The 57,671-nt window shown below is 48.6% G+C and carries 53 protein-coding genes, 1 tRNA gene, 1 pseudogene, 1 CRISPR repeat array and 1 riboswitch (1 of these 57 running past the window's edge); of the genes and pseudogenes, 8 read left to right on the top strand and 47 right to left on the bottom strand.

Annotated features, from left to right (window positions below; translation table 11 throughout):
- Positions 1-288: 288 nt before the first annotated feature.
- The 10 genes from radA to cas9 (DXD92_RS15415) form a co-directional block, all read right to left on the bottom strand.
- Positions 289-1,668 (bottom strand): DNA repair protein RadA, encoded by a 1,380-nt coding sequence (radA, locus tag DXD92_RS15375; RefSeq protein ID WP_118640954.1) that lies wholly within the window; start codon positions 1,666-1,668, stop codon positions 289-291.
- 73 nt (positions 1,669-1,741) lie between these two features.
- Positions 1,742-2,155 carry an endosialidase gene (locus tag DXD92_RS15380; RefSeq protein WP_118640956.1) on the bottom strand — a complete coding sequence of 138 codons (414 nt, stop codon included), beginning with the start codon at positions 2,153-2,155 and terminating at the stop codon, positions 1,742-1,744.
- A gap of 103 nt (positions 2,156-2,258) precedes the next feature.
- Positions 2,259-4,733 (bottom strand): ATP-dependent Clp protease ATP-binding subunit, encoded by a 2,475-nt coding sequence (locus DXD92_RS15385; protein ID WP_117762143.1) that lies wholly within the window; start codon positions 4,731-4,733, stop codon positions 2,259-2,261.
- A 16-nt stretch (positions 4,734-4,749) separates the two neighbouring features.
- Positions 4,750-5,136: a GntR family transcriptional regulator gene (locus tag DXD92_RS15390; RefSeq protein WP_117510240.1), complete on the bottom strand. Its 387-nt coding sequence runs from the start codon at positions 5,134-5,136 to the stop codon at positions 4,750-4,752.
- A 79-nt stretch (positions 5,137-5,215) separates the two neighbouring features.
- Positions 5,216-5,980, bottom strand: a complete 765-nt coding sequence (locus tag DXD92_RS15395; RefSeq protein ID WP_118595508.1) for a type III pantothenate kinase — start codon at positions 5,978-5,980, stop codon at positions 5,216-5,218.
- A gap of 225 nt (positions 5,981-6,205) precedes the next feature.
- A CRISPR array of direct repeats spans positions 6,206-6,900; the repeat unit is 36 nt; unit sequence GTTTGAGTACCATACATTTTTACATCATTCTCAAAC.
- Positions 6,901-6,963: 63 nt separating this feature from the next.
- Positions 6,964-7,638, bottom strand: a complete 675-nt coding sequence (gene csn2 / locus DXD92_RS15400) for a type II-A CRISPR-associated protein Csn2 (protein WP_117510242.1) — start codon at positions 7,636-7,638, stop codon at positions 6,964-6,966.
- Positions 7,635-7,940, bottom strand: a complete 306-nt coding sequence (gene cas2 / locus DXD92_RS15405; protein WP_118640958.1) for a CRISPR-associated endonuclease Cas2 — start codon at positions 7,938-7,940, stop codon at positions 7,635-7,637. The genes csn2 and cas2 overlap by 4 nt, the downstream gene beginning before the upstream one ends.
- Before the next feature lie 11 nt (positions 7,941-7,951).
- Positions 7,952-8,818, bottom strand: coding sequence for a type II CRISPR-associated endonuclease Cas1 (cas1, locus tag DXD92_RS15410; protein WP_117814296.1), 867 nt, complete (start codon positions 8,816-8,818; stop codon positions 7,952-7,954).
- Positions 8,815-10,119 carry a type II CRISPR RNA-guided endonuclease Cas9 gene (gene cas9, locus DXD92_RS19085; RefSeq protein WP_243104925.1) on the bottom strand — a complete coding sequence of 435 codons (1,305 nt, stop codon included), beginning with the start codon at positions 10,117-10,119 and terminating at the stop codon, positions 8,815-8,817. The genes cas1 and cas9 (DXD92_RS19085) overlap by 4 nt, the downstream gene beginning before the upstream one ends.
- An 11-nt stretch (positions 10,120-10,130) precedes the next feature.
- Positions 10,131-12,791 (bottom strand): type II CRISPR RNA-guided endonuclease Cas9, encoded by a 2,661-nt coding sequence (cas9, locus tag DXD92_RS15415; RefSeq protein ID WP_243104928.1) that lies wholly within the window; start codon positions 12,789-12,791, stop codon positions 10,131-10,133.
- Between the two features lie 413 nt (positions 12,792-13,204).
- On the opposite strand from cas9 (DXD92_RS15415), the gene DXD92_RS15420 reads away from it, so the two are divergent.
- Positions 13,205-13,287, top strand: a tRNA-Leu gene (locus DXD92_RS15420).
- 157 nt (positions 13,288-13,444) lie between these two features.
- On the opposite strand, the gene DXD92_RS15425 is transcribed toward DXD92_RS15420, so the two are convergent.
- The 3 genes from DXD92_RS15425 to DXD92_RS15435 are packed head-to-tail and all read right to left on the bottom strand — an operon-like array spanning position 13,445 to position 17,061.
- Positions 13,445-14,722: a diaminopimelate decarboxylase gene (locus DXD92_RS15425; RefSeq protein WP_117510246.1), complete on the bottom strand. Its 1,278-nt coding sequence runs from the start codon at positions 14,720-14,722 to the stop codon at positions 13,445-13,447.
- A gap of 23 nt (positions 14,723-14,745) precedes the next feature.
- A complete protein-coding gene (pyk, locus tag DXD92_RS15430; RefSeq protein ID WP_118640960.1) occupies positions 14,746-16,182 on the bottom strand; it encodes a pyruvate kinase in 1,437 nt (478 codons plus the stop codon).
- A gap of 15 nt (positions 16,183-16,197) precedes the next feature.
- Positions 16,198-17,061: a hypothetical protein gene (locus DXD92_RS15435; protein WP_118640962.1), complete on the bottom strand. Its 864-nt coding sequence runs from the start codon at positions 17,059-17,061 to the stop codon at positions 16,198-16,200.
- A 218-nt stretch (positions 17,062-17,279) separates the two neighbouring features.
- On the opposite strand from DXD92_RS15435, the gene aroC reads away from it, so the two are divergent.
- Positions 17,280-18,386, top strand: a complete 1,107-nt coding sequence (aroC, locus tag DXD92_RS15440) for a chorismate synthase (RefSeq protein WP_118640964.1) — start codon at positions 17,280-17,282, stop codon at positions 18,384-18,386.
- An 84-nt stretch (positions 18,387-18,470) separates the two neighbouring features.
- On the opposite strand, the gene DXD92_RS15445 is transcribed toward aroC, so the two are convergent.
- From DXD92_RS15445 to DXD92_RS15470, 6 genes are all read right to left on the bottom strand, one after another.
- A complete protein-coding gene (locus tag DXD92_RS15445; protein ID WP_118640966.1) occupies positions 18,471-19,529 on the bottom strand; it encodes a lactonase family protein in 1,059 nt (352 codons plus the stop codon).
- Positions 19,530-19,752: 223 nt separating this feature from the next.
- Positions 19,753-20,280 (bottom strand): RNA polymerase sigma factor, encoded by a 528-nt coding sequence (locus tag DXD92_RS15450; RefSeq protein ID WP_055228517.1) that lies wholly within the window; start codon positions 20,278-20,280, stop codon positions 19,753-19,755.
- Between the two features lie 278 nt (positions 20,281-20,558).
- On the bottom strand, positions 20,559-24,356 hold the full coding sequence (locus tag DXD92_RS15455; RefSeq protein ID WP_118640968.1) for a phosphoribosylformylglycinamidine synthase: 3,798 nt from the start codon (positions 24,354-24,356) through the stop codon (positions 20,559-20,561).
- 246 nt (positions 24,357-24,602) lie between these two features.
- Positions 24,603-25,274 (bottom strand): phosphatase PAP2 family protein, encoded by a 672-nt coding sequence (locus tag DXD92_RS15460; protein ID WP_117802507.1) that lies wholly within the window; start codon positions 25,272-25,274, stop codon positions 24,603-24,605.
- A gap of 72 nt (positions 25,275-25,346) precedes the next feature.
- The gene (locus DXD92_RS15465) at positions 25,347-26,219 is read right to left on the bottom strand and encodes a glycerophosphodiester phosphodiesterase family protein (RefSeq protein WP_022463211.1); all 873 of its coding nucleotides are present in this window, start codon (positions 26,217-26,219) and stop codon (positions 25,347-25,349) included.
- A complete protein-coding gene (locus tag DXD92_RS15470; RefSeq protein ID WP_158581795.1) occupies positions 26,216-27,163 on the bottom strand; it encodes a diacylglycerol/lipid kinase family protein in 948 nt (315 codons plus the stop codon). Before DXD92_RS15470 ends, DXD92_RS15465 begins: the two co-directional genes overlap by 4 nt.
- A gap of 335 nt (positions 27,164-27,498) precedes the next feature.
- Between DXD92_RS15470 and DXD92_RS15475 the strand changes: the two genes are divergently transcribed.
- Positions 27,499-29,061, top strand: a complete 1,563-nt coding sequence (locus DXD92_RS15475) for a PucR family transcriptional regulator (protein ID WP_117510252.1) — start codon at positions 27,499-27,501, stop codon at positions 29,059-29,061.
- On the opposite strand, the gene DXD92_RS15480 is transcribed toward DXD92_RS15475, so the two are convergent.
- Complete coding sequence (locus DXD92_RS15480; RefSeq protein WP_055268201.1) at positions 28,997-29,518, bottom strand: phosphatase PAP2 family protein; 522 nt, start codon at positions 29,516-29,518, stop codon at positions 28,997-28,999. The genes DXD92_RS15475 and DXD92_RS15480 overlap by 65 nt on opposite strands.
- A gap of 2 nt (positions 29,519-29,520) precedes the next feature.
- Positions 29,521-30,177 (bottom strand): NAD(P)-dependent oxidoreductase, encoded by a 657-nt coding sequence (locus DXD92_RS15485; RefSeq protein ID WP_147399310.1) that lies wholly within the window; start codon positions 30,175-30,177, stop codon positions 29,521-29,523.
- A gap of 189 nt (positions 30,178-30,366) precedes the next feature.
- Between DXD92_RS15485 and DXD92_RS15490 the strand changes: the two genes are divergently transcribed.
- The gene (locus tag DXD92_RS15490) at positions 30,367-31,251 is read left to right on the top strand and encodes an N-acetylmuramoyl-L-alanine amidase (RefSeq protein WP_117802510.1); all 885 of its coding nucleotides are present in this window, start codon (positions 30,367-30,369) and stop codon (positions 31,249-31,251) included.
- Between the two features lie 67 nt (positions 31,252-31,318).
- On the opposite strand, the gene pcrA is transcribed toward DXD92_RS15490, so the two are convergent.
- Complete coding sequence (gene pcrA / locus DXD92_RS15495) at positions 31,319-33,547, bottom strand: DNA helicase PcrA (protein ID WP_055228510.1); 2,229 nt, start codon at positions 33,545-33,547, stop codon at positions 31,319-31,321.
- Positions 33,548-33,726: 179 nt separating this feature from the next.
- Between pcrA and DXD92_RS15500 the strand changes: the two genes are divergently transcribed.
- Entirely contained in the window at positions 33,727-34,347 is a 621-nt protein-coding gene (locus DXD92_RS15500; RefSeq protein WP_118640972.1) for a DUF1836 domain-containing protein, read from the top strand.
- Positions 34,348-34,407: 60 nt separating this feature from the next.
- Here DXD92_RS15500 and DXD92_RS15505 read toward each other — a convergent pair whose 3' ends face one another.
- The 5 genes from DXD92_RS15505 to DXD92_RS15525 form a co-directional block, all read right to left on the bottom strand.
- The gene (locus DXD92_RS15505) at positions 34,408-34,707 is read right to left on the bottom strand and encodes a YerC/YecD family TrpR-related protein (RefSeq protein WP_022463203.1); all 300 of its coding nucleotides are present in this window, start codon (positions 34,705-34,707) and stop codon (positions 34,408-34,410) included.
- A gap of 96 nt (positions 34,708-34,803) precedes the next feature.
- Positions 34,804-35,691 carry an AraC family transcriptional regulator gene (locus DXD92_RS15510; protein ID WP_117510257.1) on the bottom strand — a complete coding sequence of 296 codons (888 nt, stop codon included), beginning with the start codon at positions 35,689-35,691 and terminating at the stop codon, positions 34,804-34,806.
- Positions 35,692-35,712: 21 nt separating this feature from the next.
- The gene (xylB, locus tag DXD92_RS15515; RefSeq protein ID WP_117802512.1) at positions 35,713-37,182 is read right to left on the bottom strand and encodes a xylulokinase; all 1,470 of its coding nucleotides are present in this window, start codon (positions 37,180-37,182) and stop codon (positions 35,713-35,715) included.
- Positions 37,183-37,306: 124 nt separating this feature from the next.
- Positions 37,307-38,773, bottom strand: a complete 1,467-nt coding sequence (locus tag DXD92_RS15520) for an L-fucose/L-arabinose isomerase family protein (protein ID WP_117802543.1) — start codon at positions 38,771-38,773, stop codon at positions 37,307-37,309.
- Between the two features lie 109 nt (positions 38,774-38,882).
- Positions 38,883-39,500, bottom strand: a complete 618-nt coding sequence (locus DXD92_RS15525) for a DUF4867 family protein (protein WP_055221409.1) — start codon at positions 39,498-39,500, stop codon at positions 38,883-38,885.
- A gap of 152 nt (positions 39,501-39,652) precedes the next feature.
- Positions 39,653-39,762, top strand: a riboswitch (TPP riboswitch).
- Between the two features lie 65 nt (positions 39,763-39,827).
- Here DXD92_RS15525 and DXD92_RS15530 point away from each other — a divergent pair.
- Positions 39,828-40,496 carry an energy-coupled thiamine transporter ThiT gene (locus DXD92_RS15530; RefSeq protein ID WP_055221407.1) on the top strand — a complete coding sequence of 223 codons (669 nt, stop codon included), beginning with the start codon at positions 39,828-39,830 and terminating at the stop codon, positions 40,494-40,496.
- 71 nt (positions 40,497-40,567) lie between these two features.
- Here the strand turns inward: DXD92_RS15530 and DXD92_RS15535 are convergent, their stop codons facing one another.
- The 17 genes and pseudogenes from DXD92_RS15535 to DXD92_RS15610 all read right to left on the bottom strand — a co-directional run bounded on the left by DXD92_RS15535 (position 40,568) and on the right by DXD92_RS15610 (position 52,779).
- A complete protein-coding gene (locus DXD92_RS15535; RefSeq protein WP_238033485.1) occupies positions 40,568-41,287 on the bottom strand; it encodes a SpoIIIAH-like family protein in 720 nt (239 codons plus the stop codon).
- Between the two features lie 13 nt (positions 41,288-41,300).
- Positions 41,301-41,870 carry a hypothetical protein gene (locus tag DXD92_RS15540; protein WP_055264760.1) on the bottom strand — a complete coding sequence of 190 codons (570 nt, stop codon included), beginning with the start codon at positions 41,868-41,870 and terminating at the stop codon, positions 41,301-41,303.
- A 4-nt stretch (positions 41,871-41,874) separates the two neighbouring features.
- The gene (locus tag DXD92_RS15545; RefSeq protein ID WP_022463195.1) at positions 41,875-42,429 is read right to left on the bottom strand and encodes a stage III sporulation protein AF; all 555 of its coding nucleotides are present in this window, start codon (positions 42,427-42,429) and stop codon (positions 41,875-41,877) included.
- 26 nt (positions 42,430-42,455) lie between these two features.
- Positions 42,456-42,512 (bottom strand): annotated as a pseudogene (locus tag DXD92_RS19745) (DUF6783 domain-containing protein); the annotation flags it as partial.
- Between the two features lie 23 nt (positions 42,513-42,535).
- Positions 42,536-43,822 (bottom strand): stage III sporulation protein AE, encoded by a 1,287-nt coding sequence (locus tag DXD92_RS15550; RefSeq protein ID WP_158581796.1) that lies wholly within the window; start codon positions 43,820-43,822, stop codon positions 42,536-42,538.
- Complete coding sequence (locus DXD92_RS15555) at positions 43,809-44,192, bottom strand: SpoIIIAC/SpoIIIAD family protein (protein ID WP_055221401.1); 384 nt, start codon at positions 44,190-44,192, stop codon at positions 43,809-43,811. The genes DXD92_RS15550 and DXD92_RS15555 overlap by 14 nt, the downstream gene beginning before the upstream one ends.
- Before the next feature lie 29 nt (positions 44,193-44,221).
- Complete coding sequence (gene spoIIIAC / locus DXD92_RS15560) at positions 44,222-44,416, bottom strand: stage III sporulation protein AC (protein WP_022463192.1); 195 nt, start codon at positions 44,414-44,416, stop codon at positions 44,222-44,224.
- A 27-nt stretch (positions 44,417-44,443) separates the two neighbouring features.
- Entirely contained in the window at positions 44,444-44,959 is a 516-nt protein-coding gene (locus tag DXD92_RS15565; protein WP_055221399.1) for a stage III sporulation protein AB, read from the bottom strand.
- Positions 44,959-45,966, bottom strand: a complete 1,008-nt coding sequence (spoIIIAA, locus tag DXD92_RS15570; protein WP_055228503.1) for a stage III sporulation protein AA — start codon at positions 45,964-45,966, stop codon at positions 44,959-44,961. The genes DXD92_RS15565 and spoIIIAA overlap by 1 nt, the downstream gene beginning before the upstream one ends.
- 57 nt (positions 45,967-46,023) lie before the next feature.
- On the bottom strand, positions 46,024-46,575 hold the full coding sequence (locus DXD92_RS15575) for a 4'-phosphopantetheinyl transferase family protein (RefSeq protein ID WP_022463189.1): 552 nt from the start codon (positions 46,573-46,575) through the stop codon (positions 46,024-46,026).
- Positions 46,576-46,657: 82 nt separating this feature from the next.
- A complete protein-coding gene (locus DXD92_RS15580) occupies positions 46,658-47,164 on the bottom strand; it encodes an SEC-C metal-binding domain-containing protein (protein WP_055221393.1) in 507 nt (168 codons plus the stop codon).
- A 110-nt stretch (positions 47,165-47,274) separates the two neighbouring features.
- A complete protein-coding gene (locus tag DXD92_RS15585; RefSeq protein WP_055221452.1) occupies positions 47,275-47,751 on the bottom strand; it encodes an Lrp/AsnC family transcriptional regulator in 477 nt (158 codons plus the stop codon).
- A gap of 8 nt (positions 47,752-47,759) precedes the next feature.
- Positions 47,760-49,109 carry a hemolysin family protein gene (locus tag DXD92_RS15590; RefSeq protein WP_022463186.1) on the bottom strand — a complete coding sequence of 450 codons (1,350 nt, stop codon included), beginning with the start codon at positions 49,107-49,109 and terminating at the stop codon, positions 47,760-47,762.
- A gap of 25 nt (positions 49,110-49,134) precedes the next feature.
- Complete coding sequence (locus tag DXD92_RS15595) at positions 49,135-50,514, bottom strand: aminopeptidase (RefSeq protein ID WP_055221450.1); 1,380 nt, start codon at positions 50,512-50,514, stop codon at positions 49,135-49,137.
- 288 nt (positions 50,515-50,802) lie between these two features.
- Entirely contained in the window at positions 50,803-51,510 is a 708-nt protein-coding gene (locus DXD92_RS15600; RefSeq protein WP_118640976.1) for a J domain-containing protein, read from the bottom strand.
- 6 nt (positions 51,511-51,516) lie between these two features.
- Positions 51,517-52,356 carry a DUF5685 family protein gene (locus DXD92_RS15605; protein ID WP_055228501.1) on the bottom strand — a complete coding sequence of 280 codons (840 nt, stop codon included), beginning with the start codon at positions 52,354-52,356 and terminating at the stop codon, positions 51,517-51,519.
- A 21-nt stretch (positions 52,357-52,377) separates the two neighbouring features.
- Positions 52,378-52,779 carry a hypothetical protein gene (locus tag DXD92_RS15610; protein WP_022463182.1) on the bottom strand — a complete coding sequence of 134 codons (402 nt, stop codon included), beginning with the start codon at positions 52,777-52,779 and terminating at the stop codon, positions 52,378-52,380.
- Positions 52,780-53,016: 237 nt separating this feature from the next.
- On the opposite strand from DXD92_RS15610, the gene DXD92_RS15615 reads away from it, so the two are divergent.
- Positions 53,017-53,253 carry a hypothetical protein gene (locus DXD92_RS15615; protein WP_022463181.1) on the top strand — a complete coding sequence of 79 codons (237 nt, stop codon included), beginning with the start codon at positions 53,017-53,019 and terminating at the stop codon, positions 53,251-53,253.
- Positions 53,250-53,852 (top strand): HAD family hydrolase, encoded by a 603-nt coding sequence (locus DXD92_RS15620; protein ID WP_118640978.1) that lies wholly within the window; start codon positions 53,250-53,252, stop codon positions 53,850-53,852. Before DXD92_RS15615 ends, DXD92_RS15620 begins: the two co-directional genes overlap by 4 nt.
- Before the next feature lie 48 nt (positions 53,853-53,900).
- On the opposite strand, the gene DXD92_RS15625 is transcribed toward DXD92_RS15620, so the two are convergent.
- The 3 genes from DXD92_RS15625 to DXD92_RS15635 all read right to left on the bottom strand — a co-directional run.
- Complete coding sequence (locus tag DXD92_RS15625) at positions 53,901-56,438, bottom strand: transglutaminase domain-containing protein (protein ID WP_117814302.1); 2,538 nt, start codon at positions 56,436-56,438, stop codon at positions 53,901-53,903.
- 153 nt (positions 56,439-56,591) lie between these two features.
- Positions 56,592-57,605: a glycoside hydrolase family 18 protein gene (locus DXD92_RS15630; protein WP_117805016.1), complete on the bottom strand. Its 1,014-nt coding sequence runs from the start codon at positions 57,603-57,605 to the stop codon at positions 56,592-56,594.
- Positions 57,606-57,632: 27 nt separating this feature from the next.
- A protein-coding gene (locus DXD92_RS15635) for an alpha-L-fucosidase (protein ID WP_330427594.1) crosses the window boundary here: on the bottom strand, positions 57,633-57,671 show its 3' portion. Its footprint extends 1,314 nt past the window's final position; the window shows 39 of its 1,353 coding nt (coding positions 1,315-1,353); its start codon lies off the right edge, out of view; the stop codon is at positions 57,633-57,635.

Below are 57,671 nucleotides of genomic sequence, written 5' to 3' on the forward strand. Positions count from 1 at the left end.
TTCGCTTTTGTCAAGAACTTTTTTCAGGTTTTTTTGAAGCAGTTTTTGCAACCCGCGGCAGCCACCCGGCTCCGAACTAAGTTTTTCTGTTTCAAAAGAACTCATTCGCATCAGCTCTCGCTGACAGCTTAGTTATAATAACACCGCCAAAAGCAAAAGTCAACACCTTTTTTCGAATTTTCTTATTTTTAGAAAAATATAGTTAATTCTGCATATTTTATATTTTATCTGAATTTTTTAAAAAAGACCGTACGCATCACACGCCGGTCCTTTTTCCACAACTTCCTTCTAATTTTTCCCCACGCGCAGAATCGCATCCTGAATATTTTCCACCGGAATCAGTGCGATTCCACCGATTTTCTCCACGGACTTCATGCAGACAGCAGGTAAAATCACCCGCTCGAAGCCCAGTTTTTTTGCTTCCAGTACACGCTGTTCCGCCATGCTGACGGCGCGGACCTCACCGCTTAAGCCGACCTCGCCAAATACGACCGTTTTCTCATCGATCACCTGATCTTTGTAGCTCGATACGACGGCAAGTGCGATGCCAAGATCGATCGCCGGCTCATTCATCTTGATTCCGCCTGCGATGTTGACGTAGGCATCGCTTGTCGAAAGATTGACTCTTGCGCGTTTTTCCAGCACTGCCATCAGCAGGTTCACACGGTTGAAATCGCATCCTGCTGCGGTGCGGCGCGGGATTCCGAAATTACTGTGGCAGACCAGTGCCTGAATCTCGATCAGGATCGGGCGCGTTCCCTCCATGGAGCATGCGACAACCGAACCGGAAGCTCCCTCCGGCCGTCCGTTCAGCATGTACTCCGATGGATTTTTCACTTCCACGAGTCCCTCTGTCTGCATTTCGAAGACGCCGATCTCATTTGTAGAACCAAAACGGTTTTTGACGCCGCGTAGAATCCGGTAGGACGCATGACGGTCGCCCTCGAAGTACAGCACGGTATCTACCATGTGTTCCAGCACACGTGGGCCGGCCACATTACCGTCTTTTGTCACATGACCGACGATAAAGATCGAAATTCCCATTCCCTTTGCAATCTGCATCAGCACATTCGTCGATTCCCGGACCTGGGATACACTGCCCGGCGCGGAGCTGACCTCCTCGTTGTACATGGTCTGGATCGAGTCGATGACGGCAATCTCCGGCTTCTCTTTTTCCATGACGGCGCGGATGATGTCAAGATTCGTCTCACAGAGCAGGGACAGATTTTCATTAAATTCTCCGATCCGCACGGCGCGCAGTTTGATCTGGCGCAGGGACTCCTCGCCGGAAATGTATAAAACCTGATGTCCTGCTGTGGACAGCATGCGGCACACCTGCAGAAGGAGTGTGGATTTTCCAATTCCCGGATCGCCGCCGACCAGTGTCAGGGAACCCGGCACGATTCCTCCGCCGAGCACCCGGTCGAGTTCTCCGATTCCCGTCGGGATACGCTCTTCTTTTCCTGTTGAAATTTCCGTCAGATGCACCGGCTTTCTGCCCGCTGCGCTGTGGCTTCCGAGCCCCTGGTTTCCCGCCGGTGTTTTGGCCGCCGTCGGTTCCTCCACAAACGTATTCCATTCTCTGCACGCCGGACACTGGCCCATCCATTTTGCTGACTCATATCCGCAGTTCTGGCAGAAAAAGGCTGTTTTTTTTGCTTTTGCCATAGTTGTGTCTCCCTTATAATTGTCAAAAAAAGCTGCCGCACACGTTCTGCGACAGCCTTCTTTTCTTATTTCATCATGCTTTTACGATTTCTACTGCTACATTCTCTGCTTTTTCCAGCTCTACGCTGAAGGAAAGTTTTCCGCCGAGGTTTGTGGTCATGTGGCCAACGTTTACACCGTCGAGCAGCACCTTGTATTCGGTCTCTGCTTCCATTTCAACGGTGATCTGTGCATCCTCCGGTCCTTCTACTTTGAAGGTCATGCCGCCGTCGAATACGTTCAGATCGGTAACTGCGGTTCCCGGAACAGATTCGTATACGAACAGTCCGTTTCTCTCCAGCTTTGTGATTTCCTTAAAGGTTTTTACTTTATACAGATCTCCTCTGTGCTCAAAATCAGATTTTTTTGCCTTTGCCGCAAGCTCATAATCTCCGAAGCTGATGCCTCCGTCTGCCTCTGTGCGGATTAATTCTTTTACTACTGACATTTGTAAATGCCCTCCTGGTCTTGTCTTTTGTGGTGTTTCGTTTGTTTGTGAAAATCATACCATAATCGAAAAGATTTTACCATATAATTTATGGAATTTTATATTATTTTTTCTCAAGAACCTTAAATGTAATCTCTTTCTTATTCATTCCAGCCGCAACGGTATCGCCTTTTTTCACTTCTCCGTTCAGGATGGCTTCTGCGAGCGGATCCTCAATTTTGCTCTGGATCGCGCGTTTTAACGGGCGGGCACCGTACTTGCTGTCGAAGCTGTTTTCCACGAGATATTCTTTCACGGTGTCACGGACTTTCAATTCAATGTCCATCTGCTCCTTGCAGCGGCGCTCCAGATCTTTGAGCAGAATCTGCAGAATCTTCTTCATATCCGCCTTGGTAAGCTGATGGAATACAATAATCTCGTCGATTCGGTTCAGGAATTCCGGCTTAAACATCCGTTTGACTTCTTCCATCACCTGGCCCTTCATGTATTCGTAGTCTTTCCGCTCATCTTCTGTCGAAAGGAATCCAAGGCGTTTCGGCGCTACAATGTTCTGTGCTCCGGCATTGGATGTCATGATAATGCAGGTCTGTTTGAAATCAACTTTTCTGCCCTGCGCGTCGGTGATATGGCCATCATCAAGTACCTGCAGCAGAATGTTGAACACATCCGGGTGAGCTTTCTCGATCTCATCGAACAGGATCACACTGTACGGGTTGCGGCGCACTTTTTCAGAGAGCTGGCCGCCTTCCTCGTAGCCAACGTATCCCGGAGGGGAACCGATCAGCTTGGAAACGCTGTGTTTCTCCATGTATTCCGACATATCAACGCGGATCAGGGCCTGCTCTGTACCGAAAACTGCCTCGGCGAGTGCTTTGGAAAGTTCTGTTTTTCCGACACCGGTCGGTCCAAGAAACAGGAAGGATCCTGTCGGACGGTTCGGGTCTTTTAATCCGACTCTGCCTCGTTTTACGGCTTTTGCCACAGCTGTCACGGCTTCTTCCTGGCCGACAACGCGTTTATGGAGTGTCTGCTCCAGTCTTGCCAGACGTTTCGATTCTCCTTCCGCGAGACGCTGTACCGGAATTTTCGTCCAGGTGGATACGGTTTTTGCGATTTCTTCTTCTGTTACCTGCAGTTTTTTGTTTTTGCAACGGCGTTCAAAGCGTTTTCGGATCTGCTCCAGATCTTTTTCGAGCTCCTGCTGGCGCGCCTGCAGTTCTTTTGCCTGCTCAAAATCGCCGGTACTGATCGCGGATTCTTTTTCTTTCTGTACTTCGAACAGTGTCTGCTCCTCTTTTGCCATGTTGTCCGGCACCTGGTAGCCGGCGAGCTGTACGCCTGCGGATGCCTCATCGATCAGATCGATGGCTTTATCCGGCAGGAAACGGTCGTTGATGTAGCGGACGCTCATTTTTACGGCTGCTTCCAGTGCTTCATCGGTGATTTCCACGCCGTGGTGGCGTTCGTAGTATGGGCGCAGGCCTTTTAAGATATCAAGTGCTTCGCTTTCTGTCGGTTCTTCTACTTTCACCGGCTGGAAACGGCGCTCCAATGCGGCATCTTTTTCGATGTATTTACGGTATTCTTCGAGCGTGGTTGCACCGATGAGCTGAATTTCTCCGCGGGAAAGGGACGGTTTTAAGATATTGGATGCATCGAGTGCTCCCTCTGCACCGCCGGCCCCGATGATGGTGTGAAGTTCATCGATGAACAGCAGAATATTTTCATTGTCCGTCACTTCCTTGACGACACGTTTGATACGTTCTTCGAACTCACCGCGGTATTTGCTTCCGGCTACCATTCCGGAAAGGTCAAGGACAACAACTCGCTTATCGCGGATCGTTTCCGGCACAATGCCAAGGGCAATCCGCTGCGCCAGACCTTCCGCAATCGCCGTTTTTCCGACACCCGGCTCTCCGATCAGACACGGGTTGTTTTTTGTCCGGCGACTTAAGATCTGAATGACACGCTCAATTTCCTGCCCACGGCCGACAACCGGATCGAGTTTTCCTTCGCGCGCAAGCTCAGTTAGATCCCGGCTGTACTGGTCCAGTGCCGGCGTTTCGCTGGTCTGCGCTCCACCTCTTGTCTGCGGTCCGCGGCCGGTATTTGCATTTCCGCTTGCACCGCCCTGCAGCGGTGCCTCGCCCATGGCAGTAAGGATTGCTCCATATAGTTTCTGAATGTTGATCCCCATGGTAAAAAGCAAACGGGTAGCAACACAGTCACTTTCTTTTAAGATTGCGATCAGCAGATGCTCGGTTCCCACAGCTCTGCTCTTAAAACGCGCTGCCTCCGCTTCTGCATTTTCAAGCACTCTGCGTACCCGCGGAGTATAGCCCGGTCGGGATTCGGTCACGGTGTTTCCGCCTGGTGCAATCAGACGGTCAATCAGTTCGGTAAGCTGTCCGGCATCTACGTGAAACTCAGAAAGCACCATGCCTGCTGTGCCATCCTCCACGTTCAGAAGTCCGATCAGAAGGTGTTCGGTTCCTACGTAATTATGTCCACATTTTTCAGCTGTCCTAACCGCATATGCCAGTGCTTTTTTTGCCTGACTGGTATATCCTTCTCTCATAATACTATTGTCTCCTTCATGTTTCGTCTGCGTAATTGCTGTAAATTTCATCTACAAGCTGATGTACTTCTTCTTTTGATATATTTTTGCAGACGGCTTTTGCAAGAATCACCTGCAGATCTTCGCGCAGTTCCTGCATGGCATACAGTTTATCCGCATCGATAGAGATAACGGCTCCTTTTCTTCGGTCAATCGAAAGAAGCCCCTCCTGCCGGAGTACGCTGTAGGCCTTATTTACGGTATGCATGTTGATACCGATATTGTCTGCGAGCTGTCTTACCGAAGGTAGAGTATCTCCTTCCTGAATTCTGGAAGTGGCAATACCCAGAATAATCTGATTTCTCAGCTGGATATAGATCGCTTCATCGCTGTTGAAATCGATCTGTATTGTCTCATAATACATAGTTACACCCTGCTTTCTCGTATCGTTTTGTTATACATATGTTATAACAATTCGCAAACTTTGTCAACAAACGGTTTCCCTACCTGTTTTTCTCGTAGATGATCTGAAGACCTTTCAGGAGCAGATTCTCATCGATGATGATGTCATGTCTGCAGTGCGGAATCACAGCTTTCGCCAGACCTCCGGTAGCCACAATCGTGCATTTGCAGCCAAGTTCTTCTTCCATCCGTTCGATCATGCCGTCGATGCTGGCAGCGTTTCCATAAATCATACCGCCTTTCATACAGTCCAGCGTATTTTTGCCAATGACTTTTTTCGGTGCTGTCAGACTGGTCTGGCTAAGCTGCGCGGCATTTGATACGAGAGCATCCAGCGAAGTACGAAGTCCCGGAAGAATCACGCCTCCGATGAAGCTTCCTTTCTGATCAAGTACACTCATCGTCGTGGCAGTTCCCATATCGATAAGAATCTGCGGACATGTGTATTCATTCAGCGCTGCTACTGCTACAACAACAAGATCGCTTCCTGCCGTTGCGGGGTCGTCCAGTTTGATATTAAGTCCGGTCTTCACACCGGGGCCGACAACTTTGACCGGCTTTTTAATCACTTTTTCTGCCGCACTCCGGCAGAGCTCTGTCACCTGCGGAACAACGGAAGAGATGATACCTCCTTCGATCTGCTCCACCGGAATCTCATACAGTTCCAGTACATTTTTCAGGCTGACTGCGTATTCCAGCTCTGTTTTTGCCTTGTCCGTGGAGAGTCTTTCGATGAAGTATGTTTTTTTCCCTTCCACACACCCAAGGACGATGTTCGTGTTGCCGATGTCTATTGCAAGGATCATGATTCAGGTTCCTCCTGTAAAAACTATGAAATGAAATTCTTGTGGTTTTATTATACATGGTGCGGCGCTTTGAGACAAGGAAAAAGACAGCAAGAAAAAGACAATTAAGTCGATTTCATACTGTCTTCTGAATATTTCATTTTGAATTATCTATTCTTGTTGTTCACAAAAATAAATTTTACATCATTCTCAAACGTACGATTTAGCAGAATTTGCCCTGAAAATGTTTGAGTACTATACATTTTTACATCATTCTCAAACCATTACTTACAGATTTAGGGGAGGTGGAAAGTTTGAGTACCATACATTTTTACATCATTCTCAAACAGGCGGTGATGGATAGTGAGCAGCGAGCGGTTTGAGTACCATACATTTTTACATCATTCTCAAACTAGAAGCTGTCATTTACGCGCTCAAATCGTGTTTGAGTACCATACATTTTTACATCATTCTCAAACGTCTTTTACGCCGTCATATGACGTTTTCAGGTTTGAGTACCATACATTTTTACATCATTCTCAAACTTAAAACCATCATTCGCACCATATACAGTAGTTTGAGTACCATACATTTTTACATCATTCTCAAACTGGTTTTCGACTTTCACGTTTGTTCCTGATGTTTGAGTACCATACATTTTTACATCATTCTCAAACATCGTCGATGAAGGCTTTTCTGGACAGGGTGTTTGAGTACCATACATTTTTACATCATTCTCAAACTTCATGCCTGCAGAATAGAAATCGTCCTCAGTTTGAGTACCATACATTTTTACATCATTCTCAAACTTTCCTGCAAGTGGAATAATATTAGAACCTGTTTGAGTACCATACATTTTTACATCATTCTCAAACCATGGAGGTATTAGGTATGGCAATCTATCAGTTTGAGTACCATACATTTTTACATCATTCTCAAACCTCAAATTTAAAAATGAACTGCTTTCATCTGCACAAAACAGGTACTCAAACATCCGATGGATATTAATAGACATCACATCCATCTTTGTCAATTATATAATATTCTCTCTGATTCGAAAAGTCCCTTTGTATATTTTCTATGAAAAGCAAGGATATTTCATAGTAGCATGCCATTTGGGAGAGTTTGTTTATTTGTGTTTCGTTCAGATAGGATCGAATATTGACCAAAATCACCAGTTCTTTTTGGAGAAGTTCGGCCATAACTTTGATATATTGCGTTAATTTTTCCAGAAGCCCCATCTCTTTTTCGGTTTCTGTCTGAACTCCCATCAATTTTAGGAGTGCGCTCAAATCGATTTCCTCATTTTGTTCCAATTCGTACCCACTGACAGCTTCCAATTGATAGATGTATTTCTTCAGTTCCGCAATAATTCTCTGCGTTTCCAGAAACATTTCTTCATTTTGCGCACTTTTGACCAGCTCTGTAAATAACCGTTTTTGTATTCTGTGATCCGCAAAATCAAGAGAAAAGGGCGTTAATACCAATTCCACATCTCTTTTCATATTCAGCTCTGTGTCAGCTTTAGAAAGTACGAAATTTCCCTCCTCTCCCTGATTTTGTTTTTGCAGCTGCTCCACATATTTTAAAAACAGCTCCGGTGATTCTATAATCCATTCCGTGGGACAGTTCCGATGAATCGCAATAGGTTTTTCCAAGTCCACATGTACCAGTTTCATAAAATCACCAGCCTTTCATCCGTATTCAACACTTCGCTCTTTACGTTCCCAACAATCAGATCCATTTTCGCATACTGCTTCTCAGTCACCGTTAAAAGCTGTAGCAGGCCTTCTTCCGGCTTATTTTTATGAATCTGATCCACGATTCCATTCACTGCAGTTGTATTTAACGCAAGCTTACAGTATACGGATTCCTGGAGCATCAGGAATCCGCTTTTCAATAAAAACTTTTGAAATCTCGCATATTCTCTTCTCTGATCGCCCGTCAGCACCGGAAGATCAAACAGTACCAATACTCTCATAAAACGATAACTCATAGGCCGTAAAACCGGATCAATGCACTGTCATTCTCATTTAAGGCATCAAATACACTTTTACAGTAAATTTTTATGGCATTATTCACATACTGTGTTTTCCCGTCTATCATGACTTCGTTGTTTAATACATTGACCAATTGTATTTTTTCCTCATGCGTAAATTCTTTCCTCTGCATTTGGATTACTTCCCGGTCAATCAGGACACGGAACGGTTCCATCAAATCGGACGCCAGATTAAACTGATTAAACATATTATCATGAAAGAGTCCGAGCTGTGTAATATAACCGCTCGCTACAATTTCTCTCGCAAACGCAGACAACAAAATGCTATATCCGTAATTCAGCGCTGCATTTTCCGGACAATCCGCAGTTCTGGTAAATGTCATACCGAACAACGCATTAAAATATACCTTTGCCGCATGCCCTTCCCGGTTTGTCTCATCGTTCCAGCCAATCTCCTGTAAATATGCTTCTAACAGACCCGCTTCTTCCTTTCCCAGATTTTTTAACAGTTCCTTCTGTTTTCGTATTTTTTCCGTCACAATCTCTGTCCAGATCGCTTCTTTACTGTGCCGGCTCCACTGAATCTGCTTTCTGACCTTATTGCTGGTATCATGACTTCCGTAATACCCAACCAGTTCCGACGATGGATTTCTCTTTTCATCGCAAAAAATCACTTTTATTTTCTTTTTTGTCAGCTCTGCCAGCAGACTTGTTGTGACTGTTGCTGCTGTTGACTCAATCAGAATGGTTGATATTTCACTTAAATGTATTTTTGTTACTTCCTCATTTCGCACCACAAGATAACCAAGCTGATAGTCCAGCTTTGCCCGTTTGGAAATAACCACAATCCGCCAGCTCATAATGCATTCAGGTCTACTGCCTGCTCGTAAATACCGGTTGGCGATTGATGAATCATTTCGATTCGACTGCAATCGGTTATATTTTTGTTGAGATACAAAATTCCTGCTCTTCCAGATCCTCCAATTAATTTCAAATCAGCGGTAACACTCTGGCACTGGAAAAAATGTAAAATTTCATACAAAACGATACACTTTTCTTCTATGCATAATTCTTTAAATTTTTCTCTTTTTTCCGTTAATGTCTTTGCCTGTGCTCCAAGTTTTTTTGCATATACCGTATTTGTTAATTTATTTAAAAAGGTTTCATACTGCATCACCACCTTCTTTTCTTCTAAATGGTCGGAATCGTAAATTTTCAGTTCTTTATTCTGTTTTTTACGTTCCACGTACTGTACTATTTTTTTCAGTATTTCCATTTCTTCCTGGGAAAGTACCAGCTGATTTGCACCTTGCATCAATAGCTGATCTCCTGATCTTCCGGAAACCCACATATAAAATCCGTCCACACAAAACAGAGTATCTATTTTGATTTCCGGCACCAGCACTCGCGGATTCTTTAACTGTCTTTCCTCTTCCAGATACCGAATTATATTTTCTTCTGACTTCTGAATTTCCTTTTTCAGACGAATCGGCACATACTCGATTGTTCGTATTTTCTTTCCCTTTTTGCCCTCCGATTCTGCCAGTACAAAGTAAGCTCCCGCCTCTTTGTTATATCCTCCATACTTCTGTATATCACAAAGCCGTTCATCACTGCTCTTGATCGGAACCTGACCTTTTCCTTTTTTGACAATCTGCTGGTCAAACAATGCACCTGTTGCCTCATACGATCTTCGCGTCACAAGAATGTTGTTCTTTTCCATAAACTTTCGGACTGTCACAATGGTTCCGTTCCCGCCTTCCCAGGCAATTTCTCCGTTCCGTTCAATTCTTTCCTGTTCAAACATCTTCTTCAGGTTATAACTTCTTCCCGGATTTTCCTTAATGAAGTGAATCGGATTTGATGTGAATTTTACAAAATATGCGTTGCCAACGACAATATTCAAATAAGCATCCTTCGCATGATGATAATCATTCATCTCCCGTACCTTCAGAAATTTAAAATCCTTACGGAACTTTGAAACGGTTGGCGCTTTCACATAAACAATCTGTGTATCCGGGATCACCTGCTGCAGAATACTTGCTGCCGCTTTTGTACTCTGACGAGTTTCCACCAGCTGCCTGGAAATAAATCCAGCCAATTCAGACGGTTCAAATCCGTTTCTTCTTATCAGCCGTTTATATTTTTCTTCACTAATCAATCCGGCATCCACTAAAGATTTCCAGAATGGCTGCATTTTTTCCGAACTGTTTCATCGATCGGATATTTATCCTCTTTCATCTGATTACACTTTTTCTTTACAAGTACCCGGTTATCCAGGCTATCATCCATCACTTTGGACTGTGGAAAAATATGATCAATGTCATACTTCTGATTATCCCACAATTCCTCCAGTTCAATTGTTTCACCGGAATACATGCATTTTCCTTTTTGCGTATAATACAAATACAGCTTGTCTCTTCTCATTTCCGCATCGGAACGTTTTTCAATCTCATCTATCCAGTCTTTTTCTTCCGCTTTACATTTTTTATAGAGTTCCAGCAGTTTCTTTTTTCTTGAAGAGGTTCTTCCCTGATCGGTTTTTTCTCTTGCCATTTCTATAAAAACACGTTTCGGTGGGTTTCCCATCACTTTACAGATTTCCTTTACAATCAAAAGGCTCTGCCAAATCTGCCGCTTCACTGCCGGTGATACGTAAAGTTCCTCGACTAATTCATACGAAATATCCCGTTTTTTCTGTTCGTTTCCATTCTTTTCTTCGATTGCCGATGCAAACAAATATTTTTCGCTAAGCAGTTGCATCAGATTGTCATTCGTCTCCCACAAAGCCCGAATAATAGACCATGCCTCTCCCGTTTCCGGTGCCGGTGCTTCCGTCTCTTCCAAAAACACTTTTGAGAGTCTTCCCCAACCACGATACGGCAGTTTACTTATGCTGTCTCTTTGTTTTTCTGTCAACTCCGGAAACAGTTTCTTTAATCTCTGTTTCAGTATCGCTTTATCATCTCCAAACAGCGTTACGTTCAGGATGATGCATTCTTTTTCCGCCTGGTTCAGTGACAGATTTGTTAATTTCTCTTTAAAATCATGGTATGCCGTAAGAGAACTCTTGAAATCACCATCAATTCCGGTAATTTCAACTTCTTTTCCGGTAATTCCTTCTTTCACTAAATAGTTTTTCAGTTTTTTCTGTGTAACTTTTCTGCTTTTCTGGAATACTTCTTCATATATTTTCTGTTTCTGCTCTACAGATATCTTTTCTCCATCCAAACGCAGATTATTTAATTCATTTAAAACTTCGTATTTGCTATACAGCAGAGAATACTTTGGTAAAACATCTTCACTTGGCAGATAAGTACATTTATTCGTCATTCTTCGAATAAACTGCTCTGCACTTGCTTCCAAATCTACCATCTCATCGAAGTTCCATGGATATATTTTGCCTTCTTTTCGTACCGCCCAGTTACTCTTCTCCCCTTTTTTTCGAATTCCGTTTAAGGGTCCTACGTAGTACGGAATGCGGAATGTGAAAATCTTTTGAATCTTCTCTCCATTCTCTTTCAGTAGCGGAACTTTATCTTCCAGATTTTTCAGGATTGCATTTAATTCATATAAATGAATCTGATATGGAATGACACTGTTGTCTTTTACAGTCTGTTTCGGAAGAAACGTTCCCATTTCCATTTCCTTCTGCATGCAGGATGCTTTCGTCACATCTGATATCTTGCCCAGAATATTCTTTTTCAGATAACCGTAAAAGTCTTCCTGACTACATTGTTTTGGTGCCTTGATATACGCATAATAATTAGCTTTTTCATCCTTTTTTGCAAACAGTCTCTGATATTCTTCCCTTGAAAGATTCTCTCTGACCAGCTTTTTCAGATCTTTCAGATCTTTTTTATGCTTTTCATAAAGTGCCACTTTTGCCTCTGAAAGAGAAGAATAGTTCTGCAAAATATCAGCCAGAACAGCCCAATCGTACACTGCTTTTGCGTGTTCAATTAATACATATTTTTCTCCCAGCTCTGCTTCGATCTCTCCAGCGTATTCTTCATAACCTGCATCTGCGAAGCAAAGTTTTGGCCGTTCCAGTGTATCCATCTGTTTTTCCCCAAACAAATTTCCCAGTTTTGCTGTTCCACCGGTAATCAATCCCAGCCACTCTTTTTCACAGGATGTTTCTGCCCGCATTGCTTTTACTGCTTTTGTCTTTTTCGCAGATTTGGTCAATGTTCGGTCTTTTAAAATTGCCTCTATTTCCTTGCTTCTTTCCACTCCAATCTCGGAAGAAAAGCCAAGTTCTTCTGCCCTCACTGCTTCAAGGAACTGTTCAAATGTTGTCTGAAATTCTCTTACCTGTTCGATATTTCCGTTTAATAGAAAATGGCCTCTGTGTTTCATCATATGATGCAGAGCAAGATATATCAGGCGAATATCAGGCGTTTCGTCAGTTTCCATTAACCATTTTCTCAGATGATAGATGGTTGGAAACTGTTTATGATATTCTTTGTCTGTGTAATCATCATCCGCAAACAATGCATAGGGAAGTTCCGGACACTTTCCCTGCCTGTCACGCTTATCCTCTGGCCAGTAACGACTCTCTTTCATTCTGCGAAAAAATCCATCATCTATCTTTTCTACTTCTTCCGCAAAAATTTTCTGCAGCAATTCTATTCTCCAATTACGACGATCCAATCTTCGTTTTGCTGTCCGAAACCCTCTTCTCTCTTCTGCAGTCTGTGCACTGTCAAATAGCCGTACACCCCAAAGTGTTTTTCCATGTGCGCGCAAAATTTCGTACTTCTCATTTGTCACAGCCCATCCAACCGAACTGCTTCCCATATCAAGTCCGAGATAATATTCCCCTTTCATCTGTTCTTTCCTCCATTTTCTACATTTTATCTAATTTTACCATATATTTTGATTTTTTACATCTTTTCTTTCCTATTTTCAACAATTCTACTTCCTGGTTCTTGCTGTTCTCACAGTACTGAATCATAACCATGTTTCATTTCTAATTTTAGACAACAAAAAAACTGCTGTCTATGAAGACAACAGTTTTCGTTCCACACACTGTGGACCATCTAACGATGGCGTTTTCGATAAATCGTTATTTGAACTTATGATGTAAAATTTAGTATGGTACTAAACTATCTACACTATACTTCTATTTTTTCCTTTCGTCAATCTTTTTTAGAAAGTTTTTATGATAATTATTCCATTTTTTTCTCTTGCGTCCTTCTTGTTTTTATGGTAAAATATATCTTGTTCTGATTACGAACACTGCCGCTGTGGCGGAATTGGTAGACGCACTTGACTCAAAATCAAGCGGTGAATAACCGTGCCGGTTCGAGTCCGGCCAGCGGCATAGCTAAAAAAGATCTGCAAAAACGAACGTTGATGCAGATCTTTTTTTATTGTCTTCCCTTCAAAAAAACAGCTTTTGAAAGAAAGAAAACCCCTTTCGAAGAACCGGCCATCTGCCGCATGGTTCTTTTTGAAAGGGGTTTTACTGTTGTTATCTCTTATTTATTTCCAAACATCTTTTCATACTCCGGTGTTCCATCCAGTGTAGCGAAGTAGTCTTTCGGGGTTTCTGCGCGGCGGATGACTTCAAAGCTGCCGTCCTCTTTTAACAGAACCTCTGCAGATTTTAATTTTCCGTTGTAGTTGTATCCCATGGAAAATCCATGTGCGCCGGTGTCGTGGATGAAGAGGAGGTCTCCGACTTCCACTTCCGGAAGCATACGGTCGATCGCGAATTTATCGTTGTTCTCGCACAGGGAGCCTGTTACGTCATATTTGTGGTCGCACGGCTGATCTTCTTTTCCCATCACGGTGATGTGGTGGTAAGCGCCGTACATAGCCGGTCTCATCAGGTTGACCGCGCAGGCATCACAGCCGATGTACTCTTTGTAGATGTGTTTCTGATGGATGGCGCGGGTAACGAGTCCGCCGTACGGTCCCATCATGAAACGGCCCATTTCCGTGTAAATTGCAACATCGCCCATGCCGGCCGGAACGAGAACTTCATCGTACACTTTATGTACACCCTCGCCAATCACGCGGATGTCATTGCCTTCCTGACCCGGTTTGTACGGGATTCCGACACCGCCGGAAAGATTGATGAATTTAATTTTTACGCCTGTCTCTTTCTGCAGCTTTACAGCCAGCTCAAACAGTGTTTTTGCCAGAACCGGGTAATAATCGTTGGTTACGGTATTACTTGCAAGGAAGGAATGGATGCCGAACTCTTCTGCCCCTTTTGCCTTCAAAATGCGGAATGCCTCGAAAATCTGCTCGGTTGTCATACCGTATTTGGCATCTCCCGGATTGTCCATAATATCGGTGCTGATTTTAAACAGTCCGCCCGGGTTATAACGGCAGCAGATTTTCTTCGGAATGTAGCCTAATGTTTTCTCAAGAAAATCAATATGCGTAATATCATCAAGGTTAATGATCGCACCAAGCTCTGCAGCCAGTTGATACTCTGCAGCCGGTGTTACGTTGGATGAAAACATGATTTTATCTTTCTCAAATCCCATCGCATCGGAAAGCATCAGCTCCGTGTAAGAAGAGCAGTCGCATCCGCAGTCATATTCACCCAGCATTTTGATCAGTGTCGGGTTTGGGTTCGCTTTCACAGCAAAATACTCACGAAATCCCGGATTCCAGGAAAAAGCTTCCTTTACCGCTTTCGCATTCTCACGAATTCCTTTTTCATCGTAAATGTGAAACGGAGTTGGTACTGCTGCTGCGATTTCTTCCAGTTTTTCTTTTGTTACAAAAGGCTTCTTCGTCATTCTCTTTTGTCTCCTTCTTCTGCTTATTTTGCCTGAATAATGTGAAGCATGTTTGTCATATATCCTTCACCCGTCACCTCGTTGGTAGCAGGGTCTCCGGCCGTAAAAATAACCATATCACCGCGTTCTACAAGCTCCTCACGGCGCACCATATACATGGCATGCGAAATGATGTTCTCCGTAGAATCTTCCTCGTATCCGGTCACCGGACGAACGCCCCAGTAGAGCTGCATTTTTCTTCTTGCCCATTCATATGGGGTAACGCCGTAAATCGGTACGCTCGGACGAAGATTGGAAATCAGTCTTGCGGTCTGACCGGACATCGTCGGGGTCACAATGCAGGCTGCTTTGATGTGTTCTACCATAGAAACGGCTGCACTTCCGACTGCTGCGGAAACATTCAGCTTTCCTTCCAGCGCTTTTCCATCGCGGTAATCTTCGAATTTCAGATAACGCTCCGTCTGCTCGGCAATCTCTCCCATCATGGTAACTGCCTCGATCGGATATTTTCCGGCTGCTGTTTCGCCGGAGAGCATGATCGCATCCGTTCCATCATAAATTGCATTCGCAACATCGGCTACCTCTGCACGGGTCGGACGCGGGTTCCGGATCATGGAATCCAGCATCTGGGTTGCTGTGATAACCGGTTTGTATTTATGATTGCATTTTTCAATGATGATTTTCTGTACATGCGGTACCTGGCACGCCGGAATCTCTACACCAAGGTCTCCCCTTGCAACCATCACACCATCTGCCGCATCGATGATGCTGTCGATGTTCTGCACACCCTCCGCATTTTCGATCTTGGCAATGATATCAATATGCTCTCCTCCGTTTGCCACAAGGAACTCACGGATTTCGTTAATTGCCTCTGCATTCCGGATAAAGGAAGCTGCAACAAAATCAATATCCTGTTCAATACCAAAAAGAAGATCTCCTTTGTCTTTCTCCGTCAGGTTCGGAAGATTGATCGAAACGTTTGGTACATTCACACCCTTTTTTTCTCCGAGCTCGCCGCCATTTACTACGGTACAGACAATTTCCGGTGCATTTACTTTTTCTACGCGCAGGCCGATCAGACCATCATCGATCAGAATTGTGTCTCCCTCTTTGATATCTTCCGTAAGGCCTGTGTAGCTGACAGAACAGTGATTTTCATCTCCGGTCTCCTGAACGGTTGTCAGGGTGAAGGTCTGTCCGGTTACCAGATTTACTTTTTTGCCATCTTTCAAAACGCCGGTACGGATTTCCGGTCCTTTGGTATCCAGAAGGATTGCCACAGGAGTTTTCAGCTCTTTTCGAAGCTCTTTCAGCATATTCATACGCATTTTCTGCTCTTCGTGGTCTCCATGAGAAAAATTAAAACGAGCAACATCCATTCCGGTTTCAATCAGTTTTTTCATCAGGTCACGGGAGTTGGTATTTGGTCCCATGGTGCAGACAATTTTCGTTCTTCTCATACTTTCTCTCCTTCTTTATTTTACATGTTCATGCGTAAACAGGTGATCCTGGCAGTATTCATAATTTCCGTTGCATCTGGAGCAGAAACGGAACTCCAGATTCGGATCATCCTTTTCAGTCCGCCCGCAAATCGCACATTTGTGTTTTGTGATTCCATTTGGATTGCGGTATTCGGCTTCTCCTCTTGATACGGCTTTTTTAAATTCTTTCCTGCGTCTGTTCTGCCGGAAAGAGTTATGTTTTCCTTTTCTTGTCATCAGGAAAAACACCAGGACGTTTGCCAAGGAACACAAAATAACAACACATCCTGCCCAGTTTCCGCTCAGAATGCTGGTAATCATGCTATAAGCAAGAAGCGCTACATCAAGATACGCCAGCCATTTGATCTTGATCGGGATAATAAAGTACAGAAGCACCTGCATATCCGGAAAACTGATCGCAAAGCCAAGGAAAATAGAAAGGCTGATATAATAGGTGCTGAATGCAGTTCCCATCAGCGCCGGATACCCATTCACTGCGTACTCGATTCCATACAGCAGGAAGGAACCGAGGATCGTCATCAGAATACCCGAAAAGATATAAACGTTATATTTGAAATCTCCCCAGGCTCTTTCAAGACTCGTTCCGATTGAGTAGTAGAAAAACAGCATAATGATCGTAAAGATGTCGAGACTGCTCGGCGGAATCAGAATCCAGCTCACCAGACGCCAGATCTGGCCATGCAGAATATAGTATGGTTCCAGCGTCAGATACTGTCTCATGATGGGAGCCGCAAGCGCAATGATATATCCCGCAATGTACGTTACGATAATGTACATCGTCAGATGGCTTAACGCATATCTCCCATATTTTCGCTCCATTTTGTCTAAAAAATTCATGCACACTCTTCCTTTTTGTTTGTTTTATTTCACCGGCTTTCACTGCCCGAAAATACATTCTCATTATACGTGCTGCCTTTTCGTTTGTCAAACGGTATAACGGTGAATTTCGTCTCTGAAAAAGAGCTTTACGAATGTTTTACTTTCCGGTATAATTTATTAGAAATCTTTTCCAGTTATTTTATAAATATACGAAAAAATTCAGGAGGACTTTATATATGGCAGGATCATCATTTGGTACTATCTTCAGACTGACCACCTGGGGAGAGTCTCATGGAAAAGGCGTGGGCGTTGTTGTGGACGGAGTGCCGGCCGGCCTTTCGCTTTCCGAGGAGGATATTCAGGTTTACCTCGACCGCAGGAAGCCGGGACAGAACCGCTTTACCACAAAACGGAAAGAATCCGATACCGTTCAGCTTTTATCCGGCACTTTCGAAGGAAAAACGACCGGTACCCCGATTTCCATGGTGGTATGGAATGAGGATCAGCATTCCAAAGATTACAGCGACATTGCTTCCTATTACAGACCGGGCCACGCCGACTATACGTTTGATGCAAAATACGGTTTCCGCGACTACCGCGGCGGCGGACGCTCCTCAGGACGCGAGACGATCGCACGCGTGGCTGCAGGTGCCATTGCCTTAAAAATGCTCTCTGAGCTTGGCATCACCGTTTCCGCCTACACCCGCTCCATCGGTGACGTGGAAATCCAGTCTTTTGATGCCGCTGAAATCGCGAATAACGCCCTGAATATGCCGGATGCAGAGGCTGCCGAAAAGGCTTCCGAGCTTTTAACAAAAGCCATGGCGGAAAAAAATTCCGTCGGCGGTGTGGTCGAATGTGTCGTTCACCATATGCCGGCCGGTGTCGGCGATCCGGTGTTTGAAAAGCTCGATGCCAACCTTGCAAAAGCACTCGTCTCCATCGGCGCCGTAAAAGGCGTGGAAATCGGAGACGGTTTCTCGGTCTGCACAGCTACCGGGCTTACCAATAACGATGCCTTCCATGTAAATGCGGACGGCTCCATTGTCAAGCTGACCAACCACGCCGGCGGTATTTTAGGCGGTATCAGCGACGGAAGCGATATCGTTGTCCGGGCTGGTTTCAAACCGACCCCGTCCGTTGCTGCTTCCCAGCAGACCATCAACAAAGATGGTGAAAACATTGCCATCGAAATCAAAGGCCGCCACGACCCGATCGTCGTTGCACGCGCCGTTGTTGTCGTGGAATGCATGACCGCTCTTGTCCTGGCGGACGCACTGCTCGTCGGCATGAGCGCCAAACTGGACAATGTAAAGAAAGTCTGGGCTCTGGACGAGAAATAAAGGCCGGACTGCTTCTTTCTGGCTTCAGCACAAAAAATGCCTGCGGGATACAGTTCTTCCTGCAGGCATTTTTGCGTTATTTTTTTAGTGAACGCCTTTTTTCGTAATCAGAATACAGTTCGGCGTCTCCACTTTCATCGGGCGGCCTTTCTGAACCAGCACGTTTTTCTCATAATCAATAGTAAATGTTGTGATCGTGTTGGACTCATGGTTTGCCACTGCGATATGTTTTCCGTCCGGGAACATTGCAATATCCTTTGGATATTCGCCGCTGATCGGAAGTGCAAACTTCTTCTCCAGGCAGCCGGTCTCCGGGTCGATATGGAACATTGCTACGGTATTGTCTCCGGCTGTAGAAGTAAACAGGTAGTGGTGATCCGGGGAAAGGCACATGCCGGATGCAGCGTCGTGCGCCTGGTCCACGTTCGCGGATGTGGTGCTGATCGACTGCAGTTTTTCAAATTCCGGTCCGTTTCCCGTATCACGGTAGCTGAATACATCGACTTTGTTCATCAGCTCGTAAATGACATACGCGTATTTTCCGGATTCACTGAAAACGATCTCTCTCGGACCGGATTCACGCTCACAGCGCAGGATATCCACCAGTTTCAGGCGGTCACGCTGTGTGTTCAGCTTGTACATTTTGATCTGGTCAATGCCGTTGTCGACTGCGCAGACATATTTGTTGTCCGGTGTAGGAACGACACAGCTGACATGCGGGCGGAAGTTACGCTCTGCCACACTGCCAAGGCCCTTGTGAAACACGCCGTCCATCAGACTTCCGAGGCGGCCGTCCTTATGGGTATGTACAACGGTTACTTTTCCGTCATGATAGCCTGCCACGAACAGGTATCTTCCGGTTTTGTCCACCGACAGATAGCAGCCGCGCATGCCGTCGATGTCTACTTTGTTGATCGGGGTCAGGTCTCCGTCATCCTCCACTGCAAACACTGCAACGCCTTCATCTGCAATCGAATACAGGTATTTGCCGTTTAAGGAACGGGCAATGTGGGAAGAGTTGTTGACCGGTATGACTTTTCGCTCTGTCAGAGTGCCTTCTTCTACATTTACATCATATAAATGAATACCAATGCTGCTTCCATGGGTATAAGTGCCTACATAGGCTACGTACTCATCCTTCATGTTGTTTTCATCCTTTCTGCCTTCTCGCACATCGTGTGAATTTTCTAAAAATATTTTAACACAATTTCCGCGCCACGACAACGAGGAAAACGGATTTTTGATATGTAAACGGTAACACTTTATTTTTAGACACAGGATATTCTCCTGCAGAGAATTTTTTAGATATTTCTATTGTTTTTAGATTGTAAGAGTTGAGGTTTCCGCTGCATACCATTTTCATTTTCTACGCTCTCGTCAGACTGATTTCCTGACTCATCATTCCCTGCAGTTTCTTGATTGCGCGGCTGTACTGGCACTGCAGCGCCTGCTCGCTTTTCTTGCAGAATCCGCTGAGCTCTTTGTAGCTGAATCCATATGCTCTCCCCCAGAAAATGCGCTGATCCATCGGATTCAGGTTCTGGATGCAGTTCTGCATCACCATTCGTTCCTCAATCTCGGCTGTCGCGCCCGCCTCCCCTTCATTTCTGTTCTCTTTCTGATACTGTGTATAGGAAACTTCATTCTGATAATAATGTTTTCTGCGCTGATTCTTGATCTTGTTTTTTGCCACACAGAACAGCCATTTCGTCATCTCTTCTCCTTCGAGATCGGCAACGGTTTCAAATTTTACCACCAATACCTCCCATACATCGTTCAGCACATCCTTCGCCGTCTCCCGGTCATTGTTCAACTGACCGCAGATATAACGGAACAGCACATGACTGTTTTTCTCGAATATGATCTGAAAAAATCGTTCCTCCTCTTGTCTCATACACTTCTTTCTCCCTCCTGTTATTTCGCTGTCCTTCTCTTCCGGGCCCGTCATATATGTAATGTGTTGAGACTATCGAAATCTTTCGTTTTTTCAGAATATTTCTACTACTTGACCTTATTACTTTTGTTAATAAAGCAAAATATTGCGTTATAACTGCACCGCGGCGCATAATCAAATTTTTTCTTTCGAAACCAGAAATTACTGTTCTGACAAAAAAATTCCCGCAGAAAGGAGCTTTCTTCCTCTCTGCGGGAATCTTCTATTTTGGTTTTATTTTATTTAAAGTAAGCAACACCGGACTCAAAGATCTTCAGATCCTGCTCTCCGTAGATGTTGACTGCTACGCCGTTGTCGCGGCGCTCTGCGTGTGCCATCTTACCAAAGACACGGCCGTCCGGGCTGGTGATACTCTCGATTCCGCAGTAGGAACCGTTGACATTCCAGTACTCGTCGTTGGTCAGGTTTCCGTTGACATCGCAGTAGCGGGTTGCAATCTGGCCGTTTGCCATCAGCTTGTCGATCCACTCTTTCGATGCTACGAAACGTCCCTCTCCGTGGGATGCCGGGTTGGTGTAAACACCGCCAAGCTCGGCGCCTGCCAGCCATGGGGATTTGTTGGTCACAACCTTCGTGTAAACCATCTTGGAAATATGGCGTCCGATGGTGTTGAAGGTCAGAGTCGGGGAATCTTCCGTCTGTCCGAGAATCTCACCGTACGGAACGAGTCCCAATTTGATCAGTGCCTGGAATCCGTTGCAGATACCAAGGGCAAGTCCGTCTCTCTCATTCAGCAGTTTGGTAACAGCTTCTTTGATCTTCGCATTCTGGAATGCGGTTGCAAAGAATTTTGCTGATCCATCCGGCTCATCACCTGCGGAGAATCCGCCAGGGAACATGATGATCTGCGCCTGGTTGATGGCTTTTTCAAAGGCATCGACAGAACCGCGGATGTCTTCTGCGGAAAGGTTGCTGAATACCTGAGTGATAACTTTTGCACCGGCACGCTCGAAAGCTCTGGTGCTGTCATACTCACAGTTCGTTCCCGGGAAGACCGGAATGAATACGGTCGGCTGTGCCAGCTTGTGGGAGCATACGTGGATGCTCTTTGCCTGATAGCAGCTGTCTGCAACAATTCCGTTTTCGTCTGCTGCTGCCACATTCAGGGCATCTACATCCGGAAGCTCTGCACCGGATACGGTCTTGAATACTTTTTCCAGCGGTTTGTTCCATGCGGAAACGGCCTCGCGGATGGTGATTTCGGTGTCTTTATAGGAAAGAACCGGTTTGTCTGTCACTTCACCGATGACGGTGTAGGTGCTTGCCAGCTCTCCGACTTTTTCAGCCGGAACTTCGCAGATCAGATCTGCAATATATGGAGTAAAGAGATCTCTCTCGTCTACATTGTGCTCGATGGTTACGCCGAGAGCATTACCGAATGCCATCTTGGATACGGCTGCTACGATACCCTGACGGTCTACGACATAAGCGGCTTTCACACGGCCGTTCTGCATATCCTCATGCAGTTTTCTGTAGGTTTCCATGACGCCTTCGTACTCTGGAAGCAGATGTGCGTCGACTGGAAGGTGGATCCACACGAGTTTGTCTCCTGTGTTTTTCAGCTCCGGAGATACTACATCTTTTAATTTTGCAACGTCAACCGCGAAGGATACGAGTGTCGGCGGTACATCGATATGGTTGAAGGTACCGGACATACTGTCTTTTCCTCCGATAGACGGCAGGCCGTAGCCCATCTGTGCGTCGTATGCACCAAGAAGTGCTGCGAACGGCTGGCTCCAGCGGTGCGGATCCTCAGTCATTCTGCGGAAATATTCCTGGAAGGTGAAGCGGACTTTGCTGTAATCGCCGCCGACTGCCACGATGCGGGACAGGGACTCGGTTACGGCATAGACTGCTCCGTGATACGGGCTCCAGCTCGATACGTATGGATCAAAGCCGTAGCTCATCATGGTAACGGTGTTGGTTTTTCCATCCGGAACCGGCACTTTTGCAACCATGGCCTGAGTTTCAGTCAGCTGATATTTTCCACCGTACGGCATCAGCACGCTGGCTGCTCCGATGGAGGAGTCAAACATCTCGACAAGACCTTTCTGGGAGCATGCGTTGAGGTCTGACAGGGTGGACAGCCATTTTTCTTTCACGTCGGCAATGTCACCGCTTCTTTTTAACGGGGTGTCCTCTGCTTTTGGAATCTCTACGAAGACATCATTCTCCTGGTGTGCTCCGTTGGTATCCAGGAATGCACGGGAAATATTGACAATCTCTTTTCCTCTCCAGGAGAGTACCAGACGCGGGTCCTCGGTTACGACTGCAACTTCGGTTGCCTCCAGGTTCTCTTCTGCGGCATATTTCAGGAACTGCTCACGGTCTTTCGGGTCGATGACAACGGCCATACGCTCCTGGGACTCGGAGATGGCGATCTCGGTTCCGTCGAGGCCGGCATATTTTTTCGGTACTTTGTCCAGATTGATCTTAAGGCCCGGTGCCAGCTCGCCGATGGCAACGGAAACTCCGCCTGCACCGAAGTCGTTGCATTTTTTAATCAGAAGGCTGACTTCCTCGCGGCGGAACAGTCTCTGCAGTTTACGCTCAGTCGGTGCGTTTCCTTTCTGTACCTCTGCACCGCAGGTCTCGATGGATTCTGTCGTATGTACTTTGGAGGAACCGGTTGCACCGCCGCAGCCGTCTCTTCCAGTACGGCCGCCGAGCAGGATGATGATATCGCCCGGATCGGAATTTTCACGGACAACGGCACGGCGCGGTGCTGCTCCAAGGACAGCTCCGATCTCCATACGTTTTGCCACGTAGTCCGGATGGTAAACTTCTTTGACATAGCCGGTTGCAAGACCGATCTGGTTTCCATAGGAGCTGTAGCCGTGTGCTGCTTCTCTTACGAGTTTTTTCTGCGGAAGTTTTCCTTCGAGTGTCTCGCTCTGCGGACGGGTCGGATCTGCGGCTCCGGTCACACGCATTGCCTGATATACATAGGTTCTGCCAGAAAGCGGATCACGGATTGCACCGCCAAGGCAGGTTGCTGCACCACCGAACGGCTCGATCTCGGTCGGGTGGTTGTGGGTCTCGTTTTTGAAGTTGATCAGCCACTCTTCGTCTTTTCCGTCTACATCTACCGGTACGACGATGGAGCATGCGTTGATTTCATCAGACTCTTCCTGATCTGCGAGTTTTCCTTCGGATTTCAGTTTTTTCATTGCCAGAAGGGCAAGGTCCATAAGGCAGATGAATTTGTCGTCACGGCCTTTGTAGAGTACCTCACGGTCGCTTAAGTAGCGGTCGTAGCTTTTTTTCATCGGCTCGTAGTAGTCGCCTTCGCCGAAGGTCACGTTGGTAAGCTCGGTGGAGAAGGTGGTATGGCGGCAGTGATCGGACCAGTAGGTATCGAGTACGCGGATCTCGGTCATGGATGGATTGCGTTTTTCTTCGCCGCGGAAGTAGTTCTGGATATGCAGGAAGTCTTTGAAGGTCATGGCAAGGCCGAGGGAATCGTACAGGGCTTTTAATTCTGCCTCCGGCATGTCGATGAATCCGTCGAAGATTTTGACGTCTGCCGGCTCTTCAAATTTTGTCACGAGGGTTTCCGGTTTTTCAAGTCCTGTCTCTCTGGAGTCTACTGGATTGATGCAGTGTGCTTTGACTGCGTCAAACTGCTCATCAGTCATCTCTCCTTCGATAACATACGTAACGGCGGAGCGGATGATCGGCTGCTCGTCTTCTTTTAAGAACTGCACGCACTGTACGGCAGAATCGGCTCTCTGATCAAACTGTCCCGGAAGGAATTCTACGGAAAATACTCTCGCACCTTCTGCACGCGGGAAATCTTCCTGATAGCAGATATCAACCGGCGGCTCTGCAAAGACTACTTTACATGCTTTCTCATATGTCTCATCACTGATATTTTCTACATCGTACCGGATCAGCTCCCGTACGTTGGTTACGGTCTGGATGTTCAGATAGTGCTTGATTTCATGCTTCAGATCTTTCGCCTTAATCGCAAATTCCGGCTTTTTCTCCACATAAACGCGTCTGACTGTACTCATTTTTATCCTCCATTTGTCTGAATCATAGTCCCCCAAAAACGGGACAATCTTTCGTTACTTACAGAATAGCATATTTATCTTTATAAATGAAATTAATATATCTTATATGTTTTATAAGTTTTGTTTCTTAATAGACGGACGCATTTCATTTTTCCTGCACTACCATCCCACTCATCACCCATTCTCTCCCGTCCTAAACCGTCAGGCCCGCGCACTTTCTGGTGCGCGGGCCGTCCGTTTCCGTTTTTACATTCTATATTTCGCTTTTTTCTCCCGTGTCCGCAATGCATTTCCCGCCTTTGCCGGCCGGTACAGCAGCATACAGGTTCCCGCATTCATAACAAGCGCACAGCACACATCCGATACGGAGTGCTGTTTTAAAAACATGGTCGAAAACACAATCAGCACCGTCAGGCCCAGGCAGACGTTTCGGAATACCGGGCGGTTTTTGAGCTGCTCGCTGTGTTCTACGGCAACAGCTACGGCTACGGAATTATATACGTGAATACTTGGGAATACGTTGGTCGGTGTGTCTGTCAGGTAAAGGCCTCTGACCAGATCCGTGAAAATGTTCTCCCGTGGGAATACCGTCGGGCGCAGGTTCTGGCCGTTCGGGTACAGATAGGAGATCACGAGGAACGCCGTCATTCCGATTCCCAGGTTGATAATCAGCTGATAATATTCTCTGCGGTTCTTGTTGCAGAAGCCGAAATAAAGGACAGACCATGCAATATATCCAAACCACATAAAATAAGGAATCACAAAAAACTCACAGAACGGAATCATATCATCAAACGGAGTATGAATCAGATGATAACCTTTCGTAATGTGAGTTTCCAGATATTGAAAACATTTCAGATAGAAAATACCATAAACCACTACCGGAAGAAAATGCTTATATTTTTTTATTATCTTCATAGTTTCCCTCCACTTTTCTGACGAGGTTTTTCTCTTCAACCTGCTGAAATTATAGCACACCGAAAACCGAAGTCAATAAGCTTTATTATTTTTTAAGAAACAATTCATCGGTTTCTGAAAACCGTCCTTGGGATGGAAATGTTCAAAGATCGCCGCGTCGAATTTTTTCCGTGTCCGGTTATATACATGCTCATCTTTTACCGTCCATGCAAATGCCGGTGTCCGAAACAGCATACGGTCGATCAGGAAGCCCGGGCAGTCGGCATAGCGGTGGTCGTAGGCGATAAAATCCGGTTTCCCGATAAAATTCAGCATCAGATGACGCGCCATTATCCGCAGGATCAGATGCACCTTATCATCCTTTGAAAAACGGCCGGAAAGCTGGCCGCGCAACGTCTGCGGCATGTGGCGGCGGCACCAGCGGAGGGCCAGGCTGTTGAAGGATTCCATGCAGAACATACCGGTGTACCCCTCCATCTCCTTCTGAAATCCCGCACAGACCGCCGTGGAAAGTCCCGGCATCTTGATTTCGATTAAAAGCGGCACGCGGCCGTCTACCGTCTGCAGTACCTCACGAAGCAGCGGAATCTTTTCCGTGCTGTCGCCCAGATGGAACTGCTGGAGTTCCTCATACGTATAATCGCTGATTTTTCCCTCGTTTCCACACATCCGCTTCATCGTGTCGTCGTGGAACACCACAATCCGGCCATCCTTTGTGATCTGAATATCCAGCTCGATGGCATATCCCTGCTCTGCCGCGCGGGCAAAAGCCGGAAGAGAATTCTCCGGAACTCCCTCCGCCGCGTTCCACAGACCGCGGTGCGCATAATTCCATTCCGCAAATTTCAGACATTCCTGCCGTCTCGATGTAGCCGGCAGAATGGAAAAGAAATAACCTGCTGCCAGGACGGCAAGCACTGCAAAAAATATGATCCAGAACATCATCTTTCCATCCCTTCTTTCACCCAGCCGCCCAAAAGGCGGAGACGCTCCGTTTCCAGTCCGATCCTTTCCTCCGTGCGGTGTCCGCCCGATTCTCCGTCCAGGTGGACCGGTTCCGCGCGGTCTGTCTGAAAGGAAAGGCTGCTGCACCGCTCCATATGTACCTCAGGAAATCCCGTGTGGCGTCCAAACAGCGCCATCGGCAGAAGATAGCTGACTTTCCATTTGGCAAGATTGGAAACCACCATCACGTCGAGCAGATCATCCGTCCCGTCCGCCTCCGGGCAGAAGCAGAAGCCGCCGCCTTCGTACGGAAAATTCATTGCCACTGCAAAAAGAACATTTTCAAACGAACGGTGTTCTCCGTTTTCCAGAGCTGCATCCAGCGTGAACGGTTCGAGATAAAAGAGCTGCCGCAGTGCAATCATCACATACGTAAGTTTTCCCAGATGCAGCCGGTTCAGCGTATTCTTGATTTTTGATGCCAGCGCCTCGTGGCAGATGCCTGCATCAAAACCGATGCCGGTGCTGACGAGAAATCTCCGCTTTTGGCTGCCAAGAAGCGCCGTTCCAATGTTGATCTCCTTTTCCTCCCCTTTCAGCACAGCTTCCAGCGCCTGCAGCGGATCGGAGGGAATTCCGGCACCGCGCGCAAAATCGTTGCCGCTTCCCGTTGGAATATAACCGAACTTTACATCCGACAGGCTGGTGATTCCATCGACCGCCTCATTCGCCGTACCGTCTCCGCCGATCGTCAGAAGGACATCATCGGGATTCCATACCCCTTTCGCGGTCAGTCGTGCTGCCGTCTCCCGTGCGCTTCCGTGATACTTTGTCGGATATACACGAAATTCCGTTCTGCGCCGCTCAAGCTCGCCCTCAATCACCGGCCACAGCTTTTCGCCGCGCCCCGACCGCGATTTTTTATTTACTATAATATGATACATCAAAGTCATACCTTCCTTTTTCTTCTGTAAAAAACCACTTCAAATCACCTGAATCATGTTCTTACGCAGCGAAACAACAAGTGTTTCACTGCTGAGTGAACAGTAACCAAATCAGCCATATTGTAGCAGTTTTCCCCGCAAACCACAACTATCTTCACAAAATCTTAACTTGTTGCCGCCGTAAAAATTCCCGCACCCCTGTCTTTTCTTTCTTGACAGACCTTTTTGTTCTGCTAAAATAAAAAGTACCGCGGTTTCGTCCGCAGAACGTCACTCATTTCTGAGGAGGTTTTTATGAATTTTTACGATATGACACGCGCAGGGAGGATGATAAGATGAAGCTCTCCCCCGCATTTCTCGCTTATAAACTAAGCAGCGCTTTTTCGGTTCTTGCACCGGAAAACCTGCCGCTCTCCGGCACACTGGAGCTGCCTGTTCTTTATCAGACAGGCTCCGCAGCCACTGCGCACCGTGTCTTTCTCTGCACAGAAGAACAGATCGGCTCTCTTTCCTCCCTCCCGGAAGAAAGCAGCTCCCTTTTTCTTCTCTGTACCGAAGAACTGCCGGAGGAACTTCCGGCTCCGGTTTCGATCGCCGTTAAGAGCAGCGTATCCGCTGTTTTTTCGTTCCTGCAGGAGCTTTTCTGGACGTACGATTCCTGGCAGAAGGAGCTGATGCAGGCACGGCTCGACGGAAAATCGATCCAGCATCTTTTAAATCTCTCCCTGCCTGTTTTTGCCCACCCCCTGATGGTGGTCGGCATGGATTTTTCCATCATCGCCGCAGCGTCCGAAGAACCTTCCTTTTTTCCCGAGAAGGTGTTTGGCTCCCTCGATGCAACGCGCCCGCTTCTGCTCTCCTTGACAGAAAGCAGCGAATACGCGTCCGTCCGCGATCTCGATGGATGGTTCCGCTTTCCGGATCACGTAACGGGACTTGGTTCCCTCTGCGTCAACATCACGCAGCATGGTCAGAGCGCCTACCGCCTGCTGCTCCTCGACACGAAAAAGGATCTTTCTGATTCCGAAGGCTTTCTTCTTGAATTTCTTGCAGAAATGATCCATCACGCCTTCCTGCACAATGTGATGCAGAAAACCTCGCCGGCGCAGTCGCTTCACACTGTGCTGCTCCGTGCCCTCGACGACCGGATGGCCGACTATATTGCGGTCAGCCAGGCTCTCGATGCGCTCGGCTGGCATTCCCGCCACACCTACTGCTGCCTCTATCTGCAGCTCTCCGATATGGATCAGAAAAACCTGACGGCAAACTCGGTCTGCGCCTATCTGGAAAATATTCTGACCGGCTGCTCCGCGTTTCCGCACGGCGGCGGTATCGTTGCGTTCTTTAACCTCACGCTGTCCGATTTTTCCATGACCGATCTGATGGAACGCATGGTGCACTTTGTGGAGGACAGTTCCTTAAATGCCGGCTTTTCGCGCTGCATGAACGGCCACATGAATCTGCGCCGCCAGTATATCCAGGCAAAAATCGCCCTGCAGTTCGGCACGCGAAAATATCCCGACAAGCGGATGCATCCGTTCAACGATATCTCGTTTGACTACATCCTCGATCAGGCAACAAAAAAGCTCCCAGGCTACATGCTGTGCCATGAGAGACTTCTCTTTCTGCAGGAGCACGACGACAGCTCCGGCAGTGACTATATGCGGACGCTCCGCTGCTATCTGGACAACCACTGCAATGTCGTCCAGACGGCGCGTGAGCTTTTTATCCACCGCAGTACCCTGCTCTACCGCCTGGAAAAGATCAAGGAAATTTTAGAATCTGATCTTTCCAGCCCGGATGAAATTCTGTATCTGATGCTTTCGTTCCGTTTTATCGACCTCGAGAACGAAGAAGAAAACCGTTCTGGATCTTCGCAGCCAGAAAAGCACAGATAAAACCAACCGCAATTCCCGCCAGGACATCGGTCGGGAAATGCACAAACAGATACAGTCTGGAAAATGCAATCAGGCAGGCCAGAATCAGTGCGGCAGCTCCTTCTTTTTTGTGCATCACAAAAATAGAGACTGCCGCCGCAAACGAGGCTGCCGAATGGCCCGATGGGAAGGAATAGTCCTTCGGAGCGGCAACCAGCAGCTTTACCTGCTCGTCAATCCAGCACGGACGCGGGCGCGCTGCCAGCGGCTTTAACACCAGATTACATAAAATCAAATCTAAAATCAGCGCGATCGCCATTCTTACACCGCATTTCCGGTATTTCGGAAGGATTAAGAAAACGGCGGTCAGCGCAATCCAGATCCATCCCGCATTTCCAAGTGAAGTGATTCCCACCATCACCCGATCGAGCACTGCATTGTGAAGATGCTGCAGTGCATATAAAATTGAAAAATCCATTCTTACCCCTCTCTGTAAAAAATGGGCATTTTTCTGCTGTACATCTGCTGATCGGCGGCCGCCTCGTACAGAAATTCCGCCAGGGCCTCTCTCGAGTATCCAGGCCGGAACTGGCTGCCGTCCAGCGAAATACTGCAGTTCTGCCCTACCTTTTTCACTTTCCCGTCTCTTCCCTGACACGTCCGCACCAGTGTCCAGTTCAGATCGCTCCGTGCCAGAACCTGTCCCATCTTCTGCATATCTTTATAGACACCTGGCCAGAAAATCTGCATGAATTTCGTACTCATTCTCTGGTATTTGTCCTCGCAGTCTCCAAACGCATGAATGCAGACATGGCCTACCGTCACAAACCGCGTTTTTCCAAGCTGCTTCATGGCCGAGAGAATCATCGCGTTTCCGTCAGCCAGCGGTGTCTCCTCTTCTTTTACATGTTTCACACGCATCGGAGTCAGCACGCTGATGACTGCATCCGCTTCCAGCAGTGCCTCCAGTACGCGTTCCCGGTTCTGAAGGCTTCCCTCAATCACGGTCAGATTTTTTCTCGGCCAGATCGCTTTTGCATCCGGCACGTAGGCGGTCACCTGTGCGCCGTGAAGAAGCGCCGTGTTGGTCACATACTGCCCAAGCAGTCCCCCCAGACTGAATATTGTAATTTTCATGAAATCCTCACTCTCATCTGTGTGTCTTTTGTATCCTCCGCAGATTTTTGACACACTTTCCTAATGCTATCTCCTATTCTAACACACCGCCCGTATACGATACAATGAAATAAAACTAAAAAAAGTATAACCTTTTTCGTCCTTTCTTCATATCGTAAGTAGAACCGTATTTTCAGGAGCTTTGATCTTATGCCCTATACTATCGTAATCGATGCCGGACACGGGGGAAGTGATCCGGGCGCTGTCTATGAGGGACGCAGGGAAAAGGATGACAATCTTTCCCTCGCCATCGCGGTCGGCGAGCTTCTTTCCCGGCAGGGTGTCTCTGTCATTTATACCCGCACAACCGATGTTTATCAGACGCCGTTTGAAAAGGCGCAGATGGCCAATCAGGCGGATGCCGACTTTTTTATTTCTTTTCACCGGAATTCTTCGGAGGAACCGAACCAGTATACCGGCGTGGAAACGCTTGTCTATGACAACTCCGGCATCAAACAGACAATGGCAGAAAACATTAACGGCGCGCTCTCGGAGCTGGGATTCCGGAATCTCGGTGTCAAGGCACGGCCAGGGCTTGTTGTTCTGCGGCGGACGAAAATGCCGGCTCTTCTGATTGAAACCGGCTTTCTGAACAATGAGCAGGACAATACGCTCTACGATGAAAAGCAGGAAGAAATCGCCCGCGCCATCGCGGATGCAGTGCTTGGAACGCTGGATCTCGAGACGGTCACGGAGGCTGACCGGCGCGCTGCGGAAACGGAGGCCGCCCGTCCGTCCGTTTCAACAGCGGATACCGTCACTGCTTCCGCTTCGCCCCATCCCACGCCGCCGGAACAGGAAAATCCTTCCGATACACCGGAAACCTTCTACCGTGTCCAGACCGGCCTTTTCCGCATCCGCCAGAATGCCGACCGTATGCTTTACGACCTTCTCGACCAGGGCTATCCCGCTTTTCTTCTCGCCGAGGACGGCTTTTTCAAAGTCCAGGTCGGCGCTTACCGCCAGCTCGGAAATGCCATTCTGATGGAACGCCGCCTGCGCCGCGACGGCTATTCCACCCTGATTACCACCTGAGCGTCTGACGCATCAGTCGAAAAAAGAGCGTGCCGGAATTTTATTTTCCGGCACGCTCTCGTTCTCCTTATAACTTTTTCAGTTTTGCAAACGAAGCAAACATTTTCTTCGTACCAGCCTGGTCGAAGTTGACGGTAACTTCATAATCTCTTCCGCCGTCCACGATATCCGTGACAATGCCGACACCGAACTTGATATGGCGCACCGTATCCCCGATTTCGTAATCGAGTTTCGTCGCCTTCTGCGCGCTGAAGGTTTTCGCCTGTTGCGGCTTCTCGCGGAATGCCTGCTTCATCGCCGCATAGACGCTGCCTCTCGTCGGAATGTCCATCTTCGGCTTCCGGTCTTCGATCTCCCCGCGCTCCCGCTCCAGGGAAATCAACTCCCGCGGAATCTCTTTGACAAAACGGGACATCTTGTTGTACTGCACTTCGCCGCGGATCATTCTCTGGCGCGCACACGTCAATGTCAGATGCTGCATCGCACGCGTGATGCCCACGTAGCAGAGACGGCGCTCCTCCTCCAGCTCCGACGGATCATCTCCGGTGATCGTCATGTAGCTCGGGAAAATGCCATCCTCCATGCCGGCAAGGAATACGTTCGGGAACTCCAGTCCTTTTGCGGAATGCAGTGTCATCAACAGCACGTAATCGCTCTCCTCATCCACCGAGTCGATATCAGACACCAGCGCAACCTCCTGCAGAAAACCACCGAGAGATGGCTGTTCGGCGCTCTCCTCATAATCCGCAATCTTTGAAATCAGCTCGTCGATGTTCTCGATGCGGGCTGCCGCTTCTTCGGTTCCCTCCGCCTGCAGATCTGCTACATAGCCGGTCTCCTCGATGATTTCATTCAGCAGCTCTTTGACCGACAGATAATCTGCTTTCGCGCGGAGTACCTGTAAAAAGGACGTGAAGGATTTAATCTTATTTAAAGACCGCATCAGCCCCGGCACATACTCGGCCTCGAGAAGCGCATCGTAGAAACGGATGCCCTGCTCTGCCTCCCAGTCCTGCACTTTGTTGATCGTCGCCGCTCCGATACCGCGCCGCGGAACGTTGATGATACGCAGTACCGCAAGGTCATCCTCCGGGTTCTCGATCACACGCAGATACGCCAGCAGATCCTTGATCTCGCGTCTCGCATAGAAGTTAACACCGCCCACGATTTTATATGGAACATTTGCAAGCAGCAGTTTCTCCTCAAAAAGACGGGACTGTGCGTTGGTACGGTAGAGAATTGCATAATCACGGTACTTCTTTCCCTCCGTGCGGACGCCGCGCGTGATTTCTCCTGCCACGTACTCCGCCTCCTCAAAACCGCTCTGGAACTGCCGCAGATCGATCAGGTCACCCTCCGGATTCTCTGTCCACAGGCGTTTTGCTTTTCGTCCCTGGTTATTCGCAATCACTTCATTTGCCGCATTCAGAATATTCTGCGTGGAACGGTAATTCTGCTCCAGTTTAATGACCTTCGCATCCGGGAATACATGCTCAAAGCTCAGAATATTTTCAATATTCGCCCCGCGGAATTTGTAGATCGACTGGTCATCATCGCCGACAACGCAGAGATTGCGGTATTTTGCCGCCAGAAGGCTCACAAAGCGGAACTGAACCGTGTTGGTATCCTGATACTCATCGACCATGATATAGCGGAACTGCTCCTGATAATAGTCGAGCACTTCCGGAAACTGCTGGAATAATTTTACGGTCTGTACCAGCAGATCATCGAAGTCCATCGCATTGTTTTTCTTTAACTCTGCCTGATACTCCGCATAAACTGCCGCATACTTCTGCAGCTTCCAGTCGATTCCCGCGTCAATCCGGTACTGGTCCGGCTCGATCATCTCATCCTTTGCGGACGAAATTGCCGCCATGATCGCACGGTCGCGGTACAGTTTCGGATCCATCTGGAGCCGTTTCATGATGTCCTTGATCAGCGATTTCTGGTCATCGGTATCGTAAATTGCAAAATTGTTGGCGTATCCCAGACGTTCAGCATGGCGGCGCAGAATCCGCACGCAGCTGGAATGGAAGGTGCTGACCCAGATCCGCTCCGATCCGTATCCCACGATTTTATCGACACGCTCACGCATTTCTCCGGCGGCCTTATTCGTAAAGGTGATCGCCATAATATTCCACGGATTGACGCCTTTGTCCCGGATCAGGGAGGCGATGCGGTGCGTCAGTACCCTCGTCTTTCCCGAACCGGCACCTGCAAGGATCAGAAGCGGCCCTTCGGTGTGCTCCACAGCTTCCATCTGCATCGGGTTTAATCCTGTTTCTGTCTGATTCATGTTCTTTCTCCTTCATCTGCTTCGAATCTTTTCACATGCATCTCAGTATATAACAAATCCGCCCCGGTTACAAGTAAGAACGAACATACGTTGCATTTTTATCATGGAAACTTTTTTTCGCAAAGTCCTTGCTATCTGGTATTAAAAACTATATAATGGGAACCGTGAGGTGATAACAAATGACGATAGACTCAGATAAAATTCTTCATGATTTACTGAATTCACTGGATTCTCTCGAAGGCATCCGCCCGGGGGAAATCCCGAACATTGCTTTATATATGGACCAGGTCACGACCTTTATGGACGCACAGCTCGCTTCTTCGCGCCGTTTCGAGTCCGATAAGGTTCTGACAAAAACAATGATCAACAACTATGCAAAAAACAAGCTGCTCCCGCCGCCGGTCAAAAAGAAATATTCGCCGGAGCACATGATGCTTCTGGTTTTTATTTACTACTTTAAAAACATCCTCTCGATCACGGATATCCAGACACTGCTCGCCCCGATCACCGATCGGTATTTCGGCACGGAGAGCAGCTTTTCCATCAAAGATATCTACGACGAAATTTTCCAGATGGAAAAAGAAGAAATTGCATCCGTAAAAGAAGATCTTCTGAAAAAAGCGGATGTATCCAAGTCCATGTTCGGCAGCTCACCGGAGGAGGACCGGGAATTTCTCCAGCTCTTTTCGTTTATCTGTCTGCTGAGTTTCGATGTCTATCTGAAAAAACAGATGATCGAGCACATGGTGGATGAACTGGCATCCCTCGCGGCGCCTTCTGATCCGAAAAAGAAAAATTAAGAACAAACGTGTAAAATCAAAAAAGACGGCTGCGTTGGAATCGCACCGTCTTTTTTGATTTTACACATTTTCTTTCTTTTCCATCCGTTCAAACACCATCTCATATCCGTCGTTTCCATAGCTTAAGGAACGGTTCACGCGGCTGATCGTCGCCGTGGATGCTCCCGTCTTTTCGGAGATTTCCAGATACGTTCTCTTCTCCCGCAGCATTTTCGCCACTTCAAACCGCTGCGACAGCGAAAGCAGTTCATTGATGGTGCATACATCCTCAAAAAAAGTATAGCATTCTTCCTTATTCTTCAGACACAAAATTGCCTCAAAAAGCTGGTCTACTGCTTCTGAATGAAGTTTCTTGTTCATTTCAAGCCCTCCTGTACGAAAATTAAGTCCCCATCTCATTCTTATAACTCGGAATACTACCATTTTAGCACAGTAAAGTGTGAAATACAAGTCCTTTTATCCCTGCATCAGCAAAGCCTGTACCATCGACTCCCGCTGTCTGCGGTAATCGCTCGGCGAACAGGCCTTTACCGTCTTGAAGGTACGGTTGAAGGCACTTAAAGAAGAGAATCCGGAATTCATCGCCACATCCGTGATACTCATCTTTTTGTCATACAGAAGCTCCTCTGCGCGTTTGACGCGTTTAGAATTGAGGTACTCATAGAATGTCATGTTCATGTACTGCTTGAAAATTCTGGTAAAGTGGAACTTGGAAAATCCGCTGACCGCAGCTACTTCCTCGAGAGAAAGATTCTCCATGTAATGGACATTGATATAACGGCAGACGCTTAAAACAGCCTCTATATATTCCTGCTGCTTCATTGCCCCGAACGTATTCTGCGCGTTGGCATCCGAAAAGCCCTTGCGGCCAAACTCTGAAAAAAGCTCTTTGAGGCCGGTGCAGATTCTGTGCGTCATCACTGCGCCCTCATTATCGTATTCCCGCACCAGTTCCAGAATCTGGCTGCGTAGAAACAGATAGAAGGGATCTTCCTCATCCTCTTTTTTGAAGTAGATGGCCGGAAGCCGCAGGAAAATCGTTTCCATTTCTTCCTGATTCTCCACACAGCCCGGTTCCACCAGCATGACAATCCGTTCTCCCTGGGATACGAATCTCATTCCGTGTACAACGCCGGAATTGATCATAATGATGTCGCCCTCTTTGAGATTATAGCTGTCTTTTCCGACAACAACCTCATATTCGCCTCTGGTCGGCATGATAATTTCAATTGCGGTATGCCAGTGCTTCGGATAGCCTTCTGTCACGGTGTTGTGAAAGATTTCAAACGCCGGCGGGTTTGCTGCATTCCGGTCAAATGTTTTCCCATGTTCCACTTTCTTCATCTTATTTCTTACCTCTTTTTATTACAGCAGCTCTGTAAACAGATCTTTTACGGTCGGATAAATCTTTGCAAATTTCTGATACTGGCGCTCATATTTCTCAACCAGTTCCGGTTCCGGCTCGATGGTCTCTGTCACACGAACAATTTTTTCTGCCGCCTCTTCTACGGATGAAAAGACACCGCAGGCAACGGCTGCCAGCATGGCTCCGCCAAGTGCCGGGCCTTCCTCGGACTCGATACGGTCCACTTTGATGTTCAGCACGTTTGCGATCATGCGTCTCCACAGCGGGCTCTTTGCACCGCCTCCGCAGATTTTCGTTCTCTCGATCTGGATGCCGAGGGATTTTGCTACCTCAAAGGAATCGCGGATCGCAAAGGCAACGCCCTCGAGAACAGCCTGGGTCATATCCTCTCTTGTGGTGTCCATGGTCAGGCCGATGAAGGTTCCTCTTGCATCCGGGTTGTTGTGCGGGGAACGCTCGCCCATCAGATACGGCAGGAAGAAGACATTATTCTCGCCAAGTTTTGTGATGTTCTCCTGCTCTTTTGTATATTCTTTTGTGCGGATGATTTCATCCATCCACCATTTGTTGCAGGAAGCTGCACTCAGCATGCATCCCATCAGGTGATAGTGGCCGTCTGCGTGTGCGAATGCGTGCAGGGCATTGTGGCTGTCTACGCCGAATTTGTTGCTGGAAATGAATACGGTTCCGCTTGTACCAAGGGAAACGTTGCACATGCCGTCGCCTACGGTTCCGGTTCCGACTGCGGCTGCTGCGTTGTCTCCGGCTCCTGCTACAACTTTACAGGTCTCCGGCAGTCCAAGTTCTGCTGCTACTTCCGGTTTTAAGGTTCCGACAGCGTCAAAGCTCTCATGGAGCTCCGGCAGCATCTCCAGGGAAATACCGCAGATTTCTGCCATCTCTTTGGACCAGCATTTGTTCTTGACATCCATTAGAAGCATGCCCGATGCATCGGAGTAGTCGCTTACGAATGCGCCGGAGAGACGGTATGCCAGGTAATCTTTTGGAAGCATGATTTTGCAGATTTTTTCGAAGTTATCCGGCTCATTTTCTTTCACCCAGAGAATCTTCGGTGCGGTAAAGCCTGCAAATGCAATGTTTGCGGTGTACTCGGAGAGTTTTTCTTTTCCGATTACGGTGTTCAGATAATCGGTCTGTTTTGCGGTACGGCCGTCGTTCCAGAGGATCGCCGGGCGGATGACGTTATCGTTCTCATCCAGGATGACAAGGCCATGCATCTGGCCGCCGAAGCTGATGCCGGCTACCTGGGATTTGTCTACGTCTTTTACCAGCTCGCGGATTCCCTCTTTGCTCTGCTCCCACCAGTCTTCCGGTTTCTGCTCAGACCAGCCTGGATGCGGGAAATACAGCGGATACTCTCTCGATACAATATTTACAATTTTGCCTTCCTCGTCCATCAGAAGCAGTTTGACAGCGGAAGTACCAAGGTCAACACCAATAAAATACATGTCGAATCTCCTTTTTCTACTCTTTTTCAAAAAGGGCGGCAGCAGACCTAGATCTCTGCTCCGCCCTTTTGCTTATGCGTTACTGCATATCTTTCTTATTTTTCAGTGAATCTTCCGGAACGGATTAGCCCCACGGATTCTCTGTCGGGTAACGAACACCCTTCGGCTGGTTGTAGCCGATCTCATCTACTTCAACACCGAGCATTTTGAATACTTCGAATAACGGTTTTCCGAAGTGTCCGAATGCTACTGCGCCGTGATGCGGATAGTTTTTCTCTACCAGTACGTGACGGTAGAATCTGCCCATCTCCGGAATAGCGAAGATACCGATGCTTCCGAAGGAACGTGTTGCTACAGGAAGAACCTCGCCCTCTGCGATGTATCCGCGCAGTTTTGCGTCAGATGTGCTCTGCAGACGATAGAAGGTGATGTCTCCAGGAACGATATCTCCCTCGAGGGTACCCTGTGTTACTTCTTCCGGAAGGGTTCTTGCCATGATCATCTGATATTTCATAGAGCAGAATGCCAGTTTGGTGGAAGCGGTATTTCCGCAGTGGAATCCCATGAAGGTATCTTTTAAGGTGTAATCAAATTTGCCTTTGATTTCGCTCTCATACATATCCTTCGGAACGGTGTTGTTGATGTCGAGGAGTGTTACGGTGTCTTTGGATACAACGGTTCCGATGAACTCGGACAGTGTTCCGTAGATATCTACCTCACAGGATACCGGGATGCCCATCTTGGTCAGACGGCTGTTGACATAGCAGGGAACGAATCCGAACTGTGTCTGGAATGCCGGCCAGCATTTTCCGGTCAGGGTTACGTATTTTCTGGAGCCTTTGTGTGCTTCGATCCAGTCTAACAGGGTGATCTCGTACTGAGCCAGTTTCGGCAGGATTTCCGGTTTCAGGTTTCCTTCGCCGAGCTCTTTTGCCATATCTTCTACGACTGCCGGGATTCTCTCGTCGCCTGCGTGTTTGTTGAATGCTTCAAACAGGTCAAGCTCGGAGTTCTCTTCGATTTCTACGCCGAGGTTGTACAGCTGTTTGATCGGTGCGTTACATGCCAGGAAGTTGGCCGGACGCGGTCCGAAGCTGATGATTTTCAGGTTCTTAACAGCTACAACTGCAGTTGCAACCGGTACGAAATCTTTGATCATGGCTGCTACGTCTTCTGCATCGCCAACCGGGTACTCCGGAATGTATGCGTCCAGGTTGCGCAGTTTCAGGTTGTAGCTTGCGTTCAGAACGCCGCAGTATGCATCGCCGCGTCCGCCTACAAGGTCGTCGCCGGTCTCTTCTGCTGCTGCTACTACCATGCAAGGTCCGTCGAAGTATTTTACAAGCAGGGTTTCCTCGGTCTCCGGTCCGAAGTTTCCAAGGTATACAACAAGTGCATCACACTCTGCTTTTTTCAGGTCTTCGAGTGCGTTCATCATGTCGATTTCATTCTCGACGATGATTGGACATTCGTAGATTTCTCCGTCGTATGCTTTTACGACTGCTTTTCTTCTGTTCTCGGAAAGGCTGTTCGGGAAGCAGTCACGGCTTACTGCAACGATACCTAATTTGATTTCCGGTGTATTGTTGATCATTTTTGAAGATCCTCCTTTTTTTGGTTTTCTTGGTTTTTGGTTTCTTTTTATGTTCAGAACTGCTCTTTTGGGGCAGTGTTTCTGATTTCTGGTTTTGTCTCTGGTTTTATTTTACCGAGAGGTTTTCTCCTTTGATGCCTGCTACGCTTCCAGCGATGTTTGCATCCGGGTGGCTTAAGAGCCATTTGTTTCTGGCGAAGAGCAGGTCGTCTTCCGGGGTGTGTTTTTCTTCCAGGGTGATGTCGGTATTGGTTCCTTTTGGAAGGACTACGACACATTTGAAGCCGCTGGCTGCCACGTTGCATGGTGCGTAGTGGAGGGTGGTTGCGTAGACTTCAATGGTGGTTCCGGCCGGGATTAAGAAGGCCTCCATTTTGGATGAGTCGTAGGTGTGGTCTTCGGTGATGTCCTGTTCTTTTCCGAGGATCAGGATCAGGTCGGTTACGGCGATGTTGATTTCGCTGTCGCGGTGGTATTCTACGGCGTTCAGTAAATGGTTGTGGCCGTTGCAGTAGCCGATCTGGATCGGCATGCCGCCGTAGAGGCTGTCGGATACGGACTGGGCGCTTTTGCAGGCTTCGAGGCTTTCAATGGAAGGCTCGTAGACTACGTCGTCGGGACATGGGGTCTCGGACATGGCGGTGATGATGTCGCTGACGTCGAGGTCTTTGATGACTTTGCCGTACTGGCGGAATGCTTCGTCTGTTACTTTCAGAATCTGCATTGTTTTGGTGCTCCTTTCGTACAATTAGTTTAATGATTGAACTAATTGTAATATAGCACTTGTATGTACTTCTTGTCAACATGTATTTGGGTGAAAAAACGGGCGGGTTGACAAATAAGGGGGAGGTTGGTATACTTTGATACGTTAAAATAATAAGACGCTAGGGGAGCCTTTGGCTGAGAACGTGGGACAAGGATAAGCTCACGGACCCTCACTACCTGAACGGGATAATTCCTGCGTAGGGAAGCTGGAACGTGGTTTCGGAGGTGATTCGGGACTGCGTTTTTATGTGAGCCCCTCCAAGCGGAATGCGAAGGAGGTTTTTTTATGAGTTTTTTTGTTACTGCTGACGGCGGACTGACGACGGCCGGTTATGTTGGATGCGTGGTGCTGATGGTGGCGCTGGTGGTGATTGCTTCGGTTCTTTCTGCTCAGAAGAGTAAGGGGACGGGAATGGATGCAAGGAAGCTGGCGTTTTGTGCGATGGGGATGGCGCTGGCGTTTGTGACTTCGTATGTGAAGGTGTTTGAGCTGCCGTACGGGGGATCGGTTACGTTGTTTTCGATGCTGTTTATTGTGCTGATTGCGAACTGGTATGGGGCGAAGACGGGTATTCTCGTTGGTTTTGCTTATGGACTGCTGCAGTTTATCCAGGGGCCGTATGTGCTGTCGCTGTTCCAGGTGTGCTGTGATTATGTGTTTGCGTTTGCGGCGCTGGGTGTGGCCGGATTCTTTGGAAAGAAGAAAAACGGGCTGCTGATCGGGTATATTGTAGCTGTGCTGGCGAGGGGATTTTTCCATACGTTAGGCGGGTATCTGTACTGGATGGATTATATGCCGGAGAATTTCCCGCAGTCTTTAAAGGCGCTGTATCCGATTATTTACAACTACAGCTATCTGCTGGCTGAAGGTGTGCTGACGGTGATTCTGATCTCGCTGCCGCCGGTGAAGAAAGCACTGCAGACGGTTGCAAGAACGGCACATGGTGCAAATTAAATAGAATTACGTGAAAAAATCCGGGAACGCATGATTTTGCGTTTCCGGATTTTTTACGTGGATATCAAAATTTACTGAGCACTCTCCTCTGCGGCTGTGTCGGCGGCGGAGCTCATGGGGGTGATGACGATGTTTTCTACGCCGATTCCGGTTTTGCGGGTTACGATGTCTTCGATCTGGGCACGCTGTTCCTCGGTTACTTCTTTCATCGGAACGACGATGTCGGCGGTTTCGCCGGTCAGGTTTACAACGACGTCGGTGAAGCCTTTGGCTTCGAGGAGGAGTTCAGTTGCTGACTCTTTTTCTACGAGTTCCGTCATTTCCACCATGCTCTGGACAGCGCTCTGGCGCTCGGTTTCGGAGAGGTTGGTGTTGTTGATGATTTCATTTAAGGTGTCTTTGTTCTGGGAACGGATCTGTTCGCGGTCGATTCTGGCCTGGGCCATGTATGTAGATGCCCCGGCAAGGACTGCCTCTCCCGGCGTTTCGGTGACGGTCCGCGACGAGTCCCCTGCTGTGCCGGCATCCACCTCGTCGGTGATGTCGGTGTCCAGGCTGGAGATGTCTTTTAAAACGGTGCTGGCATCCGCCGTGGTTCCGTCTGCCTTCTCCTTCGTGGACAGGGTACTGTCAGCATAGTTGATGTATCCGGCGACGGCAATCATGATCGCAAGGGCGGTGATGATGACCTGATTTTTCCGGAATTTTTTCTTTTTCCCGGCCGTCTTTTTCGGCGATGGTGTCTCTGCCATTTTCTCAGGTGCATTCATTTCCTGTTCTAATTTTTCCACGCATTTGACTCCTTTACTTCATTTTGACTACTTTAATCTTATTTGCGCCCACCTGAAATAATGCCATCACGGCCTCCTGAATCTCCTGTATCGTCACCGGGTTTCCCCCGCCTTCTGCGATAACGAGCACGCCGCGCACCGCCGGGTACTCCTCGGAAACCACATACGGTGTCTCGGCTCCGTTCTGTGTCTTTTCATAGACAGTTGCCTCATCCTGCGACGAGGATGTAACGCTTCCGGTCTCCTCTCCCTTCTTGTTTTCCTCCGTTGTGCTCCGCGTTGGGACATCTTTTTCCACAATCTTTTTTCCTGTGGATTCCAGCGTCACCACGACGTGCACTGCGCCCACACCGTCCATCTGGGAAAGTGCGTCACAAAGGCGCTGTTCCATCTCCTCCTGCACCGAAAGTCCCGCATCCCCCGCCGGACGCGCAGCCGTCTCCTGCGGCTGTTCTGTCTCCTCACCGGTCTTTTTTGTTCCCGTCGGCAGCAGCAGGACAACGCCGATTGCCGCCAGCAGGAAGTACAGCATCCACTGCTCCTTTTTCTGTTTCCGGAAAAACGCCGCTGCCTTTTCCCTCATAGGCCTATTCCGAAATCTCTACCATAATATGCGCCGGATCGGTTCCGTAGACCTCACTTAAAACACTTTTGATCTCTGTCAGCTTTTCATCGAGCATTTCCCGCTGTTTTTTCTGTTCTTCGCGGTAAATGCTCGTCTGCCGCATCGGCGCTTCAATGCGGATCTCTTTTGCCTCACCGGTGTTTCCCGGCTCCAGCGTTACCGAAACGGCTGCCCCCGGAATGCCGCTCTCTGACAGATACATCCGGATCTGGCGCTCCGTCTCTTTTTCCCAGGCGCCCACGTAATACTGTTTTTCAAAGCTTTCTGCACGAATCTGTACATTTTCCATTGCTGCTGCCTCCTCTTCCAGCGTCAGACGGTCGAGCGTCTGCGCCATTTTCTGCTCCAAACCTCCCGCTTTTAGCACGGGCTGGAAAAAAATCAGTACCATCACAATTCCAAGAAAAAACTGAACCGGCTTCTTGTCCTCCTTCTCCGGGATCAGGTTCAGCACAGTTGTCATAAAAATCAGAAAAATTGAAATATTCTTAAGCCACTGCAGAATCTCTTCTACCATGCCGCCTCCCGCCGCTGCCTGCCCAACTACACGCTAGAGCATGTTTGAAAAATCATTTCCGCAATCTGCAAGCCCCAGTTTGCGAAAAGCCTTTTTCAGACACGCTCTAGGAAAAAGTTCCCGCCAGGATTGCAATCGTCAGCAAAAACAGGACTTCTACGGTCAGAAGGAGACGCAGAAGCATCGCATATCCTTTTCCTGCCGCCGCAAGACATCCCGCGATCCGCTTGTCCGAGACGGGCTGCGCCGCCGCGGCGAGAAGGCGGAAGGAAAGACCCGAAACGAGAAGCTGAACGGCGGGAACCATGCCTGCTGCGAGCAGTACCAGCATTGCCGTCACGCCAAAGCAGTTGCGGATCAGCACCGCGGAGCCTGCCACCAACTCGGTTACAGCATTCACCGCATTTCCGATGCCGGGAATCATTCCGGCAGTCCGCCAGAGTGCCATCTGCCGCAGGGAATCGAGCGCCGGTGCGATCAGATTCCGGATCATCTGCATTCCCACAAGTACGCCGAGCGACGATTTTAAAAGGCCGTTCACGCAGGTTTCCAGCAGCTCTGTCATATGGGACAAAATCTCCTCGCCGGAAAGATCGTTTACAAGGGCGATGAGCAGATAGATATGGATCATCGGGAGGACGAGGGCGAGCAGAAGCTTTTCGACAGCCAGAATCACTAGAAGGAGCATCTGATAAAACATCACGGCTGATGATGCGCCCCCGGCGGCCGCGGCCGCCAGATAGTAGGATGGCGTCAGGATCCGCATAAAAGCGACCAGCGATGTGATGACAGCTTTCAGGTTTTCCCCGCTCGACTGGAAATTTTTCAGAATCAGTGCAAGCGCAAGCAGATAGACCATATAAAAACTGGCGTCCCTGACCTGTTTTCCCTCAAAGAGAGAGGAAAAACTGCCGAGCACCGCGCCTGCCAGAACGAGGAGAAACAGCTCCTTCATCAGCCCCTTCTGCGCAAGGAATGCTGTTTTGGCACAGGAGAGAACGGCATTTCCGGCACGGAAGGTGCGGAAGGGATCGCCATCCTGCAAAAGAGAATGCACCGTACCGGCAAAAGAAAACTGCTGGCTGGACAGCAGGCTGTCCACTTCCTGCTGGATTGCATCGAAGTCGAGTTCTGCAAGAAGTTCGTCCTGCGCTGCTGCTGCCTGATCCGTTTCGGTATCCCCCGCTTCTTTCTCCTGCTGTCCTTTCTTTTCTCTGACCGCCGCACGCTCCGTCTCCTGATCTGTTCCTACGGTGTCCAAACGTGATTCTTCTTCCAGGCTCTCCGACACGTTTTGTACCGCTGCTTCGATTTTCTGCGTTCTTCCCGTTCCGAAAATGAGACACAGAAAAAGCAGCGCCATGCCCCATCCGGCTTTTTTACAGAAAATCATGAACCGTTTCCAGCAGAGCGAGCAGCACTGGCATACTGACGGCAAGGACCGCCAGGCGGGCGAACAGTTCAATCTGCCCTGCAATGGAAGAATAGCCCGCATCCTTACAGATCCCGGCGGAAAACTGTCCCACATACGTGATCCCAAGCATTTTCAGCAGCGTATTCAGATACGATGAGTCCACCGGGAGATACGATTTCATTTGTGCGAGCATGCCGAGCAGATACTGCATTTTTCCGACGGTCCCGGCAAGAATGCAGAGGCCGGCACCGACCGTCACAAGAAGGGCAAATTCCGGCTTTGCTCCCTTTACTGTGATTCCAAGCAGCACGCCCGCCGTGCCAAGCGCAGCGATCCGAAGTATATCCATATGATCCCCTCCGTTTTTTCTCCCTGCTCTTAAATTGTAAACAGTTGTTTGATGTCCTCAAACAGCGCGGAAATATAGGGAAGAATCCAGAACAGCACCAGCACAAGACCGGCAAGGCTTGCAAGAAATGCCTGTTCTTCCCGGCCGCTGTGTTTTAATACCTGGCACAGGACCGATACCAGAATCCCGACTGCCCCGATTTTAAATAGAATCCCGACCTCCACGCCTGCTCCTCCGTTTTCAGACACGCCCTAAACCAGAATCAAAAATAAAAAAAGGCCTCCCATGATTCCAAGACTCTGACAGAGCCTCTTCCTTTCCGGCAATCCTTTCTGCAGTTCCGCGATCCGCTGCACAAGGCGTGCCTCATACCGGTCCAGATTCGCCTTCTGCATGGCGCGGTCCCCGGTGCCAAGGCTGCATCCGGCCTCCTGCAGCTCTTCTTTTTCTTCTTTTGTAAGGCGTGTGTCCGCCAGGTGGACTGCCGTATTCTCTTCCAGAATCGCCGGCAGTGTCTTTCCGTCCGGGCGGCGCATATCCTCGGAAATATCCTGTAAAAAATCCCGGTACGGATCCCGCATCCGCCTTCCCGTCTCCCAGAACGCATCCGGCAGCGGGGAAGCCGCCGTCACAATCTCTCCACGCAGATACTGGATAATTTTCTGCAGTGTTTCCAGATCTTTCACATGGGCCGACAGCGCCGCACTCTTTGCAAAGCCGATCCCGACGCAGGCAAGAGAAGCCGCCAGTAAAACTGCAAGCCGCATCACAGAAACGCCTCCCTTCGGTACAGTGTCGTTCCTCTTCCGTCAAAAATAGCCTGTACGCTTCCGGCGTGGGGTTTCGCATCCAGCACGATGTACCGCTCGAAAACGTGGGATTCCACGAGGCGGTTCAGGAGAGGCTTCTGCTTCATATCCTCCATGGAATTGCCATGCACGGTCGCGAGCAGCTTGCACCCGCAGTTAACGACGGACTCGATCGCACGGATGTCCTCGCCCGTTCCGATCTCATCGACTGCCACCACATCGGGCGACATGGCGCGGATCAGCATCATCATGCCCTCCGCCTTCGGACAGCAGTCGAGCACATCGGTGCGGATGCCGACATCATTCTGCGCAACGCCGAGATAGCAGCCTGCGATCTCGCTCCGTTCATCGACCACACCGACGGTCAGCCCCGGATACGGCGACTCCCCGTCCGAAATCTGGCGGATGATATCGCGCAGCATCGTCGTTTTGCCGCAGCCGGGTGCGGAGACAATCAGGGTGTGCAGGAAACGGCCGTCTTCCCAAAGGTACGGCATCACTCGGTCCGCGCAGCCCTTTTTCTCATGAGCAACCCGCACGTTGATGCAGGATATATGGCTGATGCCTTTCACCTTTTCCCCTTCGATTACCGTCTTTCCGGCAATGCCGATCCGGTGGCCGCCCTCCACGGTCAGAAAACCCTGCCGCAGTTCATCCTCGTAGGCGTAGAGGGAAAAACTTCCTATGTAATCCATCGTATCGCGGATATCCGTCGGTGAGACGGGATAACCTTTCTCCCACTCCCCGGTCAGTGCTCCGTCCGGGGTCAGAAAGTACTCCTGATCCTTTGCGACCACCAGAAGCGGCGCGCCAGTCCGCAGACGGATTTCCTGCAGGTCATCGGCCAGCAGATCTGTGTTTTTCAGAATTTTCCGTATATTCGCAGAAAACAGGCGCAAAAGTTCCCTTTGCTCCTGTTTTTTCTCTGGCGTAACAATATCCTTTTGTCTTCCTGTCCTTTTCATCTTCACCACCTCTTATCGTTATATATATGAGATGGCGGGACAGGTTATGCACGGTTTTTATGGTTCTATTCTTTTCATGCAGATTTTCACGGGCTCCGCTGCCCAGACGGCGCCTTCATATCCTTTCTCCGGACTGAAATGCGTGCAGAAGCCCTCTTTCTTTTCCGTTCCAAGAGAACCCGAAAGACCGGTTCCCCTCCACTTGCCGTAGCTCTCCTCCTCGGTCCAGATCCGGAAAAACAGCGTTTCAGCATTCTCCGCTGCGGCAAGGCGTTTCTGGTCTTCGGCGGAAAAATACCGTTCTGCCATGCGCTCCCAGGCAGCGCGGCGGTGCTGCTGCAGATCCATGCCGATCGGAATGGAAGCAAAAGCGCAGGCAGCGTATTCCCCCGAATGAGAAATATTAAAACAGATCTGCGGATGCCCCGGCAGGTACGGTTTTCCGTGCGCATTCCGTTCGATCGTTATCTTTTCTCCATCCAGCCCATACTGTTCCTGCATTCCCATCCGGAACAGCTCCCATCCGCACTGCGAGAGTTCCCGTTCCAGCTCTTTTTTTTCGCCCTCCGGCTGTGTAATTTTTTTCAGATAAACTACCGTCTCCTGCATTCTGCTTCTCCCTCTTCATAGAAAAAGAGACCGCGAAGCCTTTCAACTTTCGGCTCCCCGGTCTCTTCTCGAAAATTCTTTCTTATGCGTTTTTACCGCAGCAATATTTGTATTTCTTTCCGCTTCCGCACGGGCATGGATCGTTTCTTCCGATTTTTTTGCCTTTGATTACAGTGCCGGATTTTTTCTGCTCCATGTAAAGCGTTTTCTTCTGCTCTTCTGTGAAGATCTCATCCCACATCGGCAGGTTGTACAGCCAGTCTGCTTTTGCGTCTACCATGTTTTTGTACAGAAGCTCTTTATCGTAAGCCAGTGTAACAACGGTATCCTCTTCCATCTCCTCGATCGGGTTCGGGATCACAAGGCTGTCGTTGATGCCGTCCAGGAAACCAACCATGGTCATAACGTCCACTTTGTATTTCTCTGCCAGCTCTTTTACGGTTCCTTTTACCACTTCATCCGGGTTGGAAAGAAGCTGCTCGTAAATGTTTTTCTCAATCAGGAAATAATTGGTCCAGAACTGCTGGAGCTGTTTTTTGTCTGCTTCCTGATTATAGGCGATATCACGCCAATTCTGTAATAAACTCATGTTATTATCCATCCTTTATCTGTTTCTCTGAGCGCGTTTTTTCGCGCCGTCCCCTAGCGGGATTCCGGTTTTTGTAACACGCTTTAGTATATCGGAAAGTCCGCAGAAAATCAACCTTTTTCTTCTTCCTGCTCCAGAATCGGGATTCTGGTATCGCCGAGCGGAATTCCTCTGTGTTCCACCGATGTAGAGAACACGATCTGCGTCTTCGTTCTTCCAAAATGCTGAAGCTGGCCGATAAACTGATCCAGCTCAGATGTTGTGTGGAACACAACCTCCATCAGCATCGAATAGTCGCCGGTCACGCAGTTGCACTCGATCACATTCGGGCAGTCGGTGATGTACGGATAGAATTCCTTTTTCCGCACCGGCTCAACCTCCAGATTGATGAATGCCTTGATCCGATAGTCGAAAACCTCCGGGTTCACACTCGCACGGTAGCCGGTGATCACCCCGTCCTTTTCCAGGCGGTCGATTCTCGCCGAAACCGTCGGCGAAGTGAGACTTACCTTGTCTGCAATACTTTTGAGCGGAAGCCTTGCATCTTCCTGCAGCAGTTCCACAATTTTCCGGTCTGCTGTATCCAGTTCACGTTTCATTCCCTCTCCTTACGTTCCTCCTGCTCTCCTTTTTCTTTCGGAGGCAGTTTCTTTACCACCGTATTTTCCACGCGGTGTTCTTTGACCCGCATGACCTTGATCCAGAGATCGTCGGTCTCGAGTTCAAACTGGCTGCCGTCATCCGGAACCGCACCGAGTTCGCCGAAAATGTAGCCGCCGAACGTTTCATATTCATCGACCGGCAGTTTGATCTTCAGTTCCTCCGCCACATCATCCAACGAGGCACTTCCCATGATTTTCCAGGTGTCTGTGGAAATCAGCTCAATTTCCGATGGCTGCCCGATCTCCGCCTCATCATTCAAGTCCCCGACAAGCTGCTCGATCAGGTTACGCACGGTGATAATTCCATCCATGCCGCCGTACTCATCCAGAACCACGGCAAAATAGTTGCCGGTCTTTTTCATGTTCTGGAACAGCGTGGCAGCCTTGATGTTTTCAGGAACAAAATAAGGCTGTTTGATTGCTTCTTTCATGACATGATCGCGGTCCTTGGTGCGAAGCCGGAAATAATCCTTGGCGTCCAGAACGCCGATGATATCGTCCACATTTTCACCACAGACCGGGTAATAAGAATGGCGGCTTTCATGGATCAGCTGCTCCCACTCCTCCATCGAGTCTTCCAGCCACAGAAGATCTACATCGGTTCTGTGGACGCAGATTTCATCAATGGTCAGATCATCAAACTCAAATACGTTCTGAATCATATCTTTTTCTTCATTGTCGATCGCGCCTTTTTCGCTGCCGGCATCTACCATCATTCGGATTTCTTCCTCCGTCACCTGATCGTCGTCCTCATCCGGATCGATCCCCAGAAGGCGCAGGATACCGTTTGTCGATGCAGTCAACAGCCACACAAGCGGTGCAAACACTTTCGAAGCACCGCTTACAAGACCGGAAATCCCGAGCGCAATCTGCTCAGCCTTCTGCATTGCAATCCTTTTCGGCACCAGTTCGCCAAAGATCAGGGTGATATAAGATAAAAGCAGCGTAATCAGCACAACGGCAATCGCATCCAGTGTCTTTTCCGGAATCTTCATACCCGCGTCCACAAGAGCGGAAACGATTCGATCCGAAAAATTTTCTGCTGCAAAGGCACTTCCAAGAAAACCGGACAGAGTGATGACCACCTGTATCGTTGCAAGAAAACGGGATGGCTGTTCCGTCAGATGAAACAGCTTCGCCGCTCTTTTGTTTCCCTCCTGTGCCATTTTTTCCAGTTTAGCGTCGTTGCAGGAGACCACAGCGATCTCCGCGCAGGCAAATACCGCATTGACCGCTATCAATACGACCTGCAAAAGAATACTGCCGACTATGTCACTGTCCAAACGTTTCAAACCTCCTCAATATTATTTATGCATTTTTCAAAAATGCCACATAGGCCTTCTTGGCCTCGTAAACATCTGCTTTGCTGGTTACTTCCCATGGAGCATGCATGCTGAGAACCGGTACACCGGAGTCAATCACTTCCATACCGTACAGAGACATGATGTAGGCGATGGTTCCGCCGCCTCCGACATCAACTTTACCAAGTTCTGCTGTCTGCCAATTTACTTTTGCATCATCAAAGATAGCGCGAAGAGCTCCGACGTACTCTGCATTGGCATCGTTTGAGCCGCTCTTTCCGCCTGCTCCTGTAAATTTGTTAATTACGATACCTTTTCCGAAAAATGCAGCGTTTTTCTTCTCAAATGCTGCTGCATACAACGGATCAAACGCTGCACTTACATCGGAAGAAAGCATTCTGGAAGAAGCCAGACATCTCCGAAGTGCAAGCTCCGTTCCCTCACCTGCAAGTGCAAGCAGCTCTGCCATGGTGTTTTCGAAGAAATGAGACTGCATGCCGGTTGCTCCGACGCTTCCGATCTCCTCTTTGTCTACGAGCAGGCAGCAGGATGTCTTCTCCGGTGCTTCCACCTCGAGCATTGCGACAAGAGAAGTGTATGCGCATACACGGTCATCCTGGCCGTATGCAAGAATCATGCTGGCATCCATACCAAGCTCACGCGCTTTTCCTGCCGGTACAATTTCAAGCTCTGCGGAGAGGAAATCCTCTTCTTCGATGCCATACTTGTCGTTTAAGAGCTTTAAGGTCATGGCTTTCACTGCATCTTTCTCTGTTCCTTCCAGCGGCTGGCTTCCGATCAGAAGATCGAGGTTCTCGCCCTCTACTACCGTACTTGCCGGTTTGGTCTGCTGCTCTCTGGAAAGGTGAATCAGAAGATCTGTCACACAGAATACCGGATCGTTATCATCCTCGCCGATGACTACATCCACTACTTCGCCATCCTTCTTGGCTACAACACCGTGGATTGCAAGCGGAAGCGTTACCCACTGCCATTTTTTGATACCACCGTAATAATGGGTATCAAGATATGTAAATCCGTTGTCCTCATACAGTGGATTCTGTTTTACGTCAAGACGCGGAGAATCGATGTGCGCACCGAGAATATTCATACCCTCTGTCAGAGGCTTGGTTCCGATCTGGAACAGGGCAATGGCCTTCTTCATGCATACAGCATAAACCTTGTCACCCGGTTTTAACGCACGATTTTCTTTTACATAGGTGTCGAGGCTTACGTATCCGGCCTCTTCTGCCTGACGTACACTTTCCTTTACACACTCACGCTCCGTTTTTCCGTGATCCAGGAATGCGCGGTAGCCGGCGTTTAATTTTTCCAGCTTTTTCATATCTTTTTTCTTGTACTCATTCCATGCTGTTTTTCGTTCTATAGCTTTTCTCTCTTTCTGTTTTCTTTCTATGATCCGTTCGTATTTTTTTGCTCCGGTCATAATTGCGATCTCTTTCATTATAATCTGTTTTGATGGGAAAAACAAGGACTTTCGGCTGTTAGAAAAAAGCCCCACAGCGAACCGTTTTTTTGGTTGCAGCGGGGCTTTTAAGGGGAGGATAAGTATTTCCTTATTTTTCTTTTGTATCATCGAACAGGGGAATTTCGATGACACTGTTATTCTCCCCTGAATGTTCACTTTTATACATTTCTTGTAATTATTTTTTGATCAACAGCAGAAAAATCCTCTTCCGCCGCAGCAACAGCAATTGCAGATGGCATTGATTGCCATACATTCACAGCACCATTTTCCGAGATCACCTGCACTTCTCTCGTAGCCGTAGCCGCTTCCCATGTCGGAATACCACTGACCCCCACCCCGGAGTTGGCTTAAAAGCTGCTGGTACTGCAGATTCTGCGGTTCTAATTTGACTGCCATCTCGGCATCCTGCACGGCATTGATGTTGTTGCCGAGGCGCGAATTTGCGATCGCATGCAGGAAATACCATTTTCCGCTGCGGTCGGAAATGTCGTTCAGCACGTTCATCGCCTCGCGGAAGTGGCCGCTGTTGATGTAGTTGGCTGCCGCCTGCAGCCGCATTTCCTGCTCGGAATTTCCATAATCATTCCGTGCGGAGCCGCCGTTTCCGTACGCGCCGCCGAATGGGTCGAAGCCGCCGAACGGGCCATAGCCGCCGTAAGCATCTCCGCCATACGACGAACCTCCGCTCTGGTACGTGGTGCCGTGCTCGCGTTCATCCATGATCTGTTTGTACGCCTGCTGCACCTGTTTGAATTTTTCTTCTGCTTCTGCTTTATTCGGATTATTGATATTGGCATCCGGGTGATACGTCCGGCTGAGTTTTCGGTATGCTTTTTTGATTTCATCGTCCGAAGCCCCGCGGGACACGCCCAGCACCTCATATGGATCTGTCATCAGTCTTTATTTCTCCTCTTTTTGGCGCTCTTTTGCGCTTTTTCGCATTTCGTATTTTTCCCAGATACCAGCATACAATATATTTCGCAGAATGTCTACATTTTCCAGGATCGGAAGTTTTTCAAATGCACGCGACGCTTCCGCCGTCATCATCAGCAGGATTTTTTCTGCGGTTTCCTCGAAGTCCGGCTGATCTGCGATGGACAGAAACGGGTTGTAGTTTCCGCTCTTTTTATCTTTTTCCACGTCATCAAGCGCATCCATCAGGTAAATGAATTTTCCGATGTAAAAGCCGACCTGGCGCAGATCATCGCTCCAGATGTCCTCCTCCGGAATATAGATCTCCGCCATCACCTCTCCGGTATAGCCCGCCGCAAGATCGAGGTCTGGATTGTTTTCCTTCTCGCATGCATGCAGCTTTTCGAGGTAATCCTGCACTGCTTTCGTCTGGCGCGGATACGATGCCTCGATGCGTGTCACAGATTTTTTCAAAGCCTTTGCCGCTGTAAACGCCGCGTAGTTTTTCTCGTCCTCCCAGTCATCCAGCAGATTGTAATAGGCGAGCAGCACGTTCATGTCTGCGCAGTATTTTGTGTATTTGTTCCGCAGGCATTTATGTTTTTTGCCGGGATGAAGAAAGCAGTAATGCTCCTCTTCTTTTGTCTCACACTCATAAAGCCCGGTCAGCAGGATGGAAAGAAATGTCATATCAAACGTCAGCATCGCCTGACCCTTTTTTCCATACGCCTCTTTGATATCCTGACACAGACCGCAGTAGTATGCCTGATATTTGTTGTAATCTTTGACTTTCAGGTCATCCTTTCGGATGGTCACATAACCAAACATGAATCGCACTACTCCTTTTTATCAGGTGTTTTTGATGAATTTTGTTCCGCATTTCGGGCAGCGGATCTCGATATGGCCTTTTCCTTTCGGTACACGCACCTGCTGATGGCAGGACGGGCAGCGGAAGTAGCAGTGCTCTTTATCCTTGAATGCACGGGTTCCGCCTCGGAAGAATCCGACGACGCGGTTTTTCAGTTCCAAGAATTTCTGGTTTTCCGCATACCGTTTGGAATGGTTCTTGGACATGATGCGCACATCCGCCCAGACGATCAGGACGAGTGCCAGGGTGTAGATAAGGGAGCTCCGTACAACCGCTCCGAAAATCATCATGGCAACTGCCGCCCACATCATAAAATTGCCCAGCTGATCGATGCCGTAGCGGCCGTACATCAGGCGGGAAAGTTTTTCTTTCAGTTTATCCATTTTGTTCTCGTTTCTCCTTTTTCAAAGTATATGCCAATACTCTATCCCTTTTGAGGGAAAAAAGCAATCGAAAGCGCCATTAATTTTTTCTAAAGAATCCTTAAATTTTGCAGTGTCGCATTTTTCAAACACGCTCTGTTTTTTCCTGCAGACAGTTTTTCAATTTTTCATGGATGTTTCAAGGAAGCTGTGCTACACTATACCATGTATTTATTTTTTGATTGGAGAATCCCATCTATGAAACGACTCAAACAGATCGGCGCCCTTCTCGCCATCGCGGTCCTGATCGGATTCGGGCTTGGTGCCATGATTTTTGCGTTTATCGACACGCCGTTTGCACACAAGGCGCTGACGGTCTGCCTCTACTGTGCGATTACCGTACCAGTGCTCATCTATGCCATGATGCTGGTTGCCAAGGTTCTGTCGCACCGCGATGAGAACGACAAATCAGACAAAGGAGAAAAACAGTCATGATTGATACCATTATTTTTGATGTAGGCCGCGTACTCGTCAACTGGGACTACGAGTCCTATCTGAAACGCTTTGCTTTCGGTCCGGAAAAGACGAAAGCAATCACCGCCGCAACCTTCGAAAGCCCTTACTGGCGCCAGTTCGACCGCGGAATTCTCACACCGGAGGAGATTGTAAAAGGATTCTGCTCCCTCGCCCCGGAATACACCGAAGAAATCAAAGAGGTTTTCGCCCACTGCGAGGAAACCATCACCCCGCTGCCGTATGCAGAAAGCTGGGTACGCTCCTTAAAAGAAAAAGGCTACCGCCTCTACATCCTCTCCAACTACTCCGGAGACCTCTTCGAGCGCACCAAAGAGAAAATGCCCTTCCTCCCCTACATGGACGGAACCCTCTTCTCCTACACCTGCCATTTAACAAAACCGGAACCGGAGATCTACCAGCACCTGATCCAGAAATTCTCCCTCACCCCGGACCGCTGCGTATTCCTCGACGACACCAAAGCAAACGTCGAGGCCGCAGAGCAGGCAGGGATTCATGGAATTCATTTTACGGGATATGAAGATGGCGTGGCACAGTTGAAAAAACTGGGCGTTCTTTAAAAAACAGGCTGCCGCATTCATGCGTCAGCCTGTTTTTTTAGTATTAACTTACGCTTTCGCCGCCTCTTCCATCAGCCGCAGCATCAGTCCGACGCTGCCGACGTTATATCCGGCATAAGCGCGTCCGCCGATGTTTCCCGGCAATGCGAGTATCAGCAGTGGGAGTTTTTCTGCGTCGATTCCCATTTTTTCGGCGATCGCCGGGGCGTCGTCGGATGGGTCGAGGTAGAGGGACATGTTGTGGATTGCTGCGCGGGCTTTCTGGAAAGTCGTGTTTTCCAGGTCGGCTTTCGTGCGGAGCACGGCTGCCATGGCAGCGTCTTTTGCGTTCCACTTCTCTGCGATTTCGATCAGCTCATTCAGAACATGCTCGGTCGGCTCCTCTCCGGTTCCGAGGAAGGCCAGAAGGATCGGGCCGTCTTTGGTGAGATCGTTCAGGGTATGCGCCTTTCCATCCAGATCCTCCAGCGTGATCTCCGGCAGTTCGATGTGCTCTAACAGCTCATCCAGCTCTTTTTTCACGGTTTCCAGATAAATCTCTTTTGCTTCTCCCGCCTTCAGTTCAAACACGCGGTATGCGGCATGCTGGTCACCGTTCGGCATACGCATACTTGTAATCAGACGATAGCAGCCCGGCTCCAGGGTCAGAGCCAGTGTTTTGCCATTGAATGCGGTTTCTTCGTAATTCAGCGTCTCAAACACCGTTCCATTCCACTTTCCGATAGTCCACGTCTGATAGTATTTCCATGCGCTTCCATCCTCCGCACGCAGTGTCAGAACCGCACTTTCCGTTTCCTCCTTCAAAACAGCTGCTTCTGTTTCCACACTGTGGAATTCCCCATCACGGTAATACTCCGGCTCCAGTGTCACCGGATTCAGTCTTGCCGCTACATTGAGACTCCGGCAGATTGCCACAAACAGAATCTTCTGCGCCAGAGGACTTCCCTGTTTCATCGTAAGGACGCCGACCGGTGTTGCCATGATCGTGTCATACTCTTCTTCTGCATGGAAGGTAATATTCTTCTTAAGATAATCCAGAATCCGTTCCGGCTGCTCCGCAAAGCTGTGTTTTGTCTCTTCCTCAAAAAATCCGCGGATCACGCTCCGATATGGCGTCAGCTCCTCGAGGAAAATACGCGGGCAAAGAAGATCCTTCCTGAAAATCTCCTCCGGCAGATCCCCCTGCTCGCAGTCGAGATGATCCTCTAAAACGGATGCCTTCAAGTCCTTCGCATCCTTTAAAGCCAGCGAAAACAGCAGCTTCTTCCGGTTCGGATTTTCATCTTTGGAAAGGAATGTATAAACCTCCTCAAAATTCTCTCCTGCCCGGTGGAAAATCTCTTCCGCTTCCGGATACGCAGCAGCCTTTTTCTCATCAAAGCATGCTGCAAACCGTGCCTTCCGAAGCCGTTCCGCCTCTGCCATCCGTGCCGCATTGCGCTCCTTCTGCTCCTTTGTGGCAACGACATTCCGTACCGGCACCTCCTTCGGTGCCCGGATTTCCAGCGTCTGCCACCTGTCATCCGCTTCCGGAACCGCCTCTTCACGAAGCACCAGTTCCAGCGAATCCTCCTCCTCAATCCGCATCATTGCCTCTGCCCGGCGTATTCCGTCAAATGCCCGTACCCGGATATCGCCAAGGCCAAGTGTCATCTGAACTTCTCCGTCCGCATCCGCAATCATCACTGCAGCCGGGAAAAACTCTGCCATATTCAGGATTTCAACCGCAATATGCGCTCCTGCAGCCGGTTTTCCATTCTCATCCTTCACAAGAATCTTCACCAGCTTCGTTCTGCCATAAAAATCTGTATGGTTAAAGTAGTACAGCGCTCCTTCTTTTCCAAGATACTCCTCGTTACTTTCCTTCACATAATCCGAGAAGTTCCGCGTATGAATCAGAATTGCCCGATTCGCCGGACCCGAGAACCAGCCGGTATCCAGCACTTCTTCCGGCTCACAGGCGCCAAGGAAATGCCACTCGCCGTCCACAAACACCTCAACCCATGCATGATTGTCATCACAGTGCGCCCATCTTGGTGTATAGACCTGCCGCGCCGCAATACCGACACTCCGATACGCCGTAACTGCAAACGTTGACTCCTCGCCGCAGCGTCCCTTTCCGCTCCGATACATCGTCATCGGAGATGCCGTTCTGCTGTCCGTCGCCTCATACGTTGCATGCTCCGCACACCAGTAATTAATCTCCAGAATTGCCTCCCAAAGACTCATTCCGGCTACACGCCCCATAATCTGCTCGTAAAAAAACGGTCTGCAGTCCGTAATATCCTCGGAATTGATCCGGTCATACAGCACATAATTTACAAACACATCCTCCGGCAGCTCCTTACACCATGCCACCTTCTCCCGCAGCATCAGCGCATGCTTCACGTACGAAAGAAAAAGATCAAATCCATATTCTCCCGCATCCCTTACCGGCATCGTGCCATACAGAAACTTCATCAGCACAGCCTCTTCTTCACTGCACTGTTTCAATTTTTCTTCGATAACAGGCATCACCGGAGCCAGAAGCTCTCTCCGTCCCTCAAATTTTTCCGTTGCATATTTTTTCAAATTTTCTGAGATCATGATTCTATCTATCCCTTTCTCTTTTTTCCTATCCGTCTCCACAACGTACATCCGCCCACCGGCGGCAGACGCCATGCGAAAAAGGATTCCTTGCGATTTTTCAGGAACACCGGAGCGAGGAGCCTTTTCACATACCGGCTGTGGGTCACTACGCTACATATTTTTCTTTATAAATGAAAGTAATTCTCCGCTGGGATCGCATTTATACTCCCAGAACATAATGCCTCCCATACCCTTTTCTTTCAGGTACGCAATTTTCACACCCAGTGACTCGCAGTCCTCATAGCTGATAAATGTCTCCCCGTCAAACAGATACGGAACCTTCGCCTGCTCATCCCAATACCGGATAAATCCCCTCTTTCCGATCCAGCTCTCTTTGAGCTCGCCGTAGTCACCGCCATATCCTCCGACCGTCTCTGCTTCCATTCCAAGCCCGTTGCGGCATCCGGCGCCTTTTACTCCATCCCATTTTCTGGAATAAAACGGTACGCCAAGGATCAGCTTTTCCATTGGAACACCCGCATTTGCAAAGCCGTTCACTGCCTTCTCCACACATGCGTCAAACAGGTTTCCCTCACTGTGATACAGTGCCGCATGATGTCCCGTCACCTTCTGGAAACCGCCCTGCAGATCATACGTCATCAGCTGCACATAATCCAGATACCGGGAGGCCTCCTTCATATCTGTCTGCAGTGCAAAGTAAACATCTCCGCCGACTGCTGTCGTTACAAGCATGCCTTCTCTGTACGCGTCCAGTGTCTTCCGAAGCTCCGCCAGAAGCAGCGTATAATTCTCTTTATCCGATCTGTCCGACGCAATTCCTGCCAGCGATGTGCCCGGATACTCCCAGTCAATGTCAATACCGTCCAGACCATACTCCTTCACAATTACAAGTGCACTCGCAGCAAACCGCTCTCTTCCCTCTTTTGTTCTTGCAGCCTGGGAAAAGCCGTCTGCTCCCCAGCCTCCTACGGACAATACAATCTTCAGCTCCGGGTTGCTTTTCCGAATGGATACTATTCCATCCCGTGCATCCTTTGCATCCCATACAACTTCTCCGTCCCGGATCAGACCAAATGCAATATTGATCACGGTAAGTGCCCGCACATCCTCTTCTCGCATATGATTTAAATCCGCCGTATTTACATAGCCAATTATTCTCTTCATCTCATAAGCTCCTCTGTCCGAATCGTTTTACTCATTAAAGGTTACGACTTCCCCGTGTCCCAGATT

Origin of the sequence: Blautia sp. TM10-2 (assembly GCF_003480845.1) — a bacterium.
In the GTDB taxonomy this organism is placed as follows: Bacteria; Bacillota; Clostridia; order Lachnospirales; family Lachnospiraceae; genus Fusicatenibacter; species Fusicatenibacter saccharivorans.

What these genes read in the sequence shown, in the direction of transcription:
- DXD92_RS15510 (WP_117510257.1), bottom strand. Translation starts at nt 35,691, where the DNA reads ATGAAGAAAGTGGAACATGGGAAAACATTTGACCGGAATGCAGCAAAC.
- DXD92_RS15580 (WP_055221393.1), bottom strand. Translation starts at nt 47,164, where the DNA reads ATGAGTTTATTACAGAATTGGCGTGATATCGCCTATAATCAGGAAGCA.
- DXD92_RS15600 (WP_118640976.1), bottom strand. Translation starts at nt 51,510, where the DNA reads ATGACAGATCCATATGAGGTGCTGGGCGTGTCCCGCGGGGCTTCGGAC.
- DXD92_RS15605 (WP_055228501.1), bottom strand. Translation starts at nt 52,356, where the DNA reads ATGTTTGGTTATGTGACCATCCGAAAGGATGACCTGAAAGTCAAAGAT.
- DXD92_RS15610 (WP_022463182.1), bottom strand. Translation starts at nt 52,779, where the DNA reads ATGGATAAACTGAAAGAAAAACTTTCCCGCCTGATGTACGGCCGCTAC.
- DXD92_RS15550 (WP_158581796.1), bottom strand. Translation starts at nt 43,822, where the DNA reads ATGATTTTCTGTAAAAAAGCCGGATGGGGCATGGCGCTGCTTTTTCTG.
- DXD92_RS15565 (WP_055221399.1), bottom strand. Translation starts at nt 44,959, where the DNA reads ATGCGGCTTGCAGTTTTACTGGCGGCTTCTCTTGCCTGCGTCGGGATC.
- csn2 (WP_117510242.1), bottom strand. Translation starts at nt 7,638, where the DNA reads ATGAAACTGGTACATGTGGACTTGGAAAAACCTATTGCGATTCATCGG.
- DXD92_RS15480 (WP_055268201.1), bottom strand. Translation starts at nt 29,518, where the DNA reads ATGGATTTTTCAATTTTATATGCACTGCAGCATCTTCACAATGCAGTG.
- pyk (WP_118640960.1), bottom strand. Translation starts at nt 16,182, where the DNA reads ATGAGAAGAACGAAAATTGTCTGCACCATGGGACCAAATACCAACTCC.
- DXD92_RS15615 (WP_022463181.1), top strand. Translation starts at nt 53,017, where the DNA reads ATGAAACGACTCAAACAGATCGGCGCCCTTCTCGCCATCGCGGTCCTG.
- DXD92_RS15545 (WP_022463195.1), bottom strand. Translation starts at nt 42,429, where the DNA reads ATGGTAGAAGAGATTCTGCAGTGGCTTAAGAATATTTCAATTTTTCTG.
- pcrA (WP_055228510.1), bottom strand. Translation starts at nt 33,547, where the DNA reads ATGAATCAGACAGAAACAGGATTAAACCCGATGCAGATGGAAGCTGTG.
- radA (WP_118640954.1), bottom strand. Translation starts at nt 1,668, where the DNA reads ATGGCAAAAGCAAAAAAAACAGCCTTTTTCTGCCAGAACTGCGGATAT.
- DXD92_RS15505 (WP_022463203.1), bottom strand. Translation starts at nt 34,707, where the DNA reads ATGAACAAGAAACTTCATTCAGAAGCAGTAGACCAGCTTTTTGAGGCA.
- DXD92_RS15390 (WP_117510240.1), bottom strand. Translation starts at nt 5,136, where the DNA reads ATGTATTATGAGACAATACAGATCGATTTCAACAGCGATGAAGCGATC.
- DXD92_RS15555 (WP_055221401.1), bottom strand. Translation starts at nt 44,192, where the DNA reads ATGGATATACTTCGGATCGCTGCGCTTGGCACGGCGGGCGTGCTGCTT.
- DXD92_RS15475 (WP_117510252.1), top strand. Translation starts at nt 27,499, where the DNA reads ATGAAGCTCTCCCCCGCATTTCTCGCTTATAAACTAAGCAGCGCTTTT.
- DXD92_RS15465 (WP_022463211.1), bottom strand. Translation starts at nt 26,219, where the DNA reads ATGATGTTCTGGATCATATTTTTTGCAGTGCTTGCCGTCCTGGCAGCA.
- spoIIIAA (WP_055228503.1), bottom strand. Translation starts at nt 45,966, where the DNA reads ATGAAAAGGACAGGAAGACAAAAGGATATTGTTACGCCAGAGAAAAAA.
- cas9 (WP_243104928.1), bottom strand. Translation starts at nt 12,791, where the DNA reads ATGAAAGGGGAATATTATCTCGGACTTGATATGGGAAGCAGTTCGGTT.
- DXD92_RS15470 (WP_158581795.1), bottom strand. Translation starts at nt 27,163, where the DNA reads ATGTATCATATTATAGTAAATAAAAAATCGCGGTCGGGGCGCGGCGAA.
- DXD92_RS15445 (WP_118640966.1), bottom strand. Translation starts at nt 19,529, where the DNA reads ATGAAGGATGAGTACGTAGCCTATGTAGGCACTTATACCCATGGAAGC.
- DXD92_RS15500 (WP_118640972.1), top strand. Translation starts at nt 33,727, where the DNA reads ATGACGATAGACTCAGATAAAATTCTTCATGATTTACTGAATTCACTG.
- DXD92_RS15450 (WP_055228517.1), bottom strand. Translation starts at nt 20,280, where the DNA reads ATGAGACAAGAGGAGGAACGATTTTTTCAGATCATATTCGAGAAAAAC.
- DXD92_RS15435 (WP_118640962.1), bottom strand. Translation starts at nt 17,061, where the DNA reads ATGAATTTTTTAGACAAAATGGAGCGAAAATATGGGAGATATGCGTTA.
- DXD92_RS15540 (WP_055264760.1), bottom strand. Translation starts at nt 41,870, where the DNA reads ATGAGGGAAAAGGCAGCGGCGTTTTTCCGGAAACAGAAAAAGGAGCAG.
- DXD92_RS15530 (WP_055221407.1), top strand. Translation starts at nt 39,828, where the DNA reads ATGAGTTTTTTTGTTACTGCTGACGGCGGACTGACGACGGCCGGTTAT.
- DXD92_RS15395 (WP_118595508.1), bottom strand. Translation starts at nt 5,980, where the DNA reads ATGATCCTTGCAATAGACATCGGCAACACGAACATCGTCCTTGGGTGT.
- DXD92_RS15525 (WP_055221409.1), bottom strand. Translation starts at nt 39,500, where the DNA reads ATGCAGATTCTGAAAGTAACAGACGAAGCATTCCGCCAGTACGGCAAA.
- DXD92_RS15385 (WP_117762143.1), bottom strand. Translation starts at nt 4,733, where the DNA reads ATGAGAGAAGGATATACCAGTCAGGCAAAAAAAGCACTGGCATATGCG.
- DXD92_RS15455 (WP_118640968.1), bottom strand. Translation starts at nt 24,356, where the DNA reads ATGAGTACAGTCAGACGCGTTTATGTGGAGAAAAAGCCGGAATTTGCG.
- DXD92_RS15620 (WP_118640978.1), top strand. Translation starts at nt 53,250, where the DNA reads ATGATTGATACCATTATTTTTGATGTAGGCCGCGTACTCGTCAACTGG.
- aroC (WP_118640964.1), top strand. Translation starts at nt 17,280, where the DNA reads ATGGCAGGATCATCATTTGGTACTATCTTCAGACTGACCACCTGGGGA.
- DXD92_RS15485 (WP_147399310.1), bottom strand. Translation starts at nt 30,177, where the DNA reads ATGAAAATTACAATATTCAGTCTGGGGGGACTGCTTGGGCAGTATGTG.
- xylB (WP_117802512.1), bottom strand. Translation starts at nt 37,182, where the DNA reads ATGTATTTTATTGGTGTTGACCTTGGTACTTCCGCTGTCAAACTGCTT.
- DXD92_RS15575 (WP_022463189.1), bottom strand. Translation starts at nt 46,575, where the DNA reads ATGCAGGAGACGGTAGTTTATCTGAAAAAAATTACACAGCCGGAGGGC.
- DXD92_RS15625 (WP_117814302.1), bottom strand. Translation starts at nt 56,438, where the DNA reads ATGATCTCAGAAAATTTGAAAAAATATGCAACGGAAAAATTTGAGGGA.
- DXD92_RS15380 (WP_118640956.1), bottom strand. Translation starts at nt 2,155, where the DNA reads ATGTCAGTAGTAAAAGAATTAATCCGCACAGAGGCAGACGGAGGCATC.
- cas1 (WP_117814296.1), bottom strand. Translation starts at nt 8,818, where the DNA reads ATGAGCTGGCGGATTGTGGTTATTTCCAAACGGGCAAAGCTGGACTAT.
- DXD92_RS15630 (WP_117805016.1), bottom strand. Translation starts at nt 57,605, where the DNA reads ATGAAGAGAATAATTGGCTATGTAAATACGGCGGATTTAAATCATATG.
- DXD92_RS15425 (WP_117510246.1), bottom strand. Translation starts at nt 14,722, where the DNA reads ATGACGAAGAAGCCTTTTGTAACAAAAGAAAAACTGGAAGAAATCGCA.
- cas2 (WP_118640958.1), bottom strand. Translation starts at nt 7,940, where the DNA reads ATGAGAGTATTGGTACTGTTTGATCTTCCGGTGCTGACGGGCGATCAG.
- DXD92_RS15490 (WP_117802510.1), top strand. Translation starts at nt 30,367, where the DNA reads ATGCCCTATACTATCGTAATCGATGCCGGACACGGGGGAAGTGATCCG.
- DXD92_RS15460 (WP_117802507.1), bottom strand. Translation starts at nt 25,274, where the DNA reads ATGAAGATAATAAAAAAATATAAGCATTTTCTTCCGGTAGTGGTTTAT.